Origin of the sequence: Halopseudomonas oceani, from assembly GCF_002903165.1 — a bacterium.
GTDB lineage: Bacteria > Pseudomonadota > Gammaproteobacteria > Pseudomonadales > Pseudomonadaceae > Halopseudomonas > Halopseudomonas oceani.
On the sequence record NZ_PPSK01000011.1, the window covers coordinates 1 to 56,468 of the forward strand.

The 56,468-nt window shown below is 61.8% G+C and carries 52 protein-coding genes and 1 riboswitch (1 of these 53 running past the window's edge); of the genes, 23 read left to right on the forward strand and 29 right to left on the reverse strand.

The features are described 5' to 3' along the window. Positions 1-260: 260 nt before the first annotated feature. On the forward strand, positions 261-836 hold the full coding sequence (locus C1949_RS11985) for a cytochrome b (protein WP_104738838.1): 576 nt from the start codon (positions 261-263) through the stop codon (positions 834-836). Continuing rightward, positions 833-1,408 (forward strand): YceI family protein, encoded by a 576-nt coding sequence (locus C1949_RS11990; RefSeq protein ID WP_104738715.1) that lies wholly within the window; start codon positions 833-835, stop codon positions 1,406-1,408. The genes C1949_RS11985 and C1949_RS11990 overlap by 4 nt, the downstream gene beginning before the upstream one ends. 217 nt (positions 1,409-1,625) lie before the next feature. Here C1949_RS11990 and C1949_RS11995 read toward each other — a convergent pair whose 3' ends face one another. Next, positions 1,626-2,534 (reverse strand): LysR family transcriptional regulator, encoded by a 909-nt coding sequence (locus tag C1949_RS11995; protein ID WP_104738716.1) that lies wholly within the window; start codon positions 2,532-2,534, stop codon positions 1,626-1,628. Between the two features lie 245 nt (positions 2,535-2,779). Here C1949_RS11995 and C1949_RS12000 point away from each other — a divergent pair, with 245 nt between their 5' ends. Further along, positions 2,780-3,964, forward strand: coding sequence for an acyl-CoA dehydrogenase (locus C1949_RS12000; protein WP_104738717.1), 1,185 nt, complete (start codon positions 2,780-2,782; stop codon positions 3,962-3,964). A gap of 166 nt (positions 3,965-4,130) precedes the next feature. Next, complete coding sequence (locus C1949_RS12005; RefSeq protein ID WP_104738718.1) at positions 4,131-5,309, forward strand: CaiB/BaiF CoA transferase family protein; 1,179 nt, start codon at positions 4,131-4,133, stop codon at positions 5,307-5,309. On the opposite strand, the gene C1949_RS12010 is transcribed toward C1949_RS12005, so the two are convergent. Beyond that, entirely contained in the window at positions 5,299-6,075 is a 777-nt protein-coding gene (locus C1949_RS12010; RefSeq protein WP_104738719.1) for a GntR family transcriptional regulator, read from the reverse strand. The genes C1949_RS12005 and C1949_RS12010 overlap by 11 nt on opposite strands. 203 nt (positions 6,076-6,278) lie before the next feature. Between C1949_RS12010 and C1949_RS12015 the strand changes: the two genes are divergently transcribed. The 3 genes from C1949_RS12015 to C1949_RS12025 all read left to right on the forward strand — a co-directional run bounded on the left by C1949_RS12015 (position 6,279) and on the right by C1949_RS12025 (position 12,020). Continuing rightward, positions 6,279-7,973: an L-lactate permease gene (locus C1949_RS12015; protein ID WP_104738720.1), complete on the forward strand. Its 1,695-nt coding sequence runs from the start codon at positions 6,279-6,281 to the stop codon at positions 7,971-7,973. A 72-nt stretch (positions 7,974-8,045) separates the two neighbouring features. Continuing rightward, positions 8,046-9,200, forward strand: coding sequence for an FMN-dependent L-lactate dehydrogenase LldD (gene lldD / locus C1949_RS12020; RefSeq protein WP_104738721.1), 1,155 nt, complete (start codon positions 8,046-8,048; stop codon positions 9,198-9,200). A 12-nt stretch (positions 9,201-9,212) separates the two neighbouring features. Further along, positions 9,213-12,020 carry an FAD-binding and (Fe-S)-binding domain-containing protein gene (locus C1949_RS12025; protein WP_104738722.1) on the forward strand — a complete coding sequence of 936 codons (2,808 nt, stop codon included), beginning with the start codon at positions 9,213-9,215 and terminating at the stop codon, positions 12,018-12,020. Between the two features lie 59 nt (positions 12,021-12,079). Here C1949_RS12025 and C1949_RS12030 read toward each other — a convergent pair whose 3' ends face one another. From C1949_RS12030 to ahcY, 12 genes are all read right to left on the reverse strand, one after another. Further along, positions 12,080-13,117, reverse strand: a complete 1,038-nt coding sequence (locus C1949_RS12030) for a hypothetical protein (RefSeq protein WP_104738723.1) — start codon at positions 13,115-13,117, stop codon at positions 12,080-12,082. Next, a complete protein-coding gene (locus C1949_RS12035; RefSeq protein ID WP_104738724.1) occupies positions 13,114-14,955 on the reverse strand; it encodes a hypothetical protein in 1,842 nt (613 codons plus the stop codon). Before C1949_RS12035 ends, C1949_RS12030 begins: the two co-directional genes overlap by 4 nt. A gap of 12 nt (positions 14,956-14,967) precedes the next feature. Further along, positions 14,968-15,855 (reverse strand): SH3 domain-containing protein, encoded by an 888-nt coding sequence (locus C1949_RS12040; RefSeq protein ID WP_104738725.1) that lies wholly within the window; start codon positions 15,853-15,855, stop codon positions 14,968-14,970. A gap of 203 nt (positions 15,856-16,058) precedes the next feature. Beyond that, positions 16,059-16,724: a lysophospholipid acyltransferase family protein gene (locus C1949_RS12045; protein WP_170063064.1), complete on the reverse strand. Its 666-nt coding sequence runs from the start codon at positions 16,722-16,724 to the stop codon at positions 16,059-16,061. A gap of 7 nt (positions 16,725-16,731) precedes the next feature. Further along, complete coding sequence (locus tag C1949_RS12050; protein ID WP_211287134.1) at positions 16,732-17,688, reverse strand: phosphatidate cytidylyltransferase; 957 nt, start codon at positions 17,686-17,688, stop codon at positions 16,732-16,734. Continuing rightward, a complete protein-coding gene (locus C1949_RS12055; protein ID WP_104738726.1) occupies positions 17,688-18,344 on the reverse strand; it encodes a CDP-alcohol phosphatidyltransferase family protein in 657 nt (218 codons plus the stop codon). The genes C1949_RS12050 and C1949_RS12055 overlap by 1 nt, the downstream gene beginning before the upstream one ends. Continuing rightward, positions 18,341-18,766, reverse strand: coding sequence for a hypothetical protein (locus C1949_RS12060; RefSeq protein WP_104738727.1), 426 nt, complete (start codon positions 18,764-18,766; stop codon positions 18,341-18,343). The genes C1949_RS12055 and C1949_RS12060 overlap by 4 nt, the downstream gene beginning before the upstream one ends. A 120-nt stretch (positions 18,767-18,886) precedes the next feature. Then, entirely contained in the window at positions 18,887-19,486 is a 600-nt protein-coding gene (locus C1949_RS12065; protein ID WP_170063065.1) for a DUF3617 family protein, read from the reverse strand. Between the two features lie 132 nt (positions 19,487-19,618). After that, positions 19,619-21,244: a DEAD/DEAH box helicase gene (locus C1949_RS12070; protein WP_104738729.1), complete on the reverse strand. Its 1,626-nt coding sequence runs from the start codon at positions 21,242-21,244 to the stop codon at positions 19,619-19,621. A gap of 418 nt (positions 21,245-21,662) precedes the next feature. Then, a complete protein-coding gene (locus C1949_RS12075; RefSeq protein ID WP_104738730.1) occupies positions 21,663-22,400 on the reverse strand; it encodes a substrate-binding periplasmic protein in 738 nt (245 codons plus the stop codon). Between the two features lie 71 nt (positions 22,401-22,471). After that, a complete protein-coding gene (metF, locus tag C1949_RS12080) occupies positions 22,472-23,317 on the reverse strand; it encodes a methylenetetrahydrofolate reductase [NAD(P)H] (protein ID WP_104738731.1) in 846 nt (281 codons plus the stop codon). Positions 23,318-23,446: 129 nt separating this feature from the next. Further along, positions 23,447-24,850 carry an adenosylhomocysteinase gene (ahcY, locus tag C1949_RS12085; protein ID WP_104738732.1) on the reverse strand — a complete coding sequence of 468 codons (1,404 nt, stop codon included), beginning with the start codon at positions 24,848-24,850 and terminating at the stop codon, positions 23,447-23,449. Positions 24,851-24,870: 20 nt separating this feature from the next. After that, positions 24,871-24,953, reverse strand: a riboswitch (S-adenosyl-L-homocysteine riboswitch). 103 nt (positions 24,954-25,056) lie between these two features. Between ahcY and C1949_RS12090 the strand changes: the two genes are divergently transcribed. Then, positions 25,057-25,518, forward strand: coding sequence for a c-type cytochrome (locus C1949_RS12090; protein ID WP_104738733.1), 462 nt, complete (start codon positions 25,057-25,059; stop codon positions 25,516-25,518). Between the two features lie 172 nt (positions 25,519-25,690). Here the strand turns inward: C1949_RS12090 and metK are convergent, their stop codons facing one another. Continuing rightward, positions 25,691-26,875 carry a methionine adenosyltransferase gene (metK, locus tag C1949_RS12095; protein ID WP_083725734.1) on the reverse strand — a complete coding sequence of 395 codons (1,185 nt, stop codon included), beginning with the start codon at positions 26,873-26,875 and terminating at the stop codon, positions 25,691-25,693. Further along, the gene (locus C1949_RS12100) at positions 26,872-27,888 is read right to left on the reverse strand and encodes an ArsR/SmtB family transcription factor (RefSeq protein ID WP_104738734.1); all 1,017 of its coding nucleotides are present in this window, start codon (positions 27,886-27,888) and stop codon (positions 26,872-26,874) included. Before C1949_RS12100 ends, metK begins: the two co-directional genes overlap by 4 nt. Before the next feature lie 219 nt (positions 27,889-28,107). On the opposite strand from C1949_RS12100, the gene tkt reads away from it, so the two are divergent. The 7 genes from tkt (at position 28,108) to C1949_RS12135 (ending at position 35,618) form a co-directional block, all read left to right on the forward strand. Next, positions 28,108-30,108, forward strand: coding sequence for a transketolase (gene tkt, locus C1949_RS12105; protein ID WP_104738735.1), 2,001 nt, complete (start codon positions 28,108-28,110; stop codon positions 30,106-30,108). Positions 30,109-30,202: 94 nt separating this feature from the next. Next, positions 30,203-31,240, forward strand: a complete 1,038-nt coding sequence (gene epd, locus C1949_RS12110; RefSeq protein WP_104738736.1) for an erythrose-4-phosphate dehydrogenase — start codon at positions 30,203-30,205, stop codon at positions 31,238-31,240. 59 nt (positions 31,241-31,299) lie between these two features. Beyond that, a complete protein-coding gene (locus C1949_RS12115) occupies positions 31,300-32,460 on the forward strand; it encodes a phosphoglycerate kinase (protein WP_104738737.1) in 1,161 nt (386 codons plus the stop codon). A gap of 142 nt (positions 32,461-32,602) precedes the next feature. Further along, the gene (fba, locus tag C1949_RS12120) at positions 32,603-33,667 is read left to right on the forward strand and encodes a class II fructose-bisphosphate aldolase (RefSeq protein ID WP_088274425.1); all 1,065 of its coding nucleotides are present in this window, start codon (positions 32,603-32,605) and stop codon (positions 33,665-33,667) included. Between the two features lie 48 nt (positions 33,668-33,715). Next, positions 33,716-34,000 (forward strand): hypothetical protein, encoded by a 285-nt coding sequence (locus tag C1949_RS12125; protein ID WP_104738738.1) that lies wholly within the window; start codon positions 33,716-33,718, stop codon positions 33,998-34,000. Between the two features lie 30 nt (positions 34,001-34,030). After that, complete coding sequence (locus tag C1949_RS12130; protein ID WP_104738739.1) at positions 34,031-34,504, forward strand: hypothetical protein; 474 nt, start codon at positions 34,031-34,033, stop codon at positions 34,502-34,504. A gap of 19 nt (positions 34,505-34,523) precedes the next feature. Beyond that, positions 34,524-35,618: a PQQ-dependent sugar dehydrogenase gene (locus C1949_RS12135; protein ID WP_104738740.1), complete on the forward strand. Its 1,095-nt coding sequence runs from the start codon at positions 34,524-34,526 to the stop codon at positions 35,616-35,618. Between the two features lie 5 nt (positions 35,619-35,623). Here C1949_RS12135 and C1949_RS12140 read toward each other — a convergent pair whose 3' ends face one another. Continuing rightward, positions 35,624-36,652 (reverse strand): helix-turn-helix domain-containing protein, encoded by a 1,029-nt coding sequence (locus tag C1949_RS12140; protein WP_104738741.1) that lies wholly within the window; start codon positions 36,650-36,652, stop codon positions 35,624-35,626. Between the two features lie 201 nt (positions 36,653-36,853). Here C1949_RS12140 and C1949_RS12145 point away from each other — a divergent pair, with 201 nt between their 5' ends. Then, positions 36,854-38,059 (forward strand): alkane 1-monooxygenase, encoded by a 1,206-nt coding sequence (locus C1949_RS12145; protein WP_104738742.1) that lies wholly within the window; start codon positions 36,854-36,856, stop codon positions 38,057-38,059. Next, positions 38,056-38,223: a rubredoxin gene (locus tag C1949_RS12150; protein WP_104738743.1), complete on the forward strand. Its 168-nt coding sequence runs from the start codon at positions 38,056-38,058 to the stop codon at positions 38,221-38,223. Before C1949_RS12145 ends, C1949_RS12150 begins: the two co-directional genes overlap by 4 nt. A gap of 12 nt (positions 38,224-38,235) precedes the next feature. Here the strand turns inward: C1949_RS12150 and C1949_RS12155 are convergent, their stop codons facing one another. From C1949_RS12155 to C1949_RS12170, 5 genes are all read right to left on the reverse strand, one after another. Continuing rightward, positions 38,236-40,104, reverse strand: coding sequence for an SLC13 family permease (locus C1949_RS12155; protein WP_104738744.1), 1,869 nt, complete (start codon positions 40,102-40,104; stop codon positions 38,236-38,238). A gap of 28 nt (positions 40,105-40,132) precedes the next feature. Continuing rightward, a complete protein-coding gene (gene dbpA, locus C1949_RS12160; protein WP_104738745.1) occupies positions 40,133-41,509 on the reverse strand; it encodes an ATP-dependent RNA helicase DbpA in 1,377 nt (458 codons plus the stop codon). 51 nt (positions 41,510-41,560) lie between these two features. Beyond that, on the reverse strand, positions 41,561-41,725 hold the full coding sequence (locus tag C1949_RS19435; protein ID WP_170063066.1) for a hypothetical protein: 165 nt from the start codon (positions 41,723-41,725) through the stop codon (positions 41,561-41,563). A gap of 162 nt (positions 41,726-41,887) precedes the next feature. Further along, positions 41,888-42,847, reverse strand: coding sequence for a sensor domain-containing diguanylate cyclase (locus C1949_RS12165; RefSeq protein WP_104738746.1), 960 nt, complete (start codon positions 42,845-42,847; stop codon positions 41,888-41,890). 21 nt (positions 42,848-42,868) lie between these two features. Then, the gene (locus C1949_RS12170; RefSeq protein ID WP_104738747.1) at positions 42,869-43,873 is read right to left on the reverse strand and encodes a response regulator; all 1,005 of its coding nucleotides are present in this window, start codon (positions 43,871-43,873) and stop codon (positions 42,869-42,871) included. A gap of 262 nt (positions 43,874-44,135) precedes the next feature. Between C1949_RS12170 and C1949_RS12175 the strand changes: the two genes are divergently transcribed. The 3 genes from C1949_RS12175 to C1949_RS12185 all read left to right on the forward strand — a co-directional run bounded on the left by C1949_RS12175 (position 44,136) and on the right by C1949_RS12185 (position 46,793). Then, positions 44,136-45,206: a GGDEF domain-containing protein gene (locus C1949_RS12175; RefSeq protein ID WP_229744441.1), complete on the forward strand. Its 1,071-nt coding sequence runs from the start codon at positions 44,136-44,138 to the stop codon at positions 45,204-45,206. A gap of 90 nt (positions 45,207-45,296) precedes the next feature. Beyond that, entirely contained in the window at positions 45,297-46,418 is a 1,122-nt protein-coding gene (gene ald / locus C1949_RS12180) for an alanine dehydrogenase (RefSeq protein WP_104738749.1), read from the forward strand. Between the two features lie 54 nt (positions 46,419-46,472). Then, the gene (locus tag C1949_RS12185) at positions 46,473-46,793 is read left to right on the forward strand and encodes a TraR/DksA family transcriptional regulator (RefSeq protein ID WP_104738750.1); all 321 of its coding nucleotides are present in this window, start codon (positions 46,473-46,475) and stop codon (positions 46,791-46,793) included. Here the strand turns inward: C1949_RS12185 and C1949_RS12190 are convergent. Next, entirely contained in the window at positions 46,784-47,677 is an 894-nt protein-coding gene (locus C1949_RS12190) for an acyltransferase (RefSeq protein ID WP_104738751.1), read from the reverse strand. The two genes, C1949_RS12185 and C1949_RS12190, sit on opposite strands and share 10 nt — an antisense overlap. A gap of 151 nt (positions 47,678-47,828) precedes the next feature. On the opposite strand from C1949_RS12190, the gene lnt reads away from it, so the two are divergent. After that, positions 47,829-49,451, forward strand: a complete 1,623-nt coding sequence (gene lnt / locus C1949_RS12195; protein WP_104738752.1) for an apolipoprotein N-acyltransferase — start codon at positions 47,829-47,831, stop codon at positions 49,449-49,451. A gap of 5 nt (positions 49,452-49,456) precedes the next feature. Here the strand turns inward: lnt and C1949_RS12200 are convergent, their stop codons facing one another. Together C1949_RS12200 and C1949_RS12205 are read right to left on the reverse strand one after the other, a co-directional pair. Further along, entirely contained in the window at positions 49,457-51,181 is a 1,725-nt protein-coding gene (locus C1949_RS12200) for an amidohydrolase (protein WP_104738753.1), read from the reverse strand. 134 nt (positions 51,182-51,315) lie between these two features. Continuing rightward, positions 51,316-52,530: a BaiN/RdsA family NAD(P)/FAD-dependent oxidoreductase gene (locus tag C1949_RS12205; RefSeq protein ID WP_104738754.1), complete on the reverse strand. Its 1,215-nt coding sequence runs from the start codon at positions 52,528-52,530 to the stop codon at positions 51,316-51,318. 115 nt (positions 52,531-52,645) lie between these two features. Here C1949_RS12205 and C1949_RS12210 point away from each other — a divergent pair, with 115 nt between their 5' ends. Continuing rightward, positions 52,646-52,891 (forward strand): VF530 family protein, encoded by a 246-nt coding sequence (locus C1949_RS12210; protein ID WP_104738755.1) that lies wholly within the window; start codon positions 52,646-52,648, stop codon positions 52,889-52,891. Here the strand turns inward: C1949_RS12210 and C1949_RS12215 are convergent. Next, positions 52,866-53,303, reverse strand: coding sequence for a YqaA family protein (locus C1949_RS12215; RefSeq protein WP_104738841.1), 438 nt, complete (start codon positions 53,301-53,303; stop codon positions 52,866-52,868). The two genes, C1949_RS12210 and C1949_RS12215, sit on opposite strands and share 26 nt — an antisense overlap. A gap of 202 nt (positions 53,304-53,505) precedes the next feature. On the opposite strand from C1949_RS12215, the gene C1949_RS12220 reads away from it, so the two are divergent. Continuing rightward, the gene (locus tag C1949_RS12220; RefSeq protein ID WP_104738756.1) at positions 53,506-54,732 is read left to right on the forward strand and encodes an MFS transporter; all 1,227 of its coding nucleotides are present in this window, start codon (positions 53,506-53,508) and stop codon (positions 54,730-54,732) included. Between the two features lie 2 nt (positions 54,733-54,734). On the opposite strand, the gene C1949_RS12225 is transcribed toward C1949_RS12220, so the two are convergent. The 3 genes from C1949_RS12225 to C1949_RS12235 form a co-directional block, all read right to left on the reverse strand. Further along, positions 54,735-55,355 (reverse strand): glutathione S-transferase family protein, encoded by a 621-nt coding sequence (locus C1949_RS12225; protein ID WP_104738757.1) that lies wholly within the window; start codon positions 55,353-55,355, stop codon positions 54,735-54,737. Positions 55,356-55,414: 59 nt separating this feature from the next. Then, a complete protein-coding gene (locus C1949_RS12230; protein WP_104738758.1) occupies positions 55,415-56,188 on the reverse strand; it encodes a sulfite exporter TauE/SafE family protein in 774 nt (257 codons plus the stop codon). A 62-nt stretch (positions 56,189-56,250) separates the two neighbouring features. Continuing rightward, positions 56,251-56,468, reverse strand: the 3' end of a protein-coding gene (locus C1949_RS12235; RefSeq protein ID WP_104738759.1) for a metallophosphoesterase family protein. The gene runs 586 nt beyond the window's last position; only the last 218 of its 804 coding nucleotides appear in the window; its start codon lies off the right edge, out of view; the stop codon is at positions 56,251-56,253.

Genomic DNA, 56,468 nt, shown 5'->3' on the forward strand with positions numbered 1-56,468 from the left:
GAAGGCGAAAGGCTGATTTCGCAGCCGCGCGATTCCGGAAACGTTCAACTTCCGTGTGTTCTTCCTGACTGGGGCTCGTCACGCAAACATCAAGCAGTTCCTTTTTAAATTTGCCGCCCAGTGAGATGTCTTCTGACGGTCGAAACAAGGCGTGCTGGCGCGCCGAAATATCGAGAAATCTGTTTGGTGGGAACCAATTTTTGCGCTTTTTATCTTATCCAGTCGATGGGATTATGGCGCCCATCGCAGGTGAGGTGATTATGCAGTGGCGTAACAGCAAGGACAGATTCGGTTGGCTGGCAACGAGCCTGCACTGGGTAATGGCGGTGATGGTCGTAGGGCTTGCTGCTGTTGGTCTGTGGATGACCAGCCTTAACTATTACAGCCCCTGGTACACCAGCGCGCCGTTCTGGCACAAGAGCATAGGCCTGGTGTTTGCGGCTCTGTTGCTGGTTCGTCTGCTGTGGCGCTGGTTGTCTCCGGCGCCGGCAGCGTTGCCCACTCACTCGCGCGTCGAGCGTATGGCAGCAGGCACTGCGCAGTGGCTGATGTACGCCGCTATGCTGATCATTGTGATCAGCGGCTATCTGATCTCGACCGCCAAGGGCAGCGGTGTCAGCCTGTTTGGTTGGTTCGAGGTGCCAGCGCTGATCAGCGGCTTGCCGGAACAGGCTGATCGGGCAGGTGCCGTGCACTATTGGCTCGCGCTTGGACTGCTGGGGCTCGCCGGGCTGCACGCGCTGGGGGCACTTAAGCATCACCTGATCGACAAGGACAATACTCTGCGGCGCATGCTCGGCATGCGGCTGCGCAACTCGACGGAGAATGGCAAATGAAGAAACTGATGGTTGCAGCCACCCTTGGTGGTTTGATGATGGCAGGTGGCCTGGCGCAGGCTGCGGACTACCAGATCGACAAGCAGGGGCAGCACGCCTCGGTCAACTTCAAGATCAGCCACCTAGGTTACAGCTGGATCTACGGCCGCTTCAACGACTTCGACGGCACCTTCAGCTGGGACGCAGCCAAGCCCGAGGCCAGCAGCGTTAACGTCACGCTGAACACCGCCAGCGTGGACACCAACCACGCCGAGCGTGACAAGCACATCCGCAGCGCCGACTTCCTGAACGTTGACGAGCACGGCACTGCCACCTTTGCTTCCACCGGCATCGAGATGACCGGCGATGATACCGCCAAGGTGACCGGCAATTTGACCCTCAACGGTGTCACCAAGCCGGTGGTGCTGGATGCGCACTTTATCGGTGAAGGTGATGATCCCTGGGGTGGCTATCGCGCCGGCTTTGACGCGACCACCACGCTGAAGTTGGCCGATTTCGGTATCACTTACAACCTTGGGCCGGCGTCTGAAACCGTCGATCTGATTATTACTGTCGAAGGCGTTCGCCAGTAATCGAGGTAACTAGTTCATGTGTGCTTCAGGGGCCTTCGGGCCCCTTTTTTTTAGCTGCAAGCGGCAAGCTTTAAGCTGCAAGCCAAACCCGCGCAGAGTTCCATCGCGCGGGTTTCTTAAGGCAGAGGTAGCTGCTCGACGCTACGGAAACTCTCAGGACGCCGCCGCCCATCCGGTTCTGCTTGCAGCTTGAAGCTTGCCGCTTGCAGCTAATAACTTACATCTTGAGACTTGCAGCTTGATAAGCCTGCGCCTGCTGCAGGATCCAGTCGCGAAACGCCAGTAACGCAGCAGACTCGGCCTTGCGCTCGGGGATGACCAGATAGTAGCCGTTGTCAGTTTCGAAGCTGCGCGGGCACGGGCTGATCAGGCGGCCGTCGGCCAGCTCCTGGCGGATCAGAAATGGCGGGATCAGCGCGACACCCATGCCGTGCATCGCCGCTTGCGCGAGCATCGAGAACAGCTCTAGCCGGGTGCCGTTAAGGTCGTGCTCGACGCGCATGTCGGCGGCGGCGAACCACTGGCGCCAGGCGTAGGGCCGGGTGGTCTGCTGCAGCAGTGGCAGTTGTGCGATGTCGTCGGGTGTCAGCTCTTTGGCGGGTGCGATTAGCATCGGGCTGCAGACGGGGATAGGGGCCTCGGGCATCAGATAGTGCGTCTGGGTACCCGACCAGTCGCCGTCGCCGAAGTAGATAGCGGCGTCGAATTCGGTATCGGCAAACAGGAACGGCCGTGTGCGGTTAGTCAGGTTGACGGTAATCTGCGGATGCTGGCGCAGGAAGTGACTGAGCCGTGGCAGCAGCCACTGGGTGCCGAATGTGGGGACCAGGGCCAACTCCAGCGTGGCGGTGCCCTGGTTGCCCATGACTGACAGGGTGTCGCGCTCGACAGCATCCAGCCGGCTGGCGATGCGACGGCTGTAAATCTGTCCGGCGTCTGTCAACTTCACGCCCCGGCGGGTACGGCGAAACAGCTGGATGTCGAGGAAGGCTTCGAGGTTGGCGATCTGCCGGCACACAGCGCTTTGGGTTAGGGAAAGCTCCTCTGCGGCCTTGGTGAAGCTCTCGTGACGGGCAGAGGACTCAAAGCAGACCAGGGCCTGGGTTGGCGGTATTTTGCGACGCATGGGGCTCCTTCGGAGCGGCTATAAGCTATAAGTATCAAGCGGCAAGCTGTCCGTGCGCGGAGCTGGGGTGGCTTGCAGCTTGAAGCTTGCGGCTTATCGCTATGTTTTTCTGTCGGAGTTCCAATTTAGCACAGGTTACTGCATAAAAGGCGCTTGTTTGTGGTGTTCTCTGTGCGTAGAGTCGCTGACATCTTACGGTTCCCCCGTGGAACCCGATCACCAATAAAACGAATATCGGAGAGCTCATGGCCGCATCCAAGGCAAGTTTCAACTGGGAAGATCCGCTGCTGCTGGATCAGCAACTGACTGAAGAAGAGCGCATGGTGCGTGACAGTGCACGCCAGTACTGCCAGGACAAGCTTATGCCGCGGGTGCTGAACTCGTTCCGCAACGAGCAGACCGACGTGGAAATCTTCCGTGAAATGGGCGAGCTGGGCCTGCTGGGTGCAACCATTCCGACGGAGTACGGCGGAAGCGGGCTGAACTATGTCTGCTACGGCCTGATCGCGCGTGAAGTTGAGCGCGTTGACTCCGGCTACCGCTCGATGATGAGCGTGCAGTCGTCGCTGGTGATGGTGCCGATCAACGAATTTGGCAGTGAAGAGCAGAAGCAGAAGTATCTGCCGAAGCTGGCCAGCGGTGAGTTTATCGGCTGCTTCGGTCTGACCGAGCCGAACCACGGCTCCGACCCGGGCTCCATGGTTACCCGCGCGCGTAGCACCGAAGGTGGCTACCTGCTCAAGGGCGCCAAGATGTGGATCACCAACAGCCCCATTGCTGACGTGTTCGTGGTCTGGGCAAAAACCGACGACGACGTCATCCGTGGCTTCATTCTGGAGAAAGGCTGGAAAGGGCTGAGCGCGCCGGCGATCAAGGGCAAGGTTGGCCTGCGTACCTCCATCACTGGCGAAATCGTGATGGACGATGTGTTCGTGCCGGAAGAGAACATGCTGCCGCACGTGACCGGTCTGAAAGGTCCGTTCACCTGTCTGAACTCTGCCCGTTACGGTATCTCCTGGGGCGCGCTGGGGGCGGCCGAGTTCTGCTGGCACACCGCCCGTCAGTACACTCTGGATCGTCTGCAGTTTGGTCGTCCGCTGGCGCAGACTCAGCTGGTACAGAAGAAGCTGGCTGACATGCAGACCGAAATCACTCTGGCGCTGCAAGGCTGCCTGCGCCTGGGCCGCATGAAGGATGAGGGCACTGCTGCGGTCGAAATCACCTCGATCATGAAGCGCAACTCCTGCGGCAAGTCGCTGGACATCGCCCGCGTTGCTCGTGACATGCTGGGTGGTAACGGTATCTCCGACGAGTACGGTGTTATCCGTCACGTGGTCAACCTGGAAGTGGTTAACACCTATGAAGGTACCCACGACGTTCACGCGTTGATCCTCGGCCGTGCGCAGACCGGCCTTCAGGCGTTTTTCTAACGCCTTAAGGCAGCTGCAAGCGACAAGCCGTTCCGAGTTGGGTCGGCTTGTCGCGTTTTCCTCACGCTGCATTGGCGTACCGCTAGTCCCCTTATTTTCGTATTCCGCACGGCCAGCTTGTGGCTTGTAGCTTGCCGCTTGAAGCTTGGAGCTTGGAGCTCACGACATGAGTGCATTATCCGGTTTGCGCGTCCTCGATCTGTCCCGTGTGCTGGCTGGCCCATGGGCCGGGCAGATGCTGGCGGATCTGGGGGCGGATGTGGTCAAGGTCGAACGGCCGGGGGCGGGTGACGACACCCGTGCCTGGGGGCCGCCGTATCTGCGCGACGCGGATGGGCGTGACACCTCCGAGGCTGCGTACTTTCTGTCGGCCAACCGCAACAAGCGCTCGATTACCATCGACTTCACCCAGGCTGAAGGTCAGCAGCGGGTGCGTGAGCTGGTGCAGCGCGCAGATGTGCTGATCGAGAACTTCAAGGTTGGCGGGCTGGCGGCCTATGGGCTGGATTACCAGAGCCTGCAGGCGCTCAATCCGCGTTTGATCTACTGCTCGGTGACCGGTTTCGGTCAGCAGGGGCCGTATGCCAAACGCGCAGGCTATGACTTCATGATTCAGGCCATGGGTGGCCTGATGAGCATCACCGGCAAGGCCGATGAGGAAGAGGGCGCAGGGCCGGTCAAGGTCGGCGTAGCGCTGACCGATATCCTCACCGGGCTGTACGCCAGCAATGCCATTCTCGCCGCATTGGCTGAGCGCGAGCGCAGCGGCCAGGGCCAGTACATCGATCTGGCGCTGCTGGATGTGCAGATCGCCTGCCTCGGTAACCAGGCGCTGAACTATCTCACCACTGGCGTGCCGCCCAGGCGGCTGGGCAACGCTCATCCGAACATCGTCCCGTATCAGGATTTCCCGACCGCCGATGGCGACTTCATCCTGACGGTGGGTAACGACGGCCAGTTCCGCAAGTTCTGCGAAGTGGCGGGGCACCCGGAGTGGGCGACTGATCCGCGCTTTGTCAGCAACGCTGCTCGGGTTGCCAACCGCGCCGAGCTGATTCCGCTGATTCGCCAGGTGACGGTATTTCGCACGACTGCTGAGTGGATTGCGGCGCTGGAGCAGGCGGGCGTACCCTGCGGGCCGATCAATGATCTGGCGCAGGTGTTTGCCGATCCGCAGGTGCAGGCGCGGGGTACGCGTATCCGCATGGCCCATCCGCTGGCCGGTGAGGTGGATCTGGTCGCCAACCCGATCAGACTGTCGCGCACACCGGTTGACTACCGGCGCCCCCCGCCGCTGCTGGGCGAGCACAACAGCGAGGTGTTCGCTGACTGGCTCAGCGACTGATCGGCCGCTCGCGTCTTTGCGCGCGGGCCAGTCGTCTGCTTTCCTCTTCCCGCTCTTCTAGCACGTCCTGCACGTAGCTGATGTGCTCGCTGGCGATGCGTCTGGCATCGTCGGCGCGGCCCTGCATGATGGCGTCGAACAGCGCCTGATGCTGCGCTACCAGCATCCGCCGGGTTTCGCTGCGTAGCGCATACATGCCGCCGATATTGGTTACCACATTGCGTTTGAGCAGGTCGAACAGGCCGCGAATGGTGTGCAGCAGCACCAGGTTGTGGCTGGCTTCGGCAATGGCCAGGTGAAAGCGCGCGTCGGCGGCGCCTTCCTCGGCGCGTGACGCCTTGCCCTCGCGGGCGTAGCAGGCCTGCAGGGCGTCAAAGGCGCTCTGCAGGTGCTGGCGGTCCAGGTCGGTAGCGCGCAGCGCGGCGTAATAGGCGCAGTCGGCTTCCAGCGTGTGGCGGAACTCCAGCAGGTCTCTGTGCGCTTCCGGATGACCTTCGAGCAGGCTGAGCAGTGGATCGCTGAAGCTTGAACCGAGTGAATCGCTGACATAGTTGCCGCCGCCCTGGCGGCTGATCAGCAAGCCCTTGGCGACCAGTTTCTGTACTGCCTCGCGCAGCGACGGGCGGGATACGCCGAACTGTTCGGCCAGCGCGCGCTCAGCCGGCAGGCGCTGCCCTGGCTGCAGTGTGCCCTCAAGAATCATGGTTTCCAGTTGCTCAACGATATTGTCGGACAGTCTGCGCTGCCGAATCTGACCTACTTCCATTGTTGTTCCTTTGGTCTGACCAATCGCCTGAAGAGGGTAACCAGCATGACCTTTACAGGCAACCCGTAAGGACTGATCTATACCAAAGTATAGCGCTGCGGGTTTGACATGCCTCTGGTGCTTTTTTAATCTGGTCATTCATTTTTGTAAATTGGTATTACCAATTGGTGCTCGACCGCCAATAACAAGTACAGGAGCGCTCCATGTCTTCCGGTTTTCTTGCCTTCATGGCCTTTGCCCCGATCCTGCTAGCAGGCGTGCTGCTGATCGGTCTACGTTGGCCGGCGCGTCGCGCCATGCCGCTGGTGTATCTGCTCAGCGCCGGGATTGCGCTGTTTGTCTGGGATATGAGTTTTAACCGGGTGCTGGCGTCGACCCTGCAGGGTCTGGTTGTCACCGTGGGGGTGCTGTGGATCATTTTTGGCGCGATTCTGCTGCTGAACACCCTCAAGCATTCTGGTGGCATTACCGCGATTCGTGCCGGCTTTACCACCATCAGCCCTGACCGCCGCATTCAGGCAATCATCATCGCCTGGTTGTTTGGCTGCTTTATCGAAGGCGCCTCCGGCTTCGGTACGCCGGCAGCGATTGCCGCACCATTGCTGGTGGCGATCGGCTTCCCGGCGATGGCTGCGGTGCTGATGGGCATGCTGGTACAGAGCACGCCGGTGTCCTTTGGTGCGGTCGGTACGCCGATCATTGTCGGTGTGAACACCGGCCTGGATCACGCCGTGATTGGCGAGCAGTTGGCGGCCAGCGGCTCTAGCTGGGACGCCTACCTGCAGCTGATCACCAGCCAGGTAGCCATCGTGCATGCGCTGGTCGGTACGGTCATGCCGCTGGTTATGGTCATCATGCTGGTGCGCTTCTTCGGCAAGGACAAGAGCTGGCGCGCGGTATTCGAGGTGCTGCCGTTTGCCCTGTTTGCCGGGCTGTCGATGACTATCCCCTATCTCATCAGCGGTGTGCTGCTCGGCCCCGAGTTTCCGTCTTTGATCGGTGGTCTGGTCGGTCTGGCAGTGGTGACCACCGCCGCCCGTCTCGGTTTTCTGGTACCCAAGCGTCACTGGGACTTTGCGCCCCGCGACAGCTGGCCGGAGGCCTGGATGGGCACGGTCGAGATGAAGCTGGAAGAGTTGACTGCGCGCCCGATGAGCAGCTTCCGCGCCTGGCTGCCCTACCTGCTGGTCGGTGTGCTGCTGGTGATCAGTCGGGTGTTCCCTGAGGTCAGCGCCGCGTTCAAGTCGGTGGCGATCAACTTTACCGACATCCTGGGTGAGCCGGGCGTGAGTGGGGGTGTGCAGCCACTGTATCTGCCGGGCGGCATTCTGGTCATGGTGGTGATCGCGACCTTCTTCCTGCATCGCATGAAAGTGCGTGAGCTGGGCAAGGCGCTTGGCGAGTCCGGTGGCGTGCTGCTGAGTGCCGGCTTCGTCCTGCTGTTTACCGTGCCTATGGTGCGCATCCTGATCAACTCCGGAGTGAACGCGGCAGATCTGCCAAGCATGCCGATTCTGATGGCCCGTTACGTGGCCGACAGCGTCGGTGGCATCTACCCGCTGCTGGCGCCGACCATCGGTGCATTGGGCGCATTCCTCGCTGGCTCCAATACCGTCTCGAACATGATGTTCAGCCAGTTCCAGTTCGGCGTGGCCAGCAACCTTGGCCTGTCGACCGCGTTGATCGTGGCGGTGCAGGCCGTGGGTGCGGCTGCCGGCAACATGGTGGCGATCCACAACGTGGTTGCCGCCTCGGCGACTGTGGGCCTGCTCGGTCGTGAGGGGACTACCCTGCGCCGGACTGTCTGGCCGACGCTGTACTATGTGCTGATGACTGGCCTGATTGCACTGTTTGCTGCCTATGTGCTGGGTGTCAGCGATCCGCTGATGGCTGGCTGATGTGTTGACTGCTCGCGCCCCGGCCTTGGCTGCCGGGGCGTTGCCCGTTGAAGAACCGATGAGAATTTGCTGATGATCATTTCTGCCTCGACCGATTACCGCGCCGCCGCCCAGCGCCGACTGCCTCCGTTCCTATTTCACTATATCGACGGTGGGGCCTACGCCGAGCACACGTTGAAGAAGAACGTCGAGGATCTGGCCGGTATTGCCCTGCGGCAGCGGGTGCTGAAGAACATGTCGGAGCTGAGCCTGGAAACCCGTCTGTTCGATGAAACCCTGAGCATGCCGGTAGCGCTGTCACCGGTCGGCCTGACCGGCATGTACGCCCGTCGTGGTGAAGTGCAGGCGGCGTGCGCAGCGGCTGACAAGGGTATTCCCTTCACCCTGTCGACCGTCTCGGTCTGCCCGATTGAAGAAGTCGCACCGGCGATCAGCCGTCCCATGTGGTTCCAGCTCTACGTGTTGAAGGATCGCGGATTCATGAAGAATGCGCTGGAGCGCGCCAAGGCAGCGGGCGTCACCACTCTGGTGTTCACCGTCGACATGCCGGTGCCCGGTGCGCGCTATCGTGACGCGCACTCGGGTATGAGCGGTCCGAATGCGGCGATGCGTCGTTACCTGCAGGCGGTGATGCACCCGCGCTGGGCCTTTGATGTAGGCTTGCTCGGCAAGCCCCACGACCTGGGCAATATCTCCGCCTACCGCGGCAACCCAACCGGTCTGGAAGACTACATGGGCTGGCTGGGTGCCAACTTCGACGCCTCCATTTCCTGGAAGGACCTGCAGTGGATTCGTGATTTCTGGGACGGCCCGATGGTGATCAAGGGGATCCTCGACCCGGAAGACGCCCGCGATGCGGTCCGCTTCGGTGCTGACGGCATTATCGTCTCCAACCACGGCGGTCGCCAGCTGGACGGTGTGCTGTCCAGTGCCCGCGCGTTGCCGCCGATTGCCGATGCGGTGAAGGGCGATCTGAAGATTCTGGTCGACTCCGGCATCCGTACCGGTTTGGACGTGGTGCGCATGCTGGCGCTGGGCGCCGACTGCACCATGCTCGGCCGCGCCTTTATTTACGCGCTGGCGGCTGATGGGCAGGCTGGCGTGACCAACCTGCTGGAGCTGATTGAAAAAGAGATGCGGGTGGCAATGGTGCTGACTGGCGCCAAATCCATCAGCGAGATCAACGCCGATCTGCTGGTGCGTGAACTGCAGCATTTGAGCCAATAATACGGAGATAGCATGAGCCTGCCTGCCGACTTTCTGACCGGCGCCCGTCGCCTGATTCCGCCCGAGCGTCTGTTCGACGACCCGCTGTCGACCCTGGCGTTTGGCACCGATGCCAGCTTTTACCGACTGATTCCCAAGCTGGTGGTGCGGGTCGAGTCAGAGGCTGAGGTGGTGCGGCTGCTGCATCTGGCCGCGCGCTATCAGGTGCCGGTTACCTTCCGGGCGGCGGGAACGAGTCTGTCTGGGCAGGCGATCAGCGACTCGGTATTGGTCGTGCTAGGCGACTACTGGAACGGCCGCGAGATCCGCGATGGTGGCAACCAGATTCGCCTACAGCCCGGCGTAATCGGCGCGCAGGCAAACGCCGTGCTGGCACCGTTGGGGCGCAAGATTGGCCCGGACCCGGCCTCGATCAACGCTTGCAAGATCGGCGGCATCGTCGCCAATAACGCCAGTGGGATGTGCTGCGGCACGGCTCAGAACAGCTACCAGACGCTGGCCGGTATGCGCCTGGTGCTGGCCGATGGCACCGTGCTGGACAGCGAAGACGAGCGTGGTGTGGCGGCGTTTCGCCAGAGTCATGCTGCGCTGCTTGAGCAGTTGGCCGAACTGGGGCGCGAAACCCGCGCCAACACGGCGCTGGCCGAGCGTATTCGTCACAAGTATCGGCTGAAGAACACCACGGGGCTGTCGCTCAACGCGCTGGTCGATTTCGATGATCCGCTGGATATCCTCACCCACCTGATGGTCGGCTCGGAGGGGACGCTCGGCTTTATCAGCTCGGTGACCTACAACACCGTGCCCGAATACCCGCACAAAGCCAGTGCGCTGATCGTGTTTCCGGATGTGGACACCTGCTGCCGCGCAGTACCGGTGCTCAAGCAGCAGCCGGTGGCCGCGGTGGAGCTGCTGGATCGCCGCAGTCTGCGCTCGGTGCAGAACCAGCCGGGCCTGCCGGACTGGGTCGCCGGGCTGTCGGACGGCGCTTGCGCGCTGCTGATCGAGTCGCGCGCCGCCAGCCAGTCGCTGCTGCACGAGCAACTGGCGCAGATCCGCTCGGCGCTGGCCCCGTTCCCGGTCGAGCAGCAGGTCGACTTCACCGAAGATCCGGCGGTCTCCGGCCAGCTGTGGGCGATCCGCAAGGGTACCTTCCCGGCCGTCGGTGCGGTGCGCGCGACCGGAACCACCGTGATCATCGAAGACGTTACGTTCCCGGTTGAGCAATTGGCTGCGGGCGTGCACCGGCTGATCGCGCTGTTCGAGAAGCATGGTTACGACGAGGCGATCATCTTTGGCCACGCGCTGGAGGGCAACCTGCACTTTGTCTTTACCCAAGGGTTTGAGGACCCGGCGCAGGTCGCCCGTTATGAAGCCTTCATGGGCGATGTGGCCGAGCTGGTCGCGGTCGAATTCGGCGGCTCACTGAAGGCCGAGCATGGCACCGGCCGCAATATGGCGCCGTTCGTCGAGCAGGAATGGGGCAGTGATGCCTATCAGTTGATGTGGCGGATCAAGCGGCTGCTCGACCCGCAGGGCATTCTCAATCCGGACGTGGTGCTGTCCGATGACCCGCAGATTCACCTGAAAAACCTCAAGCCGCTGCCGGCAGCGAACAACATCGTCGACAAGTGCATCGAGTGCGGCTTTTGTGAACCGGTCTGCCCGAGCAACGGTCTGACCCTGACGCCGCGCCAGCGCATCGTCATCTGGCGCGATATTCAGGCCAAAAAACGCGCGGGTATCGATACCCGTGAGCTGGAAGCGGTCTACCAATACCAGGGCATCGACAGCTGCGCCGCGACCGGCCTGTGCGCCGAGCGTTGCCCGGTGGGCATTAACACCGGTGATCTGGTGCGTGAGCTGCGCGCCTCGCAAGCGGCTTACCCGGATCGCGCCGCCTGGCTAGCCAAGCACTTTGCCGGTGCACTCAAGGGCGTGCGGTTTACCCTGCGCGCCGCAGATCTGGCCCACCGCCTGCTCGGCGCACCGCGTCTGCAGCGCTGGAGCGAGGGCGCGCGCAAGCTGTCTGGTGCGCGCCTGCCGAGCTGGACGCCGGCACTGCCGCAGCCGGTCAAGCTGGTACCTTTGCTGGATCAGTGGCAGAGCGGCAAGCCGCGGGTGGTCTACCTGCCGGCCTGTATCTCGCGCAGCATGGGCCCCGCGCGCAGCGACAGCGAGCAAATGCCGCTGATCGATAAGACCCGCGCACTGCTGGAAAAGGCCGGATATGAGGTGGTGCTGCCGGCACAGCTCGATGGCTTGTGCTGCGGTCAGCCGTTTGCTTCCAAGGGCTACCCCGAGCAGGCCGAGGCCAAGCGTAATGAACTGCTGGCGGCGCTGCGCGAAGCCAGCCGCAACGGCCAGGATCCGATCTATTGCGATACCAGCCCCTGCACCCTGAGTCTGGTCGATGGCGAGGCCGACGGGCTGGATATCTTCGATCCGGTGCGTTTTATCCGCACCCACCTGTTCCAGCGCCTGACGTTTACCCCGCAGGCGCAGCCGGTGGCGGTGCACGTAACCTGCAGTACCCAGCATCTGGGTGAAGGGCATGCGCTGATCGAGATTGCCCGGCGCTGCAGTACCAACGTCGTGGTGCCGGAAGGGATTCACTGCTGCGGCTTTGCCGGCGACAAGGGCTTCAATCTGCCCGAGCTGAATGATCACGCGCTGCGCACACTGAAACCGGTGGTGCAGCATTGCAGTGAAGGGGTGTCAACCAGCCGTACCTGCGAGATCGGGCTATCCAGCCATAGCGGCGTGGACTATCACAGTCTGGTCTATCTGGTGGATCGGGTTACCTGTCCGAAGAGTGACTGAGGTCATTAAGTGTTTTGGTGGAATGCTTCCGTCACCGAGGGTGACGGAAGCGCTTATGACTAGAGGCTATCAATTTGAAGATTCATGCGCGCTAGCATCCGACTGCTGGTCCTTGAGTCGTCGAGTTTGCTCAGGTCACGAAGCCGAACGGTCTCCTTCGGCTCGATGCTGAGCTCAAAACCATCCTCCTTGCCCAGCAAAATGTCGCTAATCAATTCGCATACATCTTCCAGGTCTCTGGCCAGGTCTCCGCGCTCGCATTGCTTTACCTGTTGCTCGACCTGCCGTTCGTAGTGCTCGCTGCGTTGCTTATCCGCGTCGCCGCGTGTTGGGTCAAGTGGTGTGTTATAGCGCTGTTGTAAGGCGATGCTGCGGGAGACAAGCCCTCTGTCCTTCATGGTAAAACGGATCGCTTCAATCTCAATCCTGTCAATGGTCTGTCCAAGCTCTTCAAGGCTCTGCAGTATCTGGTAGCCATTTTCTGCAGATGTCAGTGTGCGCTGCAAGCCTCGCAGCTGGCGATTCAAGCCCCGCTGGCCTGCCAGCCGGTAGCTGATTTGGCTGTCAAAAAGTTCTGGCAGAGCAACGTTGATTGCGGTTTCCACGACGCCCGCATCATCATCGACATCGACAAACAGGTCCACGTCGAACGGTGGGACGAAAGTCAGTCCACTATTGAGCGCAGGTTGGAATCCGCCTACTGCGTTAGCGAAACCGCGGTCGATATTTCGCCCGGCTATCGCGCTGAACTGCCTGAAGTCAGAGAAGGCCTCTTGCTCGGCGTTGACACCACGGAATTGTAGGCGAATTCGGGTGCGTTCATCCTCGTCGAGCAGGTCGCTAACAATGATTTCCTTTGCTCGGATGGCGGCGTTACTGTCGCCGATGTCCAATTCCACGTCGAATATACTGACGCGCCCGCCAAATGGGCTGGAGGATACTTTGGACCAGTGCAGCCTATTTTCTATTTGTGCATCATAGGCCCAGTCTTCCAGTTTCTTTTCTGCCTTATTACCGGCGTATACGGATAGCCCGGCGTAGGTGGCGGCAATCAGGGCAGCGGCTCCTCCGGCAATCAGAAAGATCTTTTTGTTCATCGTGCTGCTCCTGTGGTCGCTGCTTGATCCGGTCTTGCGCGCTTGATCAGCTCCTCCGCTTCTTCGGGAGTCCAGTCAGGGTTCCCGATCCGGTAGCGGGCGAGTGCCAACGGGTCTTTCAGGTCTGCACATTGTTCTTCTGAGCAAGACTGGATGCTGTCAGCTGTAATCAGGGTCAGCGGTAGGTTTTGGTCGTCTTTGCGCTCGGGATCCAGCTGGGCGCTGCCTTTGATCAGGTACCAGCCTTTTTCGACTAGGACGGTCTGCTCGTTACTCAATAGTACTGCTTGATAGGGGTACTCAATTAGCCAGCCATCGTCCTGCTCCTTGCCGATCTCTACTATCTGGCTATAGGTGGCTGTTCCGCCGCGCATCATCCGCAGGTAGCTGCCAGACCCGGTTGGGCTGTAGCTGGCGTCCTCGGTCATGCTTGCGTACAGTTCTTCGGGCCGGCGAACGTCGTTTCGCAGCTGACTGTACAGGCGAAGTTGTTGCTCTGCCTGCTGGGCCATCAGTTCACGCTGGCGCTGCTCCTCGCGCAAGCGTGCTGCCTCGGCTCTGCGTTGTTCTTCCGCTTCCTTACGTTCGAAAGCAAACAGGTGGTTGGTGGCACGCTGCGGGTTGTATTCCCACTTTTTGCTGCGGTAGTGGCGCGACAGGCTGATATCGTAAAGCCAGAAGTCCCTGTTTCTTTCCATTAGCCCCTTGTTCAGGTCACGCATGGCGTACAGGTGGGTGTTTCGAATGCCTGGTGCGACCTGGTCAAGGCGAGTGGCGGCTAGATCGACCGTGGTCTTGATCGAGTCCAGTTCGCGGAAAAGGTCGCGGTTTTCCGTCAAAGCAATCACAGTGGCGTTGTTGGATTGCCAGTGGCCGTTGTAGCTGCGGTTCAGTCGGAGCAGGTAGTAGGTCTGGCTGGCGGGCTCGCTGTGCAGTAGCTGCAGCAGGTTTCTATCCTGATCGAAGCCGACGATGGGCAGAGCCGGTGCGGGAGCATCGAACGCCAGACCAGCCAAGAAATGAGCGTCACCAGTTCTACTGAGCAGCACACCGTCGCTGCGGGTCAGCGTCAGCGAACCGGGGCCTGAGGCATAACCATCAGCGTCGCAGGTAACGCCGGAAGACACCGCCCTGACGTTCTCGGTGCCATCTTCAAGCTTATCGGCAAGGCGGAAGCGGCAGCCGTTCTGATCGCGCACCTCGGTCAGGAAGTCGACCTGAGCAAACGCGTTCTTCTGCAGTGGCGGCGTCCAGCCTGCCACGCTGAAAACAGTCGGTGGCGCGGCAACTGCGGTGGCCGTTGCTGGTTCTGTGGGCGACTCAGGTGCTGGCTCAGTGGCGGGCGCCGTTTCTGCGACCGGACTCGGTGCCGGTTCGGCAACCGGTGCCGCGACAGGAGCAACAGGAGCCGTGGGCACTGGTGGCGGACTGGCGGTGGTCGTGGTTGCACTTTGAACGGCCGGAGTGGCCGCAGGGGCGACTGGGTCCGGCGCGGGTGCGGTGGTTTGCGCGATCCAGCCTCCGGCCTGCGAGGCGCTGCCGCTGTTCAATGTGTTGCCGCTGCTGTCGGTGCTGACCCAACTGAGTTGGCTCGCAGCCGGACACTGGCTTGCCAGCAGCCCGCCAAGTTTGGGCAGCACGCGGCCCACTGCGCTGGAGTCGGTTTCGTCGCTGGTGAAGGCGAAGCGCAGTTGCAGGGCATCGCTGCACCATTGCGCGCCGTCAGCATGTACCACGAACACTTCAAGATTTTCTGCCTTCGAGTATGCCAGGCGGTGGTCTGCGGCATGGGCCGTTGACGCCAGTACCAACAGACTAGGGATGACAATGCGTCTCATGCGGACTTCCTTTTAGATCAGTTCCCAAGCGCCATCGTCGGCCTGGCACGCTTTTACGGTCTGAGAGTCGGAACTCTCGGCGGTTCGAATGTTGTAGTTGAGAGTCCGGCAGGTAGTTTGTGCTGCTACTTGTTGCTCAACGGGCATGGCGTCCAGGTCGAAAGCGTCAAGGTCAATGCCTTTGCTGGCGGCGGTAGCGACATCAAGGCTGTCCAGGTCGGTGGCGGTGTCGGCGGCCGTTGGGTTGGTGCTGGCGGTCGCTGCGGCAGGTACCTGCTCTACCAGTGGTGCATACACGTAGCCGACGGTGACGCCGCGGCGGCCAACCATGATCCAGTTATTATCGGTCCGGCCTATCGCGGTAAATGTAGTGCCTGTGGGCAGGCTGGCGACGCGCTCCGCGTTGATGTCCGGTGCGTTGCGGACATTCGCCGATTTGGTTGAGCGATATGGCTGATTGATCAACGACATGTTTGGCACGGCGGCTACGCTGGGCGCCCGTTTCACTGCAACCTGGCGTTCGACGGTCTCGCTACTGACGGCAGTAATAGTTGCGCTGGCCCCGCTATGGCTGGAGGTCCACTGGCGGCTCTGACCATCAGCTGAGTATTGAAGGGCTTGCTGGGTCTGGTGCGCGAGTGCCTGACGATCCTGCTCGTCCAGCTTGGAGCCAATTGTTTTGCCAAGATAGCCACCGGCAAGAGCGCCCGCGATGATGGCGGCAGTGCGGCCGTTGCCATTACCCACTTGGCTGCCAAGCAGGGCTCCGGCAGTGACGCCAATGAGTGTTCCGATGTTTTCTTTGTTGGCCCACTGATTGTCAGACAGGTTCGCGCAGCCTGCGCTGGTGGCGATAGCAGTGCCGAGGGTGATGGCGAGGGAAATCTTATTTGCTTTCAAAGGCCTGGGTCCTGTGCGTATTTATGATCAACGCGAACAGGGGAGGAGGAGCTAGGCTCCTGAAAACGGCGATCATCCCTGAGCGCGAAGGCATTATCTATAAAATGTGGTGGCAAAACAATGGCGTCAGTATTTGAGCGAGATCTGGCACCATAGCTTGTTTATTGACGGTCGCGCATTGCGCAGCTGCCAGCGAGGGCGACTTAATCATCCTCCCAGCGCGCATCCCGTTTGGTAATGCACTGTGCCAGCAGGGTTTCCAGCGAGGTTTGCAGGTCCTGCATGAAGGCGTTGCTGTCGTCGCCAGGCAGCAGTGCTTCACCAATCACCACATCGGCGTTGAACGGTACGATCATCGAGCCGCCCTTGGGCAGTGCGCGCCCGAGGCCGTGCATGGCGATGGGGACGACCTGAGTGCCGGCGTGGCTGCGGGCGAGGTGGTAGACACCCTTGCGTAGCGGCTGCAGCTGCTCGGGGTCGCCGCGGCTGCCCTCGGGGAACAGCAGCAGAATCTGACCGTCAGCCAGCGCCTGCTGGCACTGTTCGAAGACTTGATCCTTGTCGACCTGACCTTGTCGGTCGAGTGGGATGATGCCGATCAAATTCAGCGACAGCCAACTGGTGAAGCGGTTACGCAGGAAGTAATCCGCTGCCGCCACCGGGCGTACCCGGTGCAGCTCGCCGAGCGGGTAGAGGGCCATCAGCACCAGGGTATCCAGGTGGCTGTTGTGGTTGGCCGCCAGGATCGCCGGGCCGTGGCTGGGCAGGCGTTGCTTGTTGTAGATGTTCAGGCCGAGCAGCAGGTACACCACCGGCTTGACGACCAGTAGAAAGAACAGCTGTTTGGGCAGGCGCTTGATGACGGACATGGCGGCCTCAGTAAGTGGTGTAGACGAGGAAATGGAAGAACAGCGGCGCGGTGTACATCAGGCTGTCGATGCGGTCGAGAATGCCGCCATGACCCGGGATCAGCTGGCTGGTGTCCTTGATGCGCAGGTCGCGCTTGACCGCCGATACGGTCAGGTCGCCGATGAAACCGGCCAGCCCGATCAACAGGCCCGCAGCCAGGCCAAGGCCCCAGCCGAGTGGCGTCAGCCAGGGGGCCAGAACCGCGCCAAACAGGGTGGTGGTGGCAACCCCGCCAAGAAAGCCGGCCCAGGTCTTGTTCGGGCTGATCGCCGGGACAATCTTGCGGTTGCCGAACTTCTTGCCCCAGATGTACTGGGCCACATCGTTGAACTGGGTCAGGAATACCAGATAGATCACCAGCCCGACGCCACCGCCCGCCGGGTTTTCCTCCGCTGGTAGCATTAGCAGATAGGCGACATGGCTAATGGCGAAGACGGTGGTCATGGTTGCCCACTGATAGGAACCTACGGCGCGGATAAAGCCCTTGGTTTCACCCAGCATCAGCAGGCCGAAGGGAATCAGCAGGAACAGGTAGACGGGAATGAAGATGATGAACATCCCGTACCAGCCAAGCCCCACCCAGTAGTACTGCAGTGGTACCGCGAGATAGAGCGCGAGAATCAGCCGGCGGTCGGTCACGCGTACCGGCAGAATCGAGAAGAACTCGCGCAGGGCGATGAAGCTGAGGATGGTGAAGAAGACCAGTGAGGCGGTGGGGCCGATCATCAGTGCGGTAAATACCACGCCGACCATTACCCACCAGGAGTTGATGCGCTGCTTCAGTTCCAGGTAACCGTCGTCACTCAATCGCGGGCGCAACAGCACCTGCGTAATGCTGGCGATGACCAGCATCGCGACCACTACCAGCATGGCGGTCAGGGTGTTGGGTGTCAGGTCAAGCATGAAAGGCAGGCCGATATCCATTATTCAATCCCCCGGCGTTCCAGTCGCAGATAGGCGCCGATCAGCCGGCGCAGAACGGTCAAGCCACTGCCGATCGCAATGATGATCAGGCTGACCCAGAGAATCAGGCCCGGTTGCTGCCACAGTGGGTCAAATGCAGACAGTACGCAGGCACCAGTCAGCAAGGCCATGCGCTGCTGTTTGGCCATGGGGCCGCGAAAGTCGGCAGGCAACCCGAGCGAGACGCCCAGTACGCGCACATAGGCGGTCATCACGGCCAGTAGCGCGCCGAGCCAGGCCAGCCATTGAGCCGACTCGAAGCCGGGCAGGGCGAAGCCGCAGGCGACGATCAGCAGCGGGTCGGCGATGCGGTCCGGGACATCATTGAACAGCTCGCCTGCCGGTGTCTGCTTGCCGCCTTCCATTGCCACCATGCCGTCGAACAGGTTGCACAACAGGCGCAGCTGAATGCACAGGGCGGCGACGATCAGCCAGATCGAGCGCTCGCCGCCCACCTGCTGGCCGGACCAGACCAGCGCAGCCGCGCCGGCCAGTGCGCAGATCACACTGAGTACGGAAATCTGATTGGGGGTAACGCTGCGCTGGCTGAGCCAGGCGGCGAAGCCGTTCATGATCCGCTGATCGCGGATCTTCAGTGGGCGGCGATTGCTGGTCATGGTGTCTCGTTGTTGAGGGTGAGTGCGCGGGCCTCGCGATGCAGGCGGACGCTGAGAAACAGGCAGTAGGCGAAGGCCATGCTGCTCGGAGGAATGATGGTCTGCCAGAGCGCGGGTGTCTGATGCCAGCTGTGCAGCAAGTAGAGCAGGGTGAAGCTCACGCTGACGATCAGCAGCGCTGGCAGCAGCATGCGCAGTGGATTATCCGGCAGGCGGCGAAACAGTGTGGTGACGGCCATGGCCATCAGCAGGGTGAGGATGCCGCTGAAGGTGCCTTGCAGCAGGCCGGCCATCAGTGCGTGGGTGGGGTCGCTGTGCCAGTTGGCCACCAGCGCCCAGCCGCCCCAGATCAGGAAGGCGAACACAACCGCGACCAGGCGGCCGCGCCAGCTGTTGGCACCATCTTGGTTGGCTGCAGGCATGTACGCTCCCTGTTGCTGCACGGTCCCGGCGGGTGCCGGGCTGAGCAGAATACCGCGCGCAGAGCAGGCAGGCGAGTCCCGCGCTGTTTCGGTGTGAAACAGCGCAAGACTCGGTAGGGATCAGTAAGCCGGTGCGTCGCCGCAGTCGGCCGACTGCCAGCGGCTGACCTGCTGGTGAGTCAGGGTAACTTCACCGTCGCCGGCCTCAGCGCCCTGGCTGAGCAGCCCGGCCGGCAGAGCGTAGCTACCCTGGCCGTTGAAGGTAGAGCGCATCTCGGTGCTGGAGATCATTTCGATACTGCCGTTCAGGTCGCCGGTGAATCCGTCGGGATCGGCGCAGTGACCAGTAAACTTCAGGGCATCGTCAGCGGACTGGGCGATGGTCAGCTGGCAGCGGGGCATGTTTTCCTGAGCATCACGCAGCAGCGCTTCGGGGTCGGTCAGGGTTTGTGCGGTTTCGGCAGTGATGCATTGGCGCTCGCCAACCTGACCGTCAGTGCCAAGCATCTCTTCGGCCATGGCGCGCTGCTCGGGTGGCAGGCTTTTGAGCATGTTCTCGCGCATCTCGCGCATGCGGGCCTGCATATCCATACCGTTGATCATTGTGCTGCTCTCGCTGATCCACAGACCGGGTTCCGGTGTGGTGCTGAGAGGCTGTGCGTGCAGTACGGTTGTGGCGAGGGTGAGGGTGCTGATTAGTGCGAGCCGCGGCAGAGTCATGAAACAGTCCTTGTGTAAGTGGTGCGTCTGAGGACTATAGCTCTTGGCGAAGCAGCTGTGCAGCGTGGATGACATGGGACGTGATCGACGCACAAAAAAACGGGGGCACATAGCCCCCGTTTCGTGTCCGCATCAGCGTGGGCCGAGCAGTGCCGGTTTTTCGCGCTGCGGGCGGCCACCCGGTTTACCTTTGGCCGGTTTACGTTCTTCGACCTCCGGCTCAATACGGTTGCCGAGGGCCTGACGACGGCGTTCAATTGCAACCGGATCTTCCGGGGCATGAATGCCGGGCATCACACGCGGCTGGCCGGCAGCACGTGGGCGCTGCGGGCGTTGTTCACCGCGCTGGCGTTCGTCACGACGCTGACCGCGTGGCTGGCCGTTACCTGCACTGCCACCCTTGCCGCCGTTGCCTGCATTGCCGGCGTTCGCACGCGCGCCCTGGCTCTGGCCCTGACCCTGAGGCTTGCTTTGGCCGTTGCGCTTGCTGCCTTGACTGCCCTGGCTGCGGTTGTTGCGCGCGCCGCTGTTGCTGTTCCGTGGGTTCTGGCCACGCGGGCGCTCGCCGCGCTCTGGACGTTCGGGACGGTCGCTGTTCAGCTCAGCCTGGGCAGGCGGCTCGAAGCCCTCAAGCGTGCCTTCCTCGATGCGTTGCTTGGTCATGCGCTCGATCGCGCGCAACAGCTTGTCTTCGTCCGGGCTGACCAGCGATACCGCTTCGCCGCTGCGGCCGGCGCGGCCGGTGCGGCCGATACGGTGGACGTAGTCTTCCGACACGTTGGGCAGTTCGAAATTGATCACGTGGGGCAGCTGGTCGATGTCCAGGCCGCGGGCGGCGATATCGGTAGCAACCAGAATGCGCAGGGTGTTGGCCTTGAAGTCGGCCAGTGCCTTGGTGCGTGCGCTCTGGCTCTTGTTGCCATGAATCGCTGCAGCCGGCAGGCCGTTCTTGACCAGGTACTCGGCCAAGCGGTTGGCTCCGTGTTTGGTGCGGGTGAAGATCAGCACCTGCTCCCAGGCACCCTGAGTAATCAGGTGGGCGACCAATGCGCGCTTGTGGCCAGCGGCAACGCGGTAGACCTTTTGATTGATGCGCTCGACGGTGGTGTTCGGCGGCGTCACTTCGATGCGTGCCGGGTTGTCGAGTAGCTTGTTGGCCAGGTCGGTGATGTCTTTCGAGAAGGTCGCGGAGAACAGCAGGTTCTGGCGCTTGGCCGGCAGCTTGGCAATGACTTTCTTGACGTCATGGACGAAGCCCATGTCGAGCATGCGGTCAGCTTCGTCGAGCACCAGCACTTCTACCTTCGATAGATCGACAGCCTTCTGGCCAACCAGGTCGAGCAGGCGACCGGGGCAGGCAACCAGGATGTCGAGGCCGGGGGCGATGGCTTTCATCTGCGGGTTGGCACCAACGCCACCGAAGATGCAGGTGGACTTGAGCGGCAGCTCGGCCGCATAGGCACGGATACTGTCGTGCACCTGAGCGGCCAGCTCGCGGGTCGGGGTCAGCACCAGGACGCGGACTTGCTTGGCGCCGGGGCGCTTGCCGGCGGGCTCGCCAGCGGGGAACAGACGTTCAATGACTGGAAGTGCAAAACCGGCGGTCTTGCCAGTACCGGTTTGCGCCGCAACCATCAGGTCGCGGCCTTCGAGAACAGCCGGAATCGCTTGCAGCTGAACCGGGGTGGGCGTGGTGTAACCAGTGGCTGCCACGGCGCGTACCAACGCGTCCGACAGGCCCAAGGAGGCAAAGGACATTCAGAATAACCCTGTGATGGCCGATGCGAACGGGCAGAGGGCAGCGGGCATGGGTGCTTGGCACCTTGCGGCTGCCGCTTGTTCGTGCGGCCTGGAATGAAAGGAAGCAGTGCCTGACTTGCACGCGCGCTACGAGGGTTCAAAACCACTGCCGTTTAGTGCTGGTGAGCGGGGATTCCCGGACATCAATGCAAAACAGCGGATATGTGGTTGAGCGCCCGCCCTGTCTGACCGTCGTTACAGGCCGCTCTCTGCGTGGCGGCTGTTTGACTGGTCTCGGCAGGCCTTCGAGTTTGCGCCTGTTGCGCAGTTGATCGGAAGGCCGGAGAGCATGCGGAGTTGTTCAGTGCTTCCTGAAGCGACGCGAGTATAACAGAAAGGGCCCTGACGCATATAGCCGAGCTTTACGCCGTGCAGGCTAGTTCAGTCCGTAGCGCGCCAGCAGGCTGCGATACTCGGCGGTCTGCTTGAATTGGCGCAGTGCTGAGCTGAATCGCTCTGCCAGCTGCGCCATCGCTGGCTGGCGCTGGAAGGCCAGATAGACATTGCCGCTGCTCAGCGGTTTGGGGTTATAGCTGATCTGCTCATCCAGATTGAGATTGTGCAGGGTGTAGAGCCCGGCCCGGCGGTTGACCACGGCCAGATCTACCCGGCCGTGCTGCAGCATCAGCAGGTTCGCTTCGATGGAAGGAGCCAGTTTGCGGCTGAAAAAGTCGGCCTGCATGAACTCGGGATTGCTGTAGCTGTAGCCCGCCGATACGCCGATACGCAGGCCGCGAAGGTCTTCGAGCGAGTTGAAAGGGTGGGGGTGGGTGTTGTGGTAGAACAGCACGGTTTCGCTCAGCGACAGCGGCTCATCCGGGAAATGGTATTGCTGCAGCCGCTCGGGGGTGATTGCAATGTCGAGAATGGCGTCGGCACTGCCATTGAGCACTTCGTACTGGGCACGCTTCCACGGCATCATGCGCCATTGCGGCTGGTAACCCAGCTCGCGCAGCAGGTGATCGCTCACCTCAAGGTCGGCGCCGCACGGGGCTCCGTTCTCGAGAAAAACATAGGGTGGCCAGGGCTCACTGACGATCTTCAGGGGGGTAGCCCCGAGCGGGGTGGTCAGCAACCCCAGCATTGCCGCGAGCAGGTAGGGAATCCATTTCATGGCCGCAGTCTAGCGCGCTTTGCGCGCGCTCGCATGACCGGGTTGCCGGGGGCGCCAGCAACCCTTTCGGCTTAGCGACCGCTGTGCAGGTTGCGTAGCACTGCGAGGCAGGGCTCGGCCTGGTTCAGCGTGTAGAAGTGCAGGCCGGGCGCGCCGCCGTCCAGCAGGCGTTCACACAGCTGGCTGATTACCTCGGTACCGAAGGCGCTGATGCTGTCACTGTCGTCCCCGTAGGCTTCCAGCTGCTTGCGGATCCAGCGTGGAATCTCGGCACCGCAGGCGTCGGAGAAACGTGCCAGCTTGGTGTAGTTGGTGATCGGCATGATGCCCGGAATGATCGGGATATCGAGCCCGGCCTGGCGTACCCGATCCACGAAGTGGAAGTAGCAGTCGGCGTTGAAGAAGTACTGGGTAATCGCGCTGTCGGCACCGGCGCGGGCCTTGCGGATAAAGTTCTGCAGATCGGTTTCGAAGTTCGGCGCCTGCGGGTGCGACTCCGGGTAGGCAGCGACTTCGATGGTGAAGTGGTCGCCGGTTTCGGCGCGGATGAACTCGACCAGCTCGTTGGCGTAGCGCAGCTCGCCGCTGGCGTGGCCCATACCGGAGGGCAGATCGCCGCGCAGGGCAACGATGCGCTTGATGCCGTTGGCGCGGTAGTCGTTAATCAGGGCGCGCAGATCGTCGCGCGAGTCGCCGACGCAGGACAGGTGCGGCGCGGTCGGGACGTTCACGTCGCCGTCCAGCTGCAGTACGGTGCGGCGGGTACCGTCGCGGGTGGAGCCGCCGGCACCGTAGGTGACGGAAAAGAATTCAGGGCTTGCCGCCGCCAGGGTCTGGGCGGTGGCGAGCAGTTTTTCGTGGCCGGCCTCGGTCTTGGTCGGGAAGAACTCGAAGCTGATGGGGGCGTTGGTCGTCATTATCTCTCTACTCTTGGAAGGGCGTCAGCTTCAAACCTCAAGCTACAAGCGGCAAGCAACCCCGGAAACCCGTGCCCGCCAGCGGCGCGGGCAGGGCTCTTGAGGCTTGCAGCTTGCGGCTGATAGCTATCAGTAGCGATAGCTGTCGGGCTTGAACGGGCCTTCGACGGTGACGCCGATGTAGTCGGCCTGGGTCTTGGTCAGCTGGGTGACGACGCCACCGAAGCCCTTGACCATTTCCAGCGCGACTTCTTCGTCCAGTTTCTTCGGCAGTACTTCCACGGTCAGTGCGGCGGCTTTGCCTTCGGCAGACTGATCGGCGAACTTGCGCTCGAACAGGTGGATCTGGGCCAGCACTTGGTTGGCGAAGGAGCCGTCCATGATGCGCGAGGGGTGGCCGGTGGCGTTACCCAGGTTAACCAAACGGCCTTCGGCCAGCAGGATCAGGTAGTCGTCGTTGGTCGCGTCGACGGTCTTGCCGGTGCGGTGGATCTTGTGCACCTGCGGCTTGACCTCTTCCCAGCCCCAGTTGGCGCGCATGAAGGCGGTGTCGATCTCGTTGTCGAAGTGACCGATGTTGCAGACCACGGCGCGCTTCTTCAGGGCCTTGAGCATGCCGGCGTCACAGACGTTGGCGTTGCCGGTGGTGGTGACGATCAGGTCGATCTTGCCGAGCAGGGCTGCGTCGATGCAGGCGTCGGTGCCGTCGTTCAGGCCGTTGAGGTACGGGGAGACGACTTCGAAACCGTCCATGCAGGCCTGCATGGCGCAGATTGGGTCGATTTCCGAGATCTTGACGATCATGCCTTCCTGACGCAGCGACTGCGCCGAGCCCTTGCCCACGTCACCGTAACCGATGACCAGTGCCTGCTTGCCAGACAGCAGGTGGTCGGTGCCGCGCTTGATGGCATCGTTCAGGCTGTGACGGCAGCCGTACTTGTTGTCGTTCTTGCTCTTGGTGACCGAGTCGTTGACGTTGATTGCCGGGACTTTCAGGGTGCCGGCTTTCAGCATGTCGAGCAGGCGGTGTACGCCGGTGGTGGTTTCTTCGGTGATGCCGTGGATCTTGTCCAGCATCGCCGGGTATTTCTTGTGCAGGATTTCGGTCAGGTCGCCGCCGTCGTCCAGCACCATGTTGGCGTCCCACGGCTGGCCGTCCTTGAGGATGGTCTGCTCGATGCACCATTCGTACTCTTCTTCGGTCTCACCCTTCCAGGCGAATACCGGGATGCCGGCGGCAGCGATGGCGGCGGCGGCCTGATCCTGGGTGGAGAAGATATTGCAGGAAGACCAGCGTACTTCGGCGCCCAGGGCAGTCAGGGTTTCGATCAGCACGGCAGTCTGGATGGTCATGTGGATACAGCCCAGAATCTTCGCGCCCTTGAGCGGCTGCTCGCCGGCGTACTTGCGGCGCAGACCCATCAGCGCCGGCATTTCCGACTCGGCGATGATGATCTCGCGGCGGCCCCAGTCGGCCAGGCTGATGTCGGCGACCTTGTAGTCGGTAACGGCGTTATTGATCACGGCACTCATCTGATTTCTCCATTCGTGGTTGCGAATGGGCGCGGTTAAATGTCGCACGCCCCGGACGAGCCTGGCAGCGGCTGGAGCCGCTGCTGCAGCGCCCCTCGTCCGGGGCTGAAGTTACCCGGTCAGGCTGTTCGCACAAGAACACGCCTTGGCCGGAATCGGTTCAGAGGCGATACTGTCGCCCCTCCTGTATGTCGTCTGGATGAAACATGATCGCTGTTCCATACCGAAAACTCGTTGTCGCTCTGTTGCTCGGCGCGGCCCTGGCTGGCTGCAACAATGAACCCGACCCCAACTCGCACGAAGGCAAGCGCCAGGCGCTGTTCAAGCAGATGCTGCGCCAGACTGAGCCGATGAGCGGCATGCTGACCGGTCGCGTCACCCCCAGCATGGGCGAGTTCATGAACAAGGCTGATACCCTGGCCCAACTCGCCGACCAGCCCTGGGAGCACTTCCCGGTACCGGGCGATGATCCAGAGCCGAACCGCACCAAGGACACCGTCTGGTCCGATCCCGAAGGTTTCGCCCTGGCCATCGATGATTTCAAGGCCAAGGTCGCCGCCCTGCATGCCGTTACCTCTGTTGGCATCAAATCCCTGGACCAGGCAGCCGATCAGCTGAGCGCGGTCCAGCAGTCCTGCAAAAGCTGTCATGACAGCTATCGCCGCTGAGCGGCGATAGCTGTAGCTGCAAGCCTCAAGCCTCAAGCTGCAAGTAAAACCCGCGCGGTTGCGAATCGTGTGGGTTTTCTGTTGGCTGAGGTAGCAACTGGACGTCAGCAGAAACACCTGTGGTCATCGCTCAACCGAACTTGCTTGTAGCTTGTAGCTTGTAGCTACGCCCTCAGGCGTCCGCGCGCAGCGCGTCAGCCTTGTCCGTCTTCTCCCACGGGAAGGCGGTGAAGGTGTCGCCCTTGACCGTCATTTCGAAGGGGTTGCGGCCGAAGTGGCCGTAGGCGGCGGTGGCGCGGTACATCGGGTGCAGCAGGTCGAGCATGCGGGTGATCGCATACGGGCGCAGGTCGAAGTGCTGACGGACCAGCTGGATGATTTTCTCGTCGCTGATCTTGCCGGTGCCGAAGGTGTTGATCGATACCGAGGTCGGCTGCGCCACGCCGATGGCGTAGGACACCTGAATTTCGCACTTGTCGGCCAGGCCGGCAGCCACAATGTTCTTGGCCACGTAACGGCCGGCGTAGGCGGCGCTGCGGTCAACCTTGGACGGATCCTTGCCGGAGAACGCGCCGCCGCCGTGGCGAGCCATGCCGCCGTAGGTGTCGACGATGATCTTGCGACCGGTGAGGCCGCAGTCGCCCACCGGGCCACCGATGACGAACTTGCCGGTCGGGTTGATGTGGTACTGGGTGTCTGCGTGCAGCAGCTCGGCCGGGATCACCTGCTTGACGATCTCTTCCATCACCGCTTCGCGCAGGTCCGCCTGGCTGATGTCCGGGTTGTGCTGGGTCGACAGCACGATGGCGTCGATGCCGGTGACGATGCCGTTCTCGTAGCGGCAGGTAACCTGGGACTTGGCGTCCGGGCGCAACCAGGCAAGGGTGCCGTTTTTGCGGGCTTCGGCCTGACGCTCGACCAGACGGTGAGCGAAGGTGATCGGCGCCGGCATCAGCACGTCGGTTTCGTTGCTGGCGTAGCCGAACATCAGGCCCTGGTCGCCGGCGCCCTGATCTTCCGGCTTTTGACGGTCAACGCCCTGGGCAATGTCTGGCGACTGCTTGCCGATGATGTTGATCACGCCGCAGGTGTCAGCGTCGTAGCCGACCTCGGACGAGGTGTAGCCGATGTCCTTGATGACGCTGCGTACCAGGTCTTCCAGGTCGACCCAGGCGCTGGTGGTGATTTCACCGCCGACGATTGCCACACCGGTCTTGACCATGGTTTCGCAGGCCACGCGGGCGAACTTGTCTTCAGCCAGAATGGCGTCCAGCACCGCATCGGAGATCTGGTCTGCCAGCTTGTCCGGATGGCCTTCGGACACGGATTCAGAGGTAAAAATCGAATAATCGCTCATGGGTCTTTCCTGTCCTCGGGAGAAAGAGAATCGGGTTTGGCCAGCTGCAGCAGTTGCAGCTGAAAGCCGTTACGCAGGCCGATGTACTGGCTGTTGCCCGGACGCAGTCCGGCAGCCTCGGCCCAGCGCGCAATATCGTCCTGATCAAAGCCTAGCCAGAGATCGCCGCAGCTATCGCGTACCCAGCTCTGGTCATGGCTGCACAGTTCGGTCAGCACCAGACTGCCGCCGGGCTTGAGCAGCGCGGCAAAGCGCTTGAGTGCTTCAGCTGGCGCCGGCATGTGGTGCAGCACCATATTGCAGACCACGCAGTCGGCAGCAGGCAATTGCTGGGGCTGCAGGGCATCGGCCAGCAGGCAGTCGACGTTGGTCAGACCTGCTTCATTGCATTGCTGGCGCGCGCGCTCAAGCATGGCGTCGGCGTTATCGAGCGCGACCACGCGCTGGAAGCGGCTGGCCAGGCTCGGCAAGAAGCCGCCTTCGCCCGGACCGATTTCGATGGCCAAGTGCATGGCGGGCAGCGGCAGAGCGTCGATCAGGCTCAGCAGTGGCTCGCGGTAGATGCCGAAGTGGGCAATCAGGTCCTGTTGCGCCGGGGTGCCGTCGGCAAAGCGGGCGAAGAACTGTCGCGACAGCTCGGCGCGCTGGGCATGCACGGCGGCGATGGCCTGTTGCAGCTGGGTGTCGTCTGGCTGGTTGTCGAGTTCGCTCAGCAGCTGGCTGTGCAGGCGATGCCAGGGCTGGTCGCTGACCGGCAGGCTCCGGCGATAGAAGATCGAGTTGCCTTCACGCCGGGTGCTGACCAGGCCCGCGTTGGCCAGCACCTTGAGGTGGTGGCTCATGCCGGATTGGCGCATGTCGAAGATCTGCGCCAACTCCAGCACACCAAAGGAATCGCTGCGCAGCACGCGCAGGATATCCAGCCGCAACGCATCGCCCGCGGCCTTGCAAAAGGCGGCGAGGTCGTCGGTCTGGCTGGGTTTGGCGGCGGGAATGCGCGCAATCTGGTTCATGCGGCGCAGTGTAGTAGCGAACGGCCGGTGTCGCAACAGCTATATCAAAATACTTTGATATAGGTCTGGCCGTTCGTCTGGCAAGAAAGCGATAAGCGCAGCTGAAACGGGGTTTTCGTTGCCGGGGACGGCGGATTGCGCGAAAATGCCCGCCTCTTTTTCCCGGCCAGTCGCTTTGCCGACTGAAAGCCCACGCCTTGCAAGCCACAGGAGTTGTTCATGCCCAGTTGTCGTGACCGTGCCAATGCCATTCGTGCCCTCAGCATGGATGCCGTGCAGAAAGCCAACAGCGGCCACCCCGGTGCGCCCATGGGTATGGCGGATATCGCCGAAGTCCTGTGGCGCGACTATCTGAAGCACAACCCGGCCAACCCGAACTTTGCCGACCGCGACCGCTTTGTGCTGTCCAACGGTCACGGCTCCATGTTGATCTACTCCCTGCTGCACCTGACCGGCTATGACGTCAGTATCGACGACATCAAGAATTTCCGTCAGCTGCACAGCAAAACCCCGGGCCACCCCGAATACGGCTACACCCCGGGCGTTGAAACCACCACCGGCCCGCTGGGTCAGGGCATCGCCAATGCCGTGGGCATGGCGATTGCCGAGAAGGTGCTGGCGGCGCAGTTCAACCGCGAAGGCCATGAGGTGGTTGACCACAACACCTACGTGTTCCTGGGCGACGGCTGCATGATGGAAGGTATCTCCCACGAGGTGTCCTCGCTGGCAGGTACTCTGGGTCTGGGCAAGCTGGTCGCCTTCTACGACGACAACGGCATCTCCATCGACGGTGAAGTGGAAGGCTGGTTCACCGACGACACGCCCAAGCGCTTCGAGGCTTACGGCTGGCAGGTCATCCGCAATGTCGACGGCCACGACGCTGACGAGATCAAGACCGCCATCGAAACCGCCCGCAAGAACACCGAGCAGCCGACGCTGATCTGCTGCAAAACCATCATCGGTTTCGGCTCGCCGAACAAGCAGGGCAAGGAAGAATGCCACGGCGCCGCACTGGGCGAGGCGGAAATCGCCGCTACGCGTGAAGCGCTGAACTGGCCGCACGCCGCCTTTGAAATTCCGGCAGACATCAAAGCCGAGTGGGATGCCCACGAAGCCGGTGCCAAGGCTGAAGCCGCCTGGAATGACAAGTTCGCCGCCTATCAGGCTGCCTTCCCGGAACTGGCTGCTGAGCTGCAGCGCCGTCTGGCAGGTGACCTGCCGGCTGACTTCAGCGAAAAGGCTGATGCCTACATCGCCGAAGTCGTTGCCAAGGGCGAGACCATCGCCAGCCGCAAGGCCAGCCAGAACACCCTGAACGCCTTTGGCCCGCTGCTGCCGGAAATGCTCGGCGGCTCCGCTGACCTGGCCGGTTCCAACCTGACCCTGTGGAAGGGCTGCAAAGGCGTCGAGTCTGCAGACGCCTCCGGTAACTACCTGTTCTACGGCGTGCGTGAATTCGGCATGACCGCGATCATGAACGGTATCGCCCTGCACGGCGGCTTTGTGCCCTACGGCGCGACCTTCCTGATCTTTATGGAATACGCTCGCAACGCGGTGCGCATGTCGGCACTGATGAAGCAGCGCGTGATCCACGTCTACACCCACGACTCCATTGGTCTGGGCGAAGACGGCCCGACTCACCAGCCGATCGAGCAGCTGGCCAGCCTGCGTGGCACACCGAATCTTGACACCTGGCGCCCGGCTGACGCGGTTGAATCGGCGATTGCCTGGAAGTACGCGCTGGAGCGTGCCGACGGCCCGAGTGCGCTGGTCTTCTCGCGTCAGAACCTGCCGCACCAGAGCCGCGATGCTGAGCAACTGGCCAACGTCGCCCGTGGTGGTTACGTACTGAAGGACTGTGACGGCGAGCCCGAGCTGATCCTGATTGCCACCGGCTCCGAAGTTGGTCTGGCGGTTAACGCCTGGACTGCGCTGAACGAGCAGGGCCACAAGGTGCGCGTGGTGTCCATGCCGTCTACCAGCGTGTTCGACCAGCAAGACGCTGCCTACAAGCAGTCGGTGCTGCCGCTGGAAGTCGGTGCGCGCATTGCCATCGAAGCCTCCCACGCCGACTTCTGGTACAAGTACGTCGGCCTCGACGGCCGCATCATCGGCATGCAGAGCTTCGGCGAATCCGCTCCGGCTGCCGCGCTGTTCGAGGAGTTCGGTTTCACCCTCGATAACGTGCTGGCAGCGGCTGAAGAGCTGTTGGAAGACTAAACCAGCGGCAAGCCTCAAGCCTCAAGCTACAAGCGGCACTTCGCCTGCTTGCAGCTTGCAGCTTGCAGCTTGCAGCCAGGCGGAGCCTGCTGTTATGTCCCACCCACGTCCCTATAAAATTGCTCTGAACGGCTATGGTCGGATCGGTCGCTGCGTGCTGCGCGCGCTGCACGAGCGAGGGGACTTGGCGGTGCAGGTGGTGGCGCTGAACGATCTGGCCGACCGCGACAGCATTGAATACCTGACCCGCTTCGACTCCACCCACGGTCGCTTTCCGGGCGAGGTGCGAGTCAGCGGTGACTGCTTGCAGATCAATGGGCAGGCGATTCAGGTGCTGCGCGAGGCGGAACCGGAAGGGGTTGACTGGCGCGGGCTGGATATCGATCTGCTGCTGGAGTGTTCCGGCCAGTACACCACCCGTGAACAGGGGCTGCGCTTTGTTCACGCCGGGGTGCCGCGGGTGCTGTTTTCGCAGCCGATGGCAAGCGAAGAGGCGGTCGATGCAACGCTGGTGTATGGCGTTAACCAAGATAGCCTGCCGAGCGACGCCCGTCTGGTGTCCAACGCCTCCTGCACCACCAATTGCAGCGTGCCGCTGCTCAAGTTGCTGAACGAAGTGATCGGGCTGGAGTACGTTTCCATCACCACCATTCATTCGGCAATGAACGATCAGCCGGTGATCGACGCATACCATCACGCTGACCTGCGCCGCACCCGTTCGGCATTCCAGTCGGTGATTCCGGTTTCCACTGGTTTGGCACGCGGCATCGAGCGGCTGCTGCCGGAGCTGGCCGGGCGCATTCAGGCCAAGGCCATCCGGGTACCGACGGTGAATGTGTCGGCGCTGGATATCACCCTGCAGACTGCGCGCGACACCAGTGCCGATGAGGTCAACGCGTTGCTGCGGGCCGCCGCTGAGGGCGATTACAAAGGCTTGCTCGATTACACCGAGCTGCCCCACGCCAGCTGTGATTTCAACCACGACCCGCATTCGGCGATTGTCGACGGCAGCCAGACCCGGGTATCCGGTCCGCGGCTGGTGAATCTGCTGGTCTGGTTTGATAACGAATGGGGCTTTGCCAACCGCATGCTGGATGTTGCCCAGTACTGGCTGGCGCAAACCACCGATTGACTTGAGCGCGGCCACGGGCGGCGCCACTGATTAACCCTTATTGAACGAAGGAGCGGGCTATGACCGTACTGACCATGAATGAGCTGGACCTGAACGGCCAGCGTGTACTGATTCGTGAAGACCTCAACGTGCCAGTTAAGAACGGCAAGGTCGCCAGCGACGCGCGTATCGTTGCCTCCCTGCCTACCATCAAGCTGGCGCTGGAAAAGGGCGCCGCGGTCATGGTTTGCTCACACCTGGGTCGTCCGGAAGAGGGCGTGTTCAGTGAAGAGAACAGCCTGGCACCGGTCGCCGCTTACCTGAGCGAAGCGCTGGGCCGTGAAGTGCCGCTGGTGCGTGACTATCTTGGTGGTGTCGAGGTCAAGCCGGGCGAGCTGGTGCTGCTGGAAAACGTCCGCTTCAACAAGGGCGAGAAGAAGAACACCGACGAACTGGCTCAGCAGTACGCGGCGCTGTGCGACGTGTTCGTGATGGACGCCTTTGGTACTGCCCACCGCGCCCAGGGTTCCACCCACGGTGTTGCCAAGTTTGCCAAGATCGCCTGTGCTGGCCCGCTGCTGGCTGCTGAGTTGGACGCGCTGGCCAAGGCGCTGGACAAGCCGGCCCGCCCGATGGTGGCGATTGTTGCCGGCTCCAAGGTCTCGACCAAACTGGACGTACTGACCGCGCTGTCGGACAAGTGCGACCAGCTGATCGTCGGCGGCGGCATTGCCAACACCTTCCTGGCTGCAGCCGGTTACAAGGTTGGCAAGTCGCTGTATGAGGCCGATCTGGTCGATACCGCCAAAGCCATTGCCGCCAAGGTCAGCGTGCCGCTGCCGGTCGACGTGGTGGTGGCCAAGGAATTTGCCGAGTCCGCCACTGCCACTGTCAAGGCCGTCGCTGACGTGGCTGACGACGACATGATTCTCGACATCGGTCCGCAGACTGCAGCGCAGTTTGGCGAGATGCTCAAAGCCTCCGGCACCATCCTCTGGAACGGCCCGGTTGGCGTATTCGAGTTCGACCAGTTCGGCGAAGGCACCAAGGCGCTGGCGCACGCCATCGCTGCCAGTGAGGGCTTCTCGATTGCCGGTGGTGGTGACACCCTGGCTGCCATCGACAAGTACGGTGTTGCCGAGCAGATTTCCTATATCTCCACCGGTGGTGGCGCCTTCCTCGAGTTCGTCGAGGGCAAGGTACTGCCGGCTGTCGAGATTCTGGAGCAGCGTGCGCGCTAAGCGCAGCTGCAAGCCTCAAGCTGCAAGCGGCAAGGGGTGACCAGCCTCAGGTCAGGCGGGTAGACTGTCGGGATCGCCCGGACAGCTTGCCGCTTGGGGCTTGTCGCTTGCCGCAACGACTTTTTTAACGGAGAGATTGATTATGGCTCTTATCAGCCTGCGCCAGATGCTCGACCACGCCGCCGAATACGGTTACGGCGTGCCCGCTTTCAACGTCAACAACCTGGAGCAGATGCGCGCCATTATGGAAGCGGCCGACAAGACCGATTCCCCGGTGATCGTGCAGGCCTCTGCCGGTGCCCGCAAGTACGCTGGTGCGCCCTTCCTGCGTCATCTGATTCTGGCCGCGATCGAAGAGTTTCCTCACATTCCGGTGTGCATGCACCAGGATCACGGTACCAGCCCTGACGTGTGCCAGCGCTCGATCCAGCTGGGTTTCAGCTCGGTGATGATGGACGGCTCGTTGAAGGAAGACGGCAAGACCCCGGCCGACTACGACTACAACGTCCGCGTGACCCAGCAGACTGTGGCGTTCGCCCACGCCTGCGGTGTGTCTGTAGAAGGCGAACTGGGCTGCCTGGGCAGCCTGGAAACGGGTATGGCGGGTGAAGAAGACGGCGTTGGCGCCGAAGGCGTGCTGGACCACAGCCAGCTGCTGACCGATCCGGAAGAAGCCGCGGCCTTCGTCAAGGCCACTCAGGTTGATGCTCTGGCGATTGCCATCGGCACCAGCCACGGCGCCTACAAGTTCACCAAGCCGCCGACGGGCGATGTGCTGTCAATCGAGCGCATCAAGGAAATCCACAAGCGCATCCCCAACACCCACCTGGTAATGCACGGTTCCTCCTCGGTTCCGCAGGAGTGGCTGAAGGTGATCAACGAGTTCGGCGGCGACATCAAGGAAACCTATGGCGTGCCGGTCGAAGAGATCGTTGAGGGCATCAAGCACGGCGTGCGCAAGGTCAACATCGATACCGACCTGCGTCTGGCGTCCACCGGTGCCATGCGCCGCATGATGGCCGAGCACCCGAGCGAGTTCGACCCGCGCAAGTTCTTCGCCAAGACCATCGACGCCATGCGCGACATCTGTATCGCCCGCTACGAAGCCTTCGGCACCGCCGGCAATGCCTCGAAGATCAAGCCGATCTCCCTGGAAGGCATGTTCCAGCGTTACGCCAGCGGCGAGCTGGAAGCCAAGGTTAACTGAGCACTGAAGGGGCGGCGCAAGCCGCCCTTTTTGCAGCAGGACAGAGATATGAGCAATCAGGACGAACAGGACGACGAGTCCTTCGCCGAGGCCCGCCTGATCGAAGCGATCGAGAATCAGCTGGCTGCCGGTGAGCCACCTGCTGCGCAGGCGACCATGAACAAGCTGACGCTGGTTGGCTATGCGCGCGAGGATATTCTCGACTTGATGGCGCAGGTTCTGGCCCACAGCATCAATCAGATGCTGGAGCAGGACAGTGCTTTTGATACACCCGCCTACGAGCAGGCATTGCGCAATCTGCCGACCTTGCCCGATGGAACTGACGCGAGCTAAGCGCTCGCACTGCGTAACAGGATAACGACAATGAAATTGATGACCGTGCTGCGGATCGTCTTCCTCTATCTGCTGGCTGTGCTGGTGGCGACCCTGCTGGGCTCCCTGGTACAGACTCAGTTCAATCTGGCTGCGCTGCAGGCCATGGATGTGCCGGTTGATCTGGCCACCCGCATGCAGACCAGCCTGCAGGACCTGCTGTCCTTCACCCCGATTTTCGTCATCATGGTAGCGGCCACCCTGCTGCTGGCGCTGCCGCTGGCCGAGGCGCTCGGCCGCATCTTCAAGCCCTGGCGCTGGCTGCTGTATTTCCTCGCCGGTTTCGTCGGTATCTGGGCGGCCTTCAGTCTGGCCAATACCCTGCTGCCGATGCCGACCTTTATCGCCGCGACCCGTGAAGCGCCCGGTTTGCTGAGCATGATGGCCGCTGTTGGTCTGGGTTCGGCGCTGTTCGGCCGTTTGACAAAACCCAAGGCGCGGCGCGGATTGCGCGTGCTCGGTTGAGTCTGCAAGGAGACAGTTTATGAAAAGACGTACTCTGATTGGCGCCGCTCTGGCGCTCTCTACCGGCTTCGCCAGCGCAGCGGATTACCGCATCGAGACCGTGGCCGACGGCTTGGCCAACCCGTGGTCGCTGGCGTTTCTGCCCGACGGCGGCATGCTGGTGACCGAGCGAGCCGGGCGCCTGCGCCTGATCGATGCTGATGGCGCGCTGCGCGCCGAGCCGGTTGCCGGTGTGCCCGAGGCCTTCGTCAACAGTCAGGCAGGCCTGATGGAGGTGGCGCTGGCACCTGATTTCGCTGAATCTGGCGAGCTGTTCCTCAGCTACAGCTGCGGCACGCTGGAAGCCAACCACACTTGCCTGGCGGCGGCGACCTTTAATGGCACGGCGCTGGAAAATGCCCACGAGATCTTCCGCGTGCAGCCAGCCAAACGGGGCAGCGCGCACTATGGTGGGCGCATCGCTTTTCTGCCAGACAATACCCTGCTGCTGACGCTTGGGGATGGCTTTGATTACCGCGAGCAGGCGCAGAACACCGGTAACCATCTGGGCAGCATCGTGCGCCTCAATCGCGATGGCTCGGCGCCGGCTGACAATCCCTTTGTGGCGCAGCAGGGCGCGTTGCCTGAGCTGTACAGCATCGGCCACCGCAATGTGCAGGGGATCGTGGTGGACGGCGAAGGTCGAGTGTTCAGCCACGAACACGGCCCGCGCGGTGGCGACGAGCTGAATCTGATTCAGGCTGGACATAACTACGGCTGGCCGAAGATCACCTACGGTGTCGATTACAACGGCGCGCAGATTTCGCCCTACACCGAATTGCCGGGGCTTGAGCAGCCGCTGACCTACTGGGTACCGTCAATTGCGCCCTCCGGTATGGCGCTGTATCAGGGGGATCTTTTCCCTGAATGGCAGGGCAACTTGCTGATCTCTGCCCTGGCGGGCAAGGAAGTCCGTCGAGTGGTGCTGGATGGCGAAAAGGTCAGCACTCAGGAGTCGCTGTTTACCGAGCTGGGTCAGCGCTTTCGTGATGTGCGCAGCGGCCCGGATGGGGCCGTCTATCTGTTGACCGACAGCCCGGCTGGCAAGGTGCTGCGGGTACTGCCGGCCAACTGAAGCTGCTAGCTGGTTGCCTGGCTGCGTTGCCGGTAGGCGCGCGGCGGGCAGCCCAGCCAACGCCGGAAGGTGCGGCTGAAATTGCTGGTGTCCTGATAGCCGAGTCGCTCGGCAATCAACTCCACGCTCAACTCCGTATGCTCAAGCAGCCAGCACGCCTGATCGCTGCGAACCTCGTCCAGTAATTGCTGAAAGCGCACGCCTTCGTTGCCCAGGTGGCGAATCAGTGTGCGCGGGGTCATGTGCTCCAGCTCCGCCATTTGTGCCAAGGTGGGGTAGCGGTACTCACAGCTCAACAGACGTTTCTTGATCCGCTCACTCAGGTCGCCACCACGGCGCTGGTGCTGCAGCTGGTGCTCGCAATCGCGCAGAGCCTGGCGGTGTACGTCCGGATCGGCGCCCAGGCATGCCTGTTCAAACAATCCTGCTGGCAAGTGCAAGCGCAGTGCATCGCTTCCGAATATCCATCTTCCGACATAACCGGCGACCTGATCTGTCCAGTCCGGCCGCGGCAGCGGCCACTCGAGGGTGACCTCCTGCTGCAGCGGCTGGCCGCTGACGGTCTCCAGCAGGCGCAACATGGCATTGGTGAAATGGCCGAGCACGTATTCGCGTAGCCGCAGCGGCATTTGCTCTTCGTCCAGCCGCAGAACGGGTGGCTCATGCTGCTCGATAACAAAATGGCCAAGGTGCTGGCGCAGGGTGGAGTACTGCTCAATGACCTCGACCGCGGCACCGATAGTCGGGGCGGTGACTGCGGCGTATCCACCGGGTCCGTGCGCCGAGACATCGGTGTGCATGCCAACGGCAAAGCCGAGACCGGGGTGGCCGGTCAGAGCGATGGCGCTGTCGAGTAGCTTGCTGAGCGTTTCCAGGCTGAGGAACTGGTTATCCTGTTGCAACGCATCCCAGTCGACGTCGCTGGCGGCGCGGATGGCATCAGCGGTGAAACCGAGGCGTCGGAGCTCTGCGTGTACCAGGCGCGTATAGACAGGGTGTGCAGCTGGACTCAGCCAGGACTGGTCGGGGGGCATGGTCGGCCTTGCTGTTATTGTTGGTTGAGGGGACGCGTCCACTGCCTGTCACAATATGACGGTTTATTGCCGCTTGCAACGGGTGGAGCTCTGCGGCTGCAAGCGCATGATGCGATCAGGCACTTATTGCTTGCGGGCGTACGAGCTGCAGGCAGTGCGTGTGCTGTATCCCTGAAAACACAACAAGAAGAGGGTGAAGGCATGACTTCTACCGCTGCAGCTCCGAGTGGCCTGGCTGGCTATGTCGACCGCAAGCGCCGGCTCTGGCTGTTCTCTCTGGGTGTCCCCATGCTGGCGCTGGTTGGGCCGCTACTTTATGTGCTGGTCTCGCCGCAGGTCATCTGGCTGTGGATTTCGACCATCTTTGCTTATGTCGTCATTCCGGCGCTGGACGGCGTGCTTGGCGAGGATCTGAGCAATCCGCCGGAAGAGGCGGTGCCTGCGCTGGAAGCTGACCCCTATTACCGTTACGTGACCTATGCGCTGGTGCCGATTCTCTGGATCAGCTTTTTGGTCAATATCATTTTCCTCGGTTATCACGATCTGCCCTGGTACGGCACCCTGGCGGTGATTATTTCGACCGGCGGCAGTCTGGGCTTCGGGCTTAACTTGGGCCATGAAATGGGCCACAAGAAGATCGAGCTGGAACGCTGGCTGGCCAAGATTACCCTTGCCCTGGGCTTTTACGGACACTTCTTCGTCGAGCACAACCGTGGCCATCACCGTGACGTGGCGACGCCGGAAGATCCTGCCTCCTCCCGGATGGGGGAGAGCATTTACCGGTTCGTGTTCAGAGAAATGCCCGGTGCCTTTTTTCGTGCCTGGGATCTGGAGGCACAGCGGCTGGAGCGCTGCGGCAAGTCAGTCTGGAGTCTTGAAAACGAGGTGCTGCAACCGGCGCTGATCAGTGCGGTGCTGTATGGCGGCCTGATTGCCTGGCTGGGCATCGAGATCCTGCCGGTGATGATGCTGATTGCTTTCTGGGGGGCGTTCCAATTAACCCTGGCCAATTACATCGAGCATTACGGCCTGCTGCGGCGCAAGGAGCCAAGTGGGCGTTACGAGCGCTGCCAGCCGCACCATTCCTGGAACAGCAATCACCTGTTCTCCAACTGGGCACTGTTTCACCTGCAGCGTCACTCCGATCACCATGCTCATCCGACCCGACGCTATCAGTCGCTGCGCGACTTCCCGGACCTGCCGCGGCTGCCAAGCGGGTACTTCGGCATGTATCTGCTTACCTACTTCCCGCCGCTGTGGTTCAAGGTGATGGACAAGCGCCTGCTGGATGCGGTTGGGCATGACCCGTCGCGGATCAACTTTCTGCCGGCCAAGCGCGAGATGCTGATACGTCGTTACGGACTGGACAATGGCGCAGCGCCGGAGGGTGCGGAGGTGGCCGCATGAGTCGCTATCAGTGCCCGGAATGTGGTTACGAGTATGACGAGGCGGCTGGTGATCCCCATCAAGGCTACCCGGCCGGCACCCGCTGGGAGGCGTTGCCGGACAGTTTTACCTGTCCGGATTGTGCGGTGCGTTACAAGGAAGACTTCAAGCCCGTTGAAGACTGACGCCGTGGCCGCTCACAGCGGCCATACCCACAGCAACATGGGAATGCCGATGGCGACCACCAGCAGTTCCATTGGCAGGCCCAGCCGCCAGTAATCGCCAAAGCGGAATCCGCCCGGGCCCAGGATCAGTGTGTTGTTTTGATGGCCAATCGGCGTCAGGAAGGCGCAGGAGGCGCCGATGGCGACGGCCATCAGAAAACTGTCCGGATTGACGCCCAGCTGACTGGCGATGCTCAGTGCAATCGGGCACATCACGGCGGCGGTCGCGGCGTTGTTCATGAAGTCGGACAGCGTCATGGTGACCACCAGCATCAGGGTCAGGGCGATCACCGGGTTGCCCTGGGCCACATGCTCCAGCAGCGTACGTGCCAATACGTCGGCGGCGCCGGTGTCGGCCATGGCTGCGGCCAGCGGCATCAGCGCACCAAGCAGTACGATGATGGGCCAGTCGATCGCCTCGTAGATGCGCCGCAGCGGAATGACGCGAGTCAGCATGTAGCCCAGTACCCCGGCGGTAAATGATACCGCCGCGGGCAGCACGCCGAAGGCAGCGAGGGCCACGGCGCCAATCATGATCGCGACTGCGGTGATCGCCCGGCGACGGTCCGGTATCAGGATCGAGCGGGCGGCCAGTGGCACGCACCCGTATTCAGTAGCAAAGCCGGCGATGGCTTCAGCGTCGCCCTGCATTAGCAGCACGTCGCCGGCCTCAATTTCAGTCCAGCGCAGCCGGCGAATGGAGCGGTGGCCCTGGCGCGAGATGGCCAGGAGGTTGATACCGAAACGGGTGCGCAGGGCAATGTCCGATGCACTGCGGCCGAGAATGGCAGCGCCGGGCTGGACAACCAGTTCCTGCAGGGCTATATCGTCGCTGTGACGGGCCGCCGGCTTTTCCTGCTCTTTTTCTTTTTCCGGGTTGGCTGCCGCAGCGGTATCTGTGCTGGCGTCTGCTTCGGACGCGTCTGCGTCGTCCTTGCTGTCCCTGTCCGGCTCGACCGCTTCTTCCAGTTTTAGCCCCAGACGGGTCAGTGAGGTCCCCAACGCGTCCGGTTCTGCCTCGATGACCAAAATATCGCCTGCATGTAGCCTGCGGCTGGGCAGCGGTGCGACGACGCGAAAGTCGTTGCGTACCATGCCGACGATCTGTGCATCGCTGTCTTCCAGCATCTGCTCGACTTCGCGCAGTCGTTTGCCGTCGGCCTTGCTGTCGGCATCAATGTGTACTTCTGTCAGGTAGGTGCCGGTATCGAAGTTGCTGGCGTCCGACTGGGGGCGGTGGGGCACCAGCCAGCGGCCGGCAATAACCGCCAGCAAAACGCCGCCGGCGGCGATGCCGAGACCGACCGGGGTGAAGTCAAACATGCCGTAGGCGCCCAGTTCGGTCTGCGCGCGGAAGCCGGACACGATCAGGTTGGGCGGCGTGCCGATCAGTGTGGTCATGCCGCCAAGAATGGTGCCGAAGGCCAGCGGCATCAGCACCTTGCCGGGCGGGATATCGTTGCGACTGGCGAGTTGCAGTGCAATCGGCATCAGCAGCGCCATGGCCCCGACGTTGTTCATGAAGGCGGAGAGCGTTGCGCCCAGCAGGGTCAGTACGCCGAGACCAAGCAGGATGCCGCCGCGCTGGGGTAGCGCTCGCTGTGCCAGCGCTTCGACCGCACCGGTGGTCTGCAGCCCCTTGCTGAGGATCAGTACCGCGGCCACGGTGATGACCGCCGGGTGACCGAAGCCGGCGAAGGCCTCCGCGGTCGGGGTCAGGCCACACACCACGCAGGCCATCAGCGCCGCCAGCGCGACCACGTCATGACGCCAGCGGCCCCAGAGGAACAGCCCGACGGTACAGGCAAGAATCAGCAGAATCAGTTGCTGGCTGGCGTCCATGCGTGGGCAGGCCTCCCGGGTTGGTTATTCAGATCAGTCGTACCTTGAAGCGGCGACCCTTGATCTTGCCCTCTTCCAGGGGCTGCAGCGCCAGTTTGGCCTGATCACGGCGGATGGCGACGAGGGCCTGGTAGTCGCTGATACTGATCTTGCCGATTGCGTCACCGCTTAGGCCCGCCTCGCCGGTCAGGGCGCCGAGCAGGTCGCCGGGGCGCAGCTTGTCCTTGCGGCCGCCGGCGACTGCCAGTGTGCGCATGGGGGCAATCAGCGGCCGGTCCGGGCGCTCCGGCAGGCGTTCGATATCCTGCCAGTTCAGCTCGCCGTAGGCTTCTTCGATCGGGCGCAGGCGCTTGAGTTCGCGCGGGGCGACCAGACTCAGCGCCAGGCCGGGCTGGCCAGCGCGGCCGCTGCGGCCTATGCGGTGGACGTGGGCCGCCGGGTCGGCAGCCAGCTCGACGTTGATGACTGCCGCGACGCCGGCGATGTCGATACCGCGGGCGGCGACGTCGGTGGCAGTCAGCACGCTGCAGCTCTGGTTGGCGAACAGCGCCAGTACCTGGTCGCGCTCGCGCTGTTCCATGTCACCGTGCAGCGCCTGCGCGCTGATACCTTCCTTGTTCAGATAGTCGGCCAGCTCCTGGCACTGCTGGCGGGTATGGCAGAAGGCAATGCAGGGTTGCGGACGGTTGGCTGCGAGCAGGCGCAGTACGGCGGCAAAGCGTTGCTCTGGCAGGATCTCGTAGAAGCGTTGCTCAATCGGGTTTTCCGGCCCGGACTGTTCAATCCGCACCTGCGCCGGATTACGCTGAAATTCGCCAGTTAGCTGTTCCAGACTTTCAGGATAAGTGGCCGAAAACAGCAGGGTCTGGCGGCGGCTCGGGGTCTGCTGGATGATCTCGCGGATGGCGTCGACAAAGCCCATGTCGAGCATGCGGTCGGCTTCATCGAGCACCAGGCAGTTCAGCTTTTCGAGGTTCAGCGTGCCGCGCTTGAGGTGGTCCTGTACGCGTCCGGGCGTACCGACGATGACGTGAGCACCCTGTTCGAGTGAGGCAGCCTGCGGGCCGAAGGGGACACCACCGCTGAGAGTCACGATCTTGATATTGCCCATCCCGCGGGCTAGCTTGCGCAGCTCATCGGTGATCTGGCCCGCCAGTTCACGGGTCGGGCTGAGTACCAGTGCCTGACACCCGAAAAAGCGCGGGTTCAGCGGTGTCAGCAAGCCGATGCCGAACGCAGCAGTTTTGCCGCTGCCGGTGGGCGACTGGGCGATCAGGTCCTGACCGGCCAGAATCGGTGGCAGTGCCTGTGCCTGAATCGGCGTCATGCGTTGATAGCCAAGCTGGGTAAGCGTTGCCAGCATGCTTTGCGGCAGTGGCAGGGTATTGAACTGATCGGAAGTCACGGCAGGCGCCCTTAGGACCGGGCGCTGCAGTGTAGCAGAGAAGCGCTGTGCTCAGCGACGGATGCGGGTCTTACGAAAGCCACCATGACTGGCGAAGTGGCCGGTGTCGCCGGTTAGCCAGAAGCGGGTAGCCCGGTAGGCTGCCTGCAGTTTGCTGGTGTGGTAGCTGCGGGTTTTGCTGTAGGCCCAGCGCCAGCCACGCTTGCGAGCTTCCATGGTCGTAAACCTTATCTCGACATAGTGTCACGGGAGTGTCAAAAATCAGCCACAATCACGGCGCCACGCCGATTTTGGCTTGTTTTTGACGACTTTCAAAAGAGGCTGAGAGCATAGCGTCATTTTGACACTATTGGAACCGGTGATCGCTAGCGGCCGATTTTACTGGCCGCCATCCAGGGTTACCCGGTTTCGGCCTTGCTCCTTGGAGACATAGAGGGCTTTATCAGCGCGCTCCAGCAGAGCCTGATAACCGGGCATGTCATCGCCGATGGCGGCAACGCCGAGACTGACGGTAAAGGTCAGCGGCGAGCCTTGGTAGTCGAGGACCTTTTGTTCCACGGCGTGACGCAGCCGTTCGGCAAACTGGGCGGCTCCGTCCAAGGGAGTGCCTGGGAGTAGCACCACAAACTCCTCTCCGCCGTAGCGCCCGGCAAAGTCGGTTTCGCGTACCAGCTGAGAGGTGATTTCCGCGACGGTACGGATCACCTCGTCCCCAGTCTGATGACCGTAGGTATCGTTGACCCGTTTGAAATGGTCGATATCAAAGATGACCAGGCTCACCGGGTTGTCGTAGCGCTGGTGGCGGGCGAATTCCCGTTCCAGGCATGATTCCCAGTAGCGGCGGTTGAGCAGGCCGGTAAGACCGTCGCGCAACGCCAGCTCTTGCAGCTTGGTGTTGGCAGACTCGAGTTGCCGCTTGTTGACCGCTACACCGGTCACATCGTAGATGATCAGGCAGACGTGATCGGTTTTGCCGGTGGAACTGCGCAAGGGCAGGATGGTGACGTTCTGGTACATCTCGTCGGCTAGCCCGGTAATTGGCTGGTAGCTCTTGAAATGCACCAGGTTGGGGCGCTGCTCCCAGATCGTAAACGCGCGGGTGCCGAGCATGACGGCCGTTTCAACCTTGTGGGTGAACCAGCTTTGATCGATCTCCGGAAACAGTTCAAACAGAGACGTCCTTGACGCCCGCTCTGCGCTGATCCCGGAGTGGTTTTCCATGAAGCTGTTCCAGACTTCGACGTTGTAGTCGCGATCCAGGACCACGACACCGACATCGATGCTCTGCACGATGTCGAGAAGCCAGTGAAGTTCATTGATATCGATAGTGTCCGGCATGTGCTGTGCCTGCGCCCTTGATCAATCGATCATGTAGTCGAGCCGCTCCCGTAGCTTGGGTACCGAATCCTCGGTAAACAGCAGTAGCAGGTCGAAATGAATATCGAGATTTTCCAGACCGTAGCTGATCTCCACTGCCAGTGTACGCTTCCAGCGGCGCTGGTTGATGCGAATCAGGTCTTCGATCGGGCAGTGCTGACCGAGCACCAGCGGATGGCCTTGCGAGAGAGTAATGTTCAGTTGTTCGGACAGGCCGTTTAGGCAGGCGCCAATGATAATGCTCGCCAGGTCAAGCAGCATCTCCAGTTGAGCGCCTTCGTCGCGTTGGGTATTCAGCAGCTTGGCAACGTCGTCGATTTCCGAGTCGTGGAAGATCAGCAGGGCTTCGCCGGCGATACCTCCGCCAATGTAACCCTGACAGATAGCAGACAGGCGTGCGTCGCGCTGGGCATCGGCCAGTGCCATGTGCAGCTCCCCCACCTCAAGAATATTGACGTTGGGAATCGGCAGTTGGATAAAGACGCCAAGTACCCGACCAAGCAGTTCGGCCGCGCGCCCCATGGCAACGTTGGACACTTCCCGGAACGCATCGCGGAACGAGACGTTTGGCAGGGAACGGTAAACATCTTCTTCGGCTGCGTGCAGCGGCTCCATTGGCACGTCGACACCGAGGGCGTTGAGCGCTTCGGCCAGTTGCATCGGGTCTGCCGGTTTCTTGATGAAGGCGCGGGCACCGAGCGCCTTGGCGCGACGCACGGCTTCATCCTGAACGTCGCCGGAAACGACAATGACCTCTGGCGTAAGGCCTTCTTCGCGCAGCGCTGCCAGCACGCCAAAGCCGTCCAGTTCCGGCATGGTCAGGTCGAGCAGCACCACCTGACCATTGCCCTGGCGAATAGACTCCAGGCCTTCGACTCCGTTGCAAGCCTGGCTGATTCGGAAGGGCCAGTTTGCCGGCAGGGCTCGGATTAGCTGCTTCCGAGCCATGTTCGAGTCGTCGCATACAAGCAAGGGGATGGCACTCACGGCATTATCCTTGTTGCTAATCTGTCCGGCAGGAGTTCAGTTGAGGGCGAGATGGCCGATAACAGCAGATGGCCATCAAGCAACCTATCGGCCAAGCATGACAACTTATTGAACAGTTGAGAAGGGATTCGGGGGATATGCCAAGCGTTTTTCCGGGGAAATTCGGGTATTTTGCGACTCATGGCTGATTTAACGGCGGATAAACGGATGAATCAACGCGACACGCTCGCCGTTCTGCCCGGCTTGCCGATGGAGGGATACCGTGGCTGACAGGCTTGAACGGAATGTACAGCACCGGCGGACGGTGCTGAGGGCTTTGCTGTGGATTACCACCATCGCCGGCGTTGTTTTTGCCATCATTAACATACAGCGCGACGTTTATCTGTTGGCGGTGCTAGAGCTGATCTACGCCGGCTTTGCCGCCTGTCTGCTGCGGTTCGTCAACACGACTCCCCATCTTGGAGCCTGGACCACCGCTTTTCTGGTGCCGTTTTTCTGCATCATGGAGATCGCTCTGGTTCTGCCGCAAAGCTCGTTCACGGTATTCACCTGGATTCAGACCATCCCGATCATCTCCTATCTGCTGCTCGGCAAGCGCGGTGGTTTCTGGATGTCGTTGATCTTCATCAGTCTCGGTGTCGTGGCGTTCAATGTGCGGTATGTGACCGAGGCCAGCCTGCTCAATTTGGTTGTTATGGCCAATATCGGCTTCAGCAGCCTGGCGGTGATGATGTTCTCGCATATTTATGAGAGCAGCCGGGATGACAACGAGCGTCGCCTGATTGAGCTGGCCGGCACTGACAGTTTGACCGGACTGGCCAATCGCATGCGCTTGGCGGAAACCTTCAAGAGCATGCGCAATCAGGCAGAGCGCAATGACCTGCCGCTGTCGCTGGTCGTGCTGGACCTGGATAACTTCAAGCAGGTCAATGACCGCTATGGCCACGAGGTGGGCGACAGCGTGCTGCAGCGCGCGGCAGCGCTGTTTCAGGATCGGCTGCGGGACTCGGATCTGGCCTGCCGGCTCGGTGGCGAGGAATTTGCCCTGCTGTTGCCAGGAGCCTCGCTTGAGCAGGCGGCGGATCTATCGGACGGGTTGCGCCAGCGACTGGCTGATACCCCGGTTGCCGCCGGCCATGACACCCTGAGGGTGACGTTCAGTGCCGGTGTGGCTTCTCTTGGGGAAGACGGCGACAGCCTGAGCGAACTGCTCAAGACCGCCGACCGGCGAATGTACGAGGCCAAGGGCAGCGGCCGAAACCAGGTGGTCGCGGCGGGGCAGCGCTACGCGCTGAGTGCGGCCGGTACAGCGCCGGAAGAGCGTTCTGAATAAAGAACGATTCGTTCAAATTATTTGTCAATCATGGCGGCTCTTCTACACTGATCAGTAAGTCACTGAGCGGATTAGAGGAGGTAGCACGTCATGCGAATCGGCGTTCCCCGCGAGATAAAAAACCATGAGTATCGGGTAGGGCTGACACCTGCCTCGGTGCAGGAGCTGGTCGGGCACGGGCATGCGCTGCTGGTCGAGGCAGGGGCCGGTGAGGCGATCGGTTACCACGATGAACTCTATCGACAGGCCGGTGCTGAGTTGGTCGCTTGTGACCAGGTATTCAGCGACAGTGACCTTGTTATCAAGGTTAAGGAGCCGCAGGCCGAGGAACGTCTGCGCCTGCGACCGGGGCAGACCCTGTTTACCTATCTGCATCTGGCTCCGGACCCCGCGCAAACCCATGATTTGCTTGCATCCGGGGCCACCTGCATTGCCTATGAAACCGTAACGGATGCGGCTGGGCGCTTGCCGTTGCTGGCGCCGATGTCGGAGGTCGCTGGGCGGATGGCGATTCAGGCTGGTGCCAGCTGCCTGGAAAAGGCCCATGGCGGACGCGGCGTTCTGCTGGGTGGGGTGCCTGGAGTGCCGCAAGGACGGGTGGTCATCCTTGGCGGTGGTGTGGTCGGCAGCAATGCGCTGGCGATGGCCGTCGGACTGGGGGCGCAAGTTCAGGTGCTCGACAAGAGTGCCGACGTGCTACGTCGGCTTGACGCTCAGTATGGTAATCGGATTCAAACCCTGTATGCGACTAACAGTGCCGTAGAGGACGTACTGTTGCAGGCGGACCTGGTGGTGGGAGCCGTGCTGGTGCCGGGGGCCTCCGCACCCCGCCTGATCAGTGCCGAGATGGTCAGCCGAATGCCGTCGGGTAGCGTGCTGGTGGATGTTGCCATCGATCAGGGAGGGTGCGCCGAGACCTCACATGCAACGACCCACGACGATCCAACCTATATTGTCGATGGGGTGGTGCACTACTGTGTTGCCAACATGCCGGGGGCCGTCGCCCGTACCGCGACCCAGGCGCTGAACAACGCCACCTTGCCTTTTGTGCTGGCGCTGGCGAACCAAGGAGTGGCCGCGGCCTTGCGGGCTGATCCGCATTTGGCCAACGGACTGAATGTCAGCCGGGGCGCGCTGTGCAACCGTGAAGTCGGGGCGTCACTGGACTTGCCGGTGCAGTCACTCGACGAAGCGCTATCAGCGATGGCATGAATGGTCGCAGGTGCGTAGATTTCAACGCAAGTAATCTGATGGGGGCAAACTATCGTGGACAACCAGACCGCCGCAGTGAATTTACGGACCCTGTACGACGAGTATGCACAGCGTCTGGATGCGCTGGAACGTGATCTGCGCAGCAGCCATTCAGCGGACTCTGCAGAGCAGGCGCAGGAGCGTGAAAACGACGATGTGATGCGGGCGCTCAGGCTGGAAGCAGAAGCTGGACTGCGTGACGTGGAGGCGGCGCTGCAACGGCTGCGCGAAGGGCATTATGGGCGTTGCCAGCGCTGCGGTGGCGAGATAGCTCCGGCGCGCCTGCGTGCCTTACCGGCGACGCCCTGGTGCGCGGGCTGCGCAGATCAGGCCTGATTGGCCTCGTCGCGCAACTGGTCGATACGCGCATCCTTGCGCAGCCAGAGATCAGAGACCCAGCGCTGGAAGCGTTCCCGGTAGTGCGGGTCGCCAGTATAGTCGCCCTGCAATAGCGCCTCGGGCAGCTCGCATTCGTGGATGTCGACGATCACGTGTGCGACCTGACCGCTGACCAGGGCCCAGAAGCCGGGAGGGCGTGCGCCGGGATACACTATGGTGACGTCCAGAACGGTCCGCATCTGTTTGCCAAGTGCGGCAAGAACAAAGGCAATGCCGCCGGATTTAGGTTTCAGCAGGTTGCGGTAGGGGGACTGCTGCTGTGCGTGCTTGGCCGGGGTAAAACGCGTGCCTTCCAGATAGTTGACCACTGTAACCGGCAGCCCCTGGAACTTCTCGCAGGCGCGCTGGGTGATCTCCAGATCCTTGCCTTGATCTTCGGGGTGTTTTGCCAGGTGCGCCTTGCTGTAGCGTTTCATAAAGGGGTAGTCGAGCGCCCAGAAGGCGAGTCCGAGAAACGGCACCCAGATCAGCTCGCGTTTGAGGAAAAACTTGAAGTAGGGCGTCTTGCGGTTGAACGCCTTGACCAGTGCCGGGATATCGACCCAGGACTGATGGTTGCTGATGACCAGATAGGAGTGTTGCTGGCTGAGGTTGGCATCACAGCGGATATCCCAGTGGGTGGGCGTCAGCAGTGCGAAGATTGCCTTGTTGCCCTCTGCCCAGGTTTCCGCGATCCACATGACGGCGGCGGAGCAGAGCCGCTGTAGCGGCGGCCATGGCAGCAACTTGACAATGCCGATTAACAGCATCGGGCCGATCCCTATCAGCGTATTAAGCAGTATCAGCAGGCAGGTCAGGATGCCTGTCACCCAGTGCGGCATAGCGATTCCTTCGCGCAAAACAGAGGCTAGCATAGCGAGTTTTTTGCCCCCGCGGCCAGTCTGTGTTCACCCGTAAGGGTGATGTGCAGCCGGGTGGGGCGCTTCTATCGTCGGGACCTGACGGGTTCGCGTTGCAGCCTTTGGAGTGGGCATGGGTTCTGCCGGCAAGCTTGATATCTGTTTCCTCTATCGTCGTGCGGCGGGTTTGCCGATAGTGCGTCGGCGGGGGCAGCAATTGCTGCTGGCGTTGCTGTCCGGTGCGCTGCTGTGCCTGCCATGGGTCGATGGCAGCCTTTACTGGACGGCCTGGTTTGGCTGGTTGCCGCTGCTCTTCGCGCTACAGGGCGTGTCGTTGGCCAGAGCGGCGCTGCTGGGGTGGCTGGCGGGGAGCGTGTTCTATCTGGGCACAGCCTATTGGATGGTCCACTTCGCGGTGTACCTCAAGGGGTTGTCGCTACCTGTCAGCGTTCTGCTGGCAGCGTTGTTCTGGCTCTATTGTGGTGCCGCTATCGGGCTCGGTTGCCTGGTTTATCGCTGGCTGGCCCGGCGTCTTCCCCAACTGATATTACTCAGTTTTCCGCTGTCTATCGTGGGTGTCTGTGCCTTGTTCCCCGGGCTCTTCGATATTCGTTTCAGCGAGACGCAAGTGGCCTTCCTGATCGCGATTCAGGGCGCTGATATGGTTGGCGCCAAGGGGATGGATCTGCTGATCCTGCTGGTCAACGGGTTGCTTTTTCAGTTGTTGGTGGGGCTGCGCGGGCGCGTGGCGTCAGCATTGGCCGGGGCTGGTGCAGTGCTGGTGCTGGGTTGGTTCGGCTATGGCTGGCTGGCGCTGGCGCATTGGGATGCGCAGGTCGCCGACTGGCAGCATATGCGGGTTGGTCTGGTGCAGCCCAACGATGCGCCTACCCGCCGTATTCCCGCTCCGCCTGAAGGCTACTCCAGGCAGTATCCCGAAGAGATGGAGGCCACCAGCCGCCTGGCGGCAGCCGGTGCGCGTTGGGTTGCCTGGCCTGAGGCTCGTTACAAGGGCTACTTCGATCATCAGAGTGTCCGTCAGGCCTACACCGATCAGGTTCTCGCGATGGGCACCGATCTGCTGTTCCATGATGTGGAAACCCGCAATCGCCATGCCGAGCCGATCAGTTACAACACGGTAGGCTGGCTGCGCCGCGATGGCGAGCTGGCAGGACAATACCGCAAGATGCAGCGCGTACCCTTTGGTGAGTATCTGCCGGCGTTCTGGCAACTGCCCGGCATCAGTGCCCTTGCACACGCCGTGCTGGGTGACTACCTTCGGCCGGTCGGGGCAGGGGATATGCACACCAGCTTTGCCATCGACGGGATGCAGGTGGTGCCGAAAATCTGCTATGAGACCGCCTTTCCTGCGTTTATTGCCGACGCGGTCGGGGAAAACGTCAATGGCAAGGTGCTGCTGTTTGTCTCCCAGGACAACTGGTTTGGTGAGACCTCGCAGCCCTTTCAGCACCGGGCCATCTCGATCATGCGTGCGGTGGAGAATCGGGTACCGATGCTTCATCTGATCAACAACGGCCCGTCGGTTGCGGCGGCGCCGAGTGGGCGTCCGCTGGCAGGCACACCAGCCTTTTCGCGAGCCGAGTTGCTGGTTGATCTGCCCTACTCGGTCAGTGCGCAGCCCAGTTTTTATGGCCGTCATGCCGGTCTGCTAGGCCAGCTTTGGCTGGTAATGCTGGCGGCACTGATACTGCTGGCGTTGCTGACGCCCCGTCGGCAGGTGGGGCTTACCCCGTGACGGTGCTAGCGCTCCTCGCTGCGGTAGAGGGTTTGCCCTTCTTTGATGGTTTCCAGCACCCTGAGCGTCAGCAGATCCTCCTTCACCACCACAGTGGGGTCGCGGTCCAGGATGATCAGGTCCGCCAGCTTGCCGCTGCTGATTGAGCCTTTGCTGTCTCCTTCAAAGTGCTGCCAAGCGGGCCACAGGGTCATCGCCTTGAGGGCGGTTTCGACGTCCAGCCGTTGATCCGGTCCCAAGACGTAGCCGCTGCGGGTAACCCGGTTGACCGCGCTGTGCAGCAGGCGCATTGAGTCGGGGAAAATGACCGGCGCATCGGAGTGGATGCTGAAGGTCATGCCGGCATCCTGTACCGAGCGGGTGGGGGAGATGAACGCGGCGCGTTCCGGTCCGGCAACCGAGGTGCGGTGCCAGTCGCCCCAGTAAAAGGTATGCATCGGATACAGCGAGGGAAAGATACCCAGCGCCTTGAGCTGCGGTATCTGGTCTGCTCGCAGATACTGGCCGTGGATCATCACCGTACGGGGGCCGGATGACAGCGGGTTGCCGGGTTGAGCCATGCGAACCAGTCGGATCATCTGATCAATGGCGGCGTCGCCGTTGGTGTGGATCAGCAACTGCCAGCCGTTGGCGTAAGCTTTGCGCATCATCGCCAGAGGTACGGCGTCGTCGGCAAAGATCGGGCGGCCGCGGTAACCGGCCTGTTCATGTTCAGGGGGCTGGACATAGGGCTCGGTGAACCAGGCGGTCTTGCCCTGCGGAGAGCCGTCAAAGGTCAGCTTTACTCCGCCCAGACGCAGGTGATTCCGATAGTCTACCGACATCAGGGGGCCGTTTAAAACGGGGTCGTCGAGGGTCTGCTCCAGATCTGGGTAGATCACCAGGTCCAGCTTGAGCAGGTTGGCTTCGGCGGCCTGTTGCATGCCGACCACGGTATCGGCGGAGGCGCGACCTTCTTGCACGGTGGTGAAACCGTTGGCCAGATAAATCTGTTGGGCGCGGTTGAGCATGTCTGCATGCTGCGCAGCAGTGAAGCGGGGTATCAGCTTGATCAGAGTGGCAATATGCGCGTTCTCTTCCATCACACCATTGGGCGTGACGCCGTCCGCTTCCCGGATGATGACGCCACCTTCGGGATTCGGTGTGGTTGAGTCGATGCCGGCCTGTTTCAGGGCAAGACTGTTGTACACCCCCAGGTGTCCGGACTGGTGAATGGCGACAATCGGAACGTCGGTGGCAACCGCATCCAGCTCTTGTCGGGTTGGGTGGCGCTTCTCTGCCAATTGCGAGTCGTCGTAATTGAAGCCAATTAACAGGTTCATCTCGCGTGCCTCGGGGTGGGCAGCGAGGTGCTCACGCAGTGCCGTTTGCAAGTCGGCAATCGAGCTGCCCGGACCGTCGGGCGGAGGCAGGAGGTTGGCGGAGATGGCCTGCAAGCCAACCATGCTGAAGTGGCTGTGCGCATCGAAGAACGCAGGCAGCAACGCATGCCCCTGCAGGTCACGCATCGTGGTATGCGCCGCACGGTGGGTGCGTTCGATCTCGGCACGCGAGCCGATACCGATGATTCTGCCCGCGGCAATGGCAACCGCTTCGGCGCGCGGTTGTCGGTCATCCATGGTCAGGATTGGGCCACCCAGGTAAATGCTGTCGGCTATTTGCCCGGTGGCAGCGGTTGCCGGGCTGCTGGCGAAAAGCACCAGGGCCAGTAGTGTGCTGCGTACAGTCATGGCGCATCTTGCTCCGTTTGGCCAGCCGCCGGAATGGGGCGAAGCCGGGATTCCTCAGCTGGAGTGTAGACGGCACTGCAGCAACGACACGGAAACCAACCGTCTTTGCTGTTGCTCGGTAGGTACTGCCCGATTCAGGCGAACTGGCCTGCGGTGTAGCCCGATGACCAAGCCCACTGGAAGTTGAAGCCGCCGAGATGGCCGCTGACGTCCAGCACTTCGCCGATGAAGAACAGGCCGGGACACTGCTTGGCTTCCATCGTCTTGGAGCTGACGTCGTCGGTGCTGACGCCTCCCAGGGTAACCTCGGCGGTGCGATAGCCTTCTGTGCCGGAGGGCTTGAGCTGCCAGCTGTTGAGCTTCGCCCCGATCTCGCGCAGCTGTCGATCCGGCATTTCGGCCAGCGCCGTATCGTCGTCGGCCGGCCACCAGAGCGCCTGCAATTCGGCTACAAGCGACTTGGCCAGATGGATGGCCAGGCGGGTTTTCAGTCGGCTGCGCGGTTGTTGCTGTTTTTCCTCCAACAGCCATGCGGTGGCATCGAGGCCGGGCAGCAGGTCGACGCTGAGGGCGTCGCCCGCCTGCCAGTAGTTGGATATCTGCAGCATGGCCGGGCCGCTCAGGCCCCGATGGGTAAACAGCATGGCCTCACTGAAGTGCTGGCCGTTGCAGCTGACCTCGACATCCAGCGCCAGGCCGGCCAGCCGCTCGCAGATCGGCTTGAGCTGGTCGCTGAAGGTGAAGGGCACCAGCCCGGCGTGGCGCGGGACCAGTTTGAGGCCGAACTGCTCGGCCAGCTGATAGCCAATGCCGCTGCCGCCGAGTGTCGGGATCGACAGACCACCGGTGGCCACCACCAGCGACTGGCAGCGCAGTGTGCCGGGGCGGCCCTGCTGTTCGACGCTGAGGACGAAGCCACCATTATCGGTCCGGGTAACGGTGCTCAACTCACAGTGGGTACGAATTTCCACGCCGGCCTGCAGGCATTCGTTTTCCAGCATGTCGAGAATCGGCTTGGCCGAGTCACGGCAGAACAACTGCTGGTGTTTGCGCTCTTCATAGTCGATGGCGTAGCGGCCGACCATGGAGATGAAGTCCCACTGGTTGTAGCGCTTGAGAGCCGACTTGCAGAAGTGCGGGTTGGCGGAGATGAAGTTGTCTGCCTCGACGCTGTAGTTGGTGAAGTTGCAGCGCCCGCCACCAGACATCAGGATTTTCTTGCCGATACGGTTGGCGCGCTCGATCACTAGTACTCGGCGTCCGCGCTGGCCTGCGGTGGCAGCGCACATCAGGCCCGAGGCGCCGGCGCCGAGTACGATCACGTCAAAGTCGGAGGCGGGCTGGGGCACGTTGAACTATCCGCGAGTGGCAGGGTGGCTGGAAACGGCGAATTCTAGCATTTTTGGGGTGTCAGCGCGGGGCTGGCGTAGAATGGTGGTTTATCCCGTTATCGAGGCTTGTCGCATGTCTTCCACCGCTCCGCCGGACCACAGTAATGCTGATCCGCTGCACGGTATCACCCTCAAGGTGCTGCTGCAGTGGCTGGTTGATCGCTATGGCTGGGACGAGTTGGGGCGGCGGGTGCCGATCAACTGCTTTGTGCACGAGCCCAGTCTCAACTCCAGCCTGAAGTTTCTGCGTCGCACACCCTGGGCGAGGGAGAAGGTGGAAGCGCTGTATATTGCTAGTTTGCCAGCCAGCCGAGGGTGACTGCTGCCAACACCAGGTAACGTCCGCCCTTGGCTATCAGCACGATCAGGGTGAAGCGCCAGAGCGGTTCGCGCATGACGCCGGCGACGATGGTTAGCGGATCGCCGATGAACGGTGTCCAGCTCAGCAGCAGTGACCAGAAACCCCAGCGGTGATAGGCCTGCTGGGTGCGGTGCAGGCGTTCGGGCGTCAGCGGGAACCAGCGCTGTTGCTGGAAGTGTTCGATATAGCGGCCCAGCCACCAGTTGATCATGGCGCCCAGCAGATTGCCGGCGGTCGCCACCAGCAGCGTCAGAGTCAGGTCGTAGCGCTCCGTCAGCAGCATGCCGACCAGCACCACCTCGGACTGCAATGGCAGCAGGGTAGCGGCACCCAGTGCAGCGAAGAACAAACCGATATATCCAGCCAGCAAGGCGCTTATCACCCGATTACGGCCCCATCGCAGGTAATTGCATGAGCGGGGATGATAGCGCGACAGGCAGCGGATATCGCCTCGGGGATGTTACTAAAGAACAAATCATTCTTAATTTCCAGAAAAGTCGAAATACCGGTTCACCCCGCAGTCCAAAGCGTGAATAATGCCCCGCTCTTTTTCTCGCTGTGCTGGAGTGTCCATGCCGGAACTGTCCGCTGATCTCACCAAACTCGCTGCGTACTCCACCGGCCGGCGCCTGTCCTGGCTGATTCTGCTGGCGTTGGCTGTTGGCGGATTTGGTATTGGTACCGGTGAGTTTGTAATCATGGGTCTGATGCCGACCATGGCCGCAGACCTTGGCGTAAGTGAGCCGCAGGTGGGGCACGTCATCAGTGCCTATGCGCTGGGTGTGGTGGTTGGCGCGCCGGTTCTGGCGGTGTTTGGCGCTCGCCTGTATCGGCGTCACCTGCTTTTGCTGTTGATGGGGTTCTTTGCCCTTGGTAATGCAGCGACTGCTTTGGCACCCGGCTACCATTCGCTGATGTTGGCGCGCTTTGTAACCGGCTTACCCCATGGTGCCTACTTCGGTGTGGCTGCTCTCGTCGCCGCGTCCATGGTACCTCCTCATCGACGCGCCGCTGCCGTCAGCCAGGTGATGCTCGGACTGACCATTGCCATTCTGATTGGCAACCCGCTGGCGACGCTGGTCGGCCAGTCTGTGGACTGGCGCTACGCTTTTGTTGCGGTCTCTGTCATTGCGCTTGTGACCATTGGCCTGATCGCCTGGTTTCTGCCGCTGGATCGCAGTGAACGTCGCAGCAACCCGTTGGCGGAGCTGCAGGCGTTTCGGCGTATTCAGGTCTGGTACGCGTTGGGTATTGGGGCAATCGGCTTTGCCGGCATGTTCTGCGTGTTCAGTTATCTTGCGGTAACCCTGCTGGAGGTCACGCAGGTGTCGCCGCTGGTGGTGCCGGTGGCGGTGGCGACGTTCGGTGCTGGCACTCTGGCCGGCAACCTGCTGGGCGGTTGGCTGTTCGAGCGCCTTCAGTTTGGCGCTGTAGGTGTGGTGCTGATCTGGAGTGTGCTGGTGCTGCTGTTCTTTCCGTTCGCCGTGCAGACCTTGTGGAGCGCGCTGCTGGCGGCCTTTCTGGTCGGCACCATGGTCGCCCTGTCGCCGCCCCTGCAGACCCGCTTGATGGATGTGGCCGCCGATGCCCAGACCCTGGCTGCAGCCTCTCATCATGCGGCGTTTAATGTAGCCAATGCGCTTGGTCCCTGGCTGGGCGGACTGGCGATCAGCGCTGGTCTGGGCTGGACGGTCACCGGTTATGTCGGTGCCGCCACGGCGGCGCTGGGCATGCTGCTGTTTCTGCTTGCCTGGCGGCACCAGCGGCAGCACCCGGAGGACCTGCGTCCCGGGCGCTGAACTCAGGCCTCGGCGATGTTCGCGTCGTTGAACGCGTTGGCACGCTCTGCCGCCGGGCGTGCGAAGGCGGCGGCAACATAGTCGGCAAAGCCGGGGCGTTCGGGCACGATGCCTTCCTGCATCGCCCAGCCCAGCTGGGACGACAGGTACAGGTCGGCAGCGGTGAAGTTGTCGCCACACAGCCAGGGGCCACCGAGCATCGCCTGTTGCAGGGTATCCAGGGTTTCGTCGAAGCTGCCGAAGCCAACCATGCGCGCGCGCTCCGGAGGCACTTTCCAACCCAGTTTGCGGGCGGTAATGGCTTGCTCCAGCGGGCCCGCGGCAAAAAAGAACCAGCGCAGGTAGGCGGCACGGCGCGGGTCGTCGACCGGCGGTGCCAGTCGATGGCGCGGAAAGCGGTCGGCAAGATAGGCGCAGATGGCCGGGCACTCGGTAATCAGCAGGTCGCCGTGCATCAGTGCCGGCACCTTGCCCATCGGGTTGATCACGCGATAGGCGTCGCTTTTCATGTCGTCGCCGTAGCGAATCCAGATGGTTTCGTAGGAAACCTGCAGCTCCTCCAGCATCCAGTGCACCATCCGGCCGCGCGATTGCGGATTGCTGTACAGGGTGAGTCCATGCATGGGTGATTCTCCATTACCGCTCATTCAGTGTTAAGCAAGCATAGTCGTTGTTTACCGGGTCACCAGTCCAGCAGCACCTTGAGCAAGCCGATACTGCTGACGCTCAGCAGGGTGATTCCGAGCACACGAAAGAAGCGGCTGCTGTCACCTGCCAGCATGCGGTTGTGGAAGCGCAGACCAATCAAATGGCCGACGGTAACGCAGGGTAGCAGCCAGAGATGATGAATCAGTTGCAGGTCCACCCCGGCCCAGACGAAGGCCGCCATCTTGATGGCAACCAGTACGAACCAGAGGACGAACAGCGTGTCGCGCAGCTTTTCCTTGGCAATATGCTGTGCGGCGACGGCAATGATCAGGGGGGCGCCGATCAGCGATGTGCCGCTGATGTAGCCGCCCAGCATGAGAAACAGGGTGTCAACCAGCCGGCTGTTGCTGCGAAACGGCCGGTTGAGAATGTAGGAGACGGCGTAGCCCGAGACGATGACGAAAATGATCATGCTCATGACGTTGGCCGGCAGGGTCAGCAGACCGAAGACGCCGATAAGTTTGGGCACTATCATCACCGCCAGCATATGGCCGAGATAGCGCCAGTCGACCGTCCCGCCATCAGCCGGACGCGATGCCGCACGGTTGTTGAGAAAGACTGTGAGCGATGAGAACAGCAGCAGGTGGGCGGCAATTAGCGGCAGGAACACCAGCGGGTCGTCGTGTACCAGCAGCAGAAAGGGCAAGGAAAGCACCGCGCCACCGAAGCCCAGTCCGGACCGGACAAAGCCACTCCAGACGAAGATCAGGCCGATCAGCAGATACTGCGTCAGGGTCAGGTCGGTCATGGTTCGCCTCCGGGCAACGTGGGGGCGACAGTGTACTGGAGCGGTCGGTGCGCGTCAGTGCTTCAGACGCTGCGGTCCAGTGCCAGATCGGTATGGCTATAGAGACGGAAACTGCGGCTGGTTTCGGCGTAGTCCCAGCGTTCTACTGAACAGCTGTGAAAGGGGCCGTCGGTGCTGTGTTCGATCAGGTTGATCGAATTTGGTACCTCCCCGCGTACGCGTGATGACAGTGCGGTCCCGGCTTGGGCGGTCCAGCCCTGGCGGCTGCCGCTGCCGCTCA

Excerpts from the sequence above, each read along its gene's own strand:
- C1949_RS12010 (WP_104738719.1), bottom strand. The coding sequence starts at position 6,075 with ATGGAAGTAGGTCAGATTCGGCAGCGCAGACTGTCCGACAATATCGTT.
- C1949_RS12060 (WP_104738727.1), bottom strand. The coding sequence starts at position 18,766 with ATGCCTGCAGCCAACCAAGATGGTGCCAACAGCTGGCGCGGCCGCCTG.
- C1949_RS12220 (WP_104738756.1), top strand. The coding sequence starts at position 53,506 with ATGCCGGAACTGTCCGCTGATCTCACCAAACTCGCTGCGTACTCCACC.
- C1949_RS12090 (WP_104738733.1), top strand. The coding sequence starts at position 25,057 with ATGATCGCTGTTCCATACCGAAAACTCGTTGTCGCTCTGTTGCTCGGC.
- C1949_RS12025 (WP_104738722.1), top strand. The coding sequence starts at position 9,213 with ATGAGCCTGCCTGCCGACTTTCTGACCGGCGCCCGTCGCCTGATTCCG.
- C1949_RS12005 (WP_104738718.1), top strand. The coding sequence starts at position 4,131 with ATGAGTGCATTATCCGGTTTGCGCGTCCTCGATCTGTCCCGTGTGCTG.
- C1949_RS12015 (WP_104738720.1), top strand. The coding sequence starts at position 6,279 with ATGTCTTCCGGTTTTCTTGCCTTCATGGCCTTTGCCCCGATCCTGCTA.
- C1949_RS11985 (WP_104738838.1), top strand. The coding sequence starts at position 261 with ATGCAGTGGCGTAACAGCAAGGACAGATTCGGTTGGCTGGCAACGAGC.
- C1949_RS12055 (WP_104738726.1), bottom strand. The coding sequence starts at position 18,344 with ATGACCAGCAATCGCCGCCCACTGAAGATCCGCGATCAGCGGATCATG.
- C1949_RS12200 (WP_104738753.1), bottom strand. The coding sequence starts at position 51,181 with ATGACTGTACGCAGCACACTACTGGCCCTGGTGCTTTTCGCCAGCAGC.
- C1949_RS12190 (WP_104738751.1), bottom strand. The coding sequence starts at position 47,677 with ATGCCGCACTGGGTGACAGGCATCCTGACCTGCCTGCTGATACTGCTT.
- C1949_RS12145 (WP_104738742.1), top strand. The coding sequence starts at position 36,854 with ATGACTTCTACCGCTGCAGCTCCGAGTGGCCTGGCTGGCTATGTCGAC.
- lldD (WP_104738721.1), top strand. The coding sequence starts at position 8,046 with ATGATCATTTCTGCCTCGACCGATTACCGCGCCGCCGCCCAGCGCCGA.
- C1949_RS12070 (WP_104738729.1), bottom strand. The coding sequence starts at position 21,244 with ATGTCCTTTGCCTCCTTGGGCCTGTCGGACGCGTTGGTACGCGCCGTG.
- tkt (WP_104738735.1), top strand. The coding sequence starts at position 28,108 with ATGCCCAGTTGTCGTGACCGTGCCAATGCCATTCGTGCCCTCAGCATG.
- C1949_RS19435 (WP_170063066.1), bottom strand. The coding sequence starts at position 41,725 with ATGGAAGCTCGCAAGCGTGGCTGGCGCTGGGCCTACAGCAAAACCCGC.
- epd (WP_104738736.1), top strand. The coding sequence starts at position 30,203 with ATGTCCCACCCACGTCCCTATAAAATTGCTCTGAACGGCTATGGTCGG.
- metF (WP_104738731.1), bottom strand. The coding sequence starts at position 23,317 with ATGACGACCAACGCCCCCATCAGCTTCGAGTTCTTCCCGACCAAGACC.
- C1949_RS12065 (WP_170063065.1), bottom strand. The coding sequence starts at position 19,486 with ATGACTCTGCCGCGGCTCGCACTAATCAGCACCCTCACCCTCGCCACA.
- C1949_RS12030 (WP_104738723.1), bottom strand. The coding sequence starts at position 13,117 with ATGAACAAAAAGATCTTTCTGATTGCCGGAGGAGCCGCTGCCCTGATT.
- ald (WP_104738749.1), top strand. The coding sequence starts at position 45,297 with ATGCGAATCGGCGTTCCCCGCGAGATAAAAAACCATGAGTATCGGGTA.
- C1949_RS12125 (WP_104738738.1), top strand. The coding sequence starts at position 33,716 with ATGAGCAATCAGGACGAACAGGACGACGAGTCCTTCGCCGAGGCCCGC.
- metK (WP_083725734.1), bottom strand. The coding sequence starts at position 26,875 with ATGAGCGATTATTCGATTTTTACCTCTGAATCCGTGTCCGAAGGCCAT.
- C1949_RS12155 (WP_104738744.1), bottom strand. The coding sequence starts at position 40,104 with ATGGACGCCAGCCAGCAACTGATTCTGCTGATTCTTGCCTGTACCGTC.
- fba (WP_088274425.1), top strand. The coding sequence starts at position 32,603 with ATGGCTCTTATCAGCCTGCGCCAGATGCTCGACCACGCCGCCGAATAC.
- ahcY (WP_104738732.1), bottom strand. The coding sequence starts at position 24,850 with ATGAGTGCCGTGATCAATAACGCCGTTACCGACTACAAGGTCGCCGAC.
- C1949_RS12135 (WP_104738740.1), top strand. The coding sequence starts at position 34,524 with ATGAAAAGACGTACTCTGATTGGCGCCGCTCTGGCGCTCTCTACCGGC.
- C1949_RS11990 (WP_104738715.1), top strand. The coding sequence starts at position 833 with ATGAAGAAACTGATGGTTGCAGCCACCCTTGGTGGTTTGATGATGGCA.
- lnt (WP_104738752.1), top strand. The coding sequence starts at position 47,829 with ATGGGTTCTGCCGGCAAGCTTGATATCTGTTTCCTCTATCGTCGTGCG.
- C1949_RS12075 (WP_104738730.1), bottom strand. The coding sequence starts at position 22,400 with ATGAAATGGATTCCCTACCTGCTCGCGGCAATGCTGGGGTTGCTGACC.
- C1949_RS12050 (WP_211287134.1), bottom strand. The coding sequence starts at position 17,688 with ATGGATATCGGCCTGCCTTTCATGCTTGACCTGACACCCAACACCCTG.
- C1949_RS12165 (WP_104738746.1), bottom strand. The coding sequence starts at position 42,847 with ATGCCGGACACTATCGATATCAATGAACTTCACTGGCTTCTCGACATC.
- C1949_RS12225 (WP_104738757.1), bottom strand. The coding sequence starts at position 55,355 with ATGCATGGACTCACCCTGTACAGCAATCCGCAATCGCGCGGCCGGATG.
- C1949_RS12230 (WP_104738758.1), bottom strand. The coding sequence starts at position 56,188 with ATGACCGACCTGACCCTGACGCAGTATCTGCTGATCGGCCTGATCTTC.
- C1949_RS12150 (WP_104738743.1), top strand. The coding sequence starts at position 38,056 with ATGAGTCGCTATCAGTGCCCGGAATGTGGTTACGAGTATGACGAGGCG.
- C1949_RS12000 (WP_104738717.1), top strand. The coding sequence starts at position 2,780 with ATGGCCGCATCCAAGGCAAGTTTCAACTGGGAAGATCCGCTGCTGCTG.
- C1949_RS12210 (WP_104738755.1), top strand. The coding sequence starts at position 52,646 with ATGTCTTCCACCGCTCCGCCGGACCACAGTAATGCTGATCCGCTGCAC.
- C1949_RS12130 (WP_104738739.1), top strand. The coding sequence starts at position 34,031 with ATGAAATTGATGACCGTGCTGCGGATCGTCTTCCTCTATCTGCTGGCT.
- C1949_RS12115 (WP_104738737.1), top strand. The coding sequence starts at position 31,300 with ATGACCGTACTGACCATGAATGAGCTGGACCTGAACGGCCAGCGTGTA.
- C1949_RS12100 (WP_104738734.1), bottom strand. The coding sequence starts at position 27,888 with ATGAACCAGATTGCGCGCATTCCCGCCGCCAAACCCAGCCAGACCGAC.
- C1949_RS12045 (WP_170063064.1), bottom strand. The coding sequence starts at position 16,724 with ATGTCCGTCATCAAGCGCCTGCCCAAACAGCTGTTCTTTCTACTGGTC.
- C1949_RS12035 (WP_104738724.1), bottom strand. The coding sequence starts at position 14,955 with ATGAGACGCATTGTCATCCCTAGTCTGTTGGTACTGGCGTCAACGGCC.
- C1949_RS11995 (WP_104738716.1), bottom strand. The coding sequence starts at position 2,534 with ATGCGTCGCAAAATACCGCCAACCCAGGCCCTGGTCTGCTTTGAGTCC.
- C1949_RS12140 (WP_104738741.1), bottom strand. The coding sequence starts at position 36,652 with ATGCCCCCCGACCAGTCCTGGCTGAGTCCAGCTGCACACCCTGTCTAT.